Source organism: Mucilaginibacter flavidus, from assembly GCF_024055575.1.
GTDB lineage: Bacteria > Bacteroidota > Bacteroidia > Sphingobacteriales > Sphingobacteriaceae > Mucilaginibacter > Mucilaginibacter flavidus.
This window is the reverse complement of the sequence record NZ_JAMXOE010000002.1, coordinates 288,358-346,028: the sequence shown is the minus strand read 5'-3', so window position 1 is coordinate 346,028 and position 57,671 is coordinate 288,358. Positions and strand designations below refer to the sequence as shown.

The 57,671-nt window shown below is 43.0% G+C and carries 52 protein-coding genes (2 of these 52 only partly in view); 31 read left to right on the top strand and 21 right to left on the bottom strand.

The window, feature by feature from the left end; all coding sequences use genetic code 11:
• Positions 1 to 94: the beginning of a SusR family glycan utilization regulator gene (susR, locus tag NAF19_RS05870; RefSeq protein WP_252788885.1), read on the bottom strand. It extends 1,529 nt beyond the left edge of the window; 94 of the gene's 1,623 nt are visible here — the first part of the coding sequence; its start codon is at positions 92 to 94; its stop codon lies off the left edge, out of view.
• Between the two features lie 796 nt (positions 95 to 890).
• On the opposite strand from susR, the gene kdpF reads away from it, so the two are divergent.
• The 7 genes from kdpF (at position 891) to NAF19_RS05840 (ending at position 9,663) form a co-directional block, all read left to right on the top strand.
• Positions 891 to 968, top strand: a complete 78-nt coding sequence (gene kdpF, locus NAF19_RS30695) for a K(+)-transporting ATPase subunit F (protein WP_094573040.1) — start codon at positions 891 to 893, stop codon at positions 966 to 968.
• Positions 969 to 980: 12 nt separating this feature from the next.
• Positions 981 to 2,699: a potassium-transporting ATPase subunit KdpA gene (gene kdpA / locus NAF19_RS05865; protein WP_252788884.1), complete on the top strand. Its 1,719-nt coding sequence runs from the start codon at positions 981 to 983 to the stop codon at positions 2,697 to 2,699.
• 6 nt (positions 2,700 to 2,705) lie between these two features.
• A complete protein-coding gene (gene kdpB / locus NAF19_RS05860; RefSeq protein ID WP_252788883.1) occupies positions 2,706 to 4,733 on the top strand; it encodes a potassium-transporting ATPase subunit KdpB in 2,028 nt (675 codons plus the stop codon).
• A gap of 11 nt (positions 4,734 to 4,744) precedes the next feature.
• Entirely contained in the window at positions 4,745 to 5,308 is a 564-nt protein-coding gene (locus NAF19_RS05855) for a K(+)-transporting ATPase subunit C (RefSeq protein ID WP_252788882.1), read from the top strand.
• A gap of 146 nt (positions 5,309 to 5,454) precedes the next feature.
• Entirely contained in the window at positions 5,455 to 6,501 is a 1,047-nt protein-coding gene (locus NAF19_RS05850) for a porin (protein ID WP_370362847.1), read from the top strand.
• 245 nt (positions 6,502 to 6,746) lie between these two features.
• The gene (locus NAF19_RS05845) at positions 6,747 to 7,877 is read left to right on the top strand and encodes a sensor protein KdpD (RefSeq protein ID WP_252788881.1); all 1,131 of its coding nucleotides are present in this window, start codon (positions 6,747 to 6,749) and stop codon (positions 7,875 to 7,877) included.
• 22 nt (positions 7,878 to 7,899) lie between these two features.
• Positions 7,900 to 9,663, top strand: coding sequence for a HAMP domain-containing sensor histidine kinase (locus NAF19_RS05840; protein ID WP_252788880.1), 1,764 nt, complete (start codon positions 7,900 to 7,902; stop codon positions 9,661 to 9,663).
• Between the two features lie 85 nt (positions 9,664 to 9,748).
• Here NAF19_RS05840 and NAF19_RS05835 read toward each other — a convergent pair whose 3' ends face one another.
• Complete coding sequence (locus tag NAF19_RS05835; protein WP_252788879.1) at positions 9,749 to 10,138, bottom strand: YrdB family protein; 390 nt, start codon at positions 10,136 to 10,138, stop codon at positions 9,749 to 9,751.
• Between the two features lie 149 nt (positions 10,139 to 10,287).
• On the opposite strand from NAF19_RS05835, the gene NAF19_RS05830 reads away from it, so the two are divergent.
• From NAF19_RS05830 to porN, 6 genes are all read left to right on the top strand, one after another.
• Positions 10,288 to 11,223, top strand: a complete 936-nt coding sequence (locus NAF19_RS05830) for a DUF4271 domain-containing protein (RefSeq protein WP_252788878.1) — start codon at positions 10,288 to 10,290, stop codon at positions 11,221 to 11,223.
• 23 nt (positions 11,224 to 11,246) lie between these two features.
• Positions 11,247 to 12,005: a uroporphyrinogen-III synthase gene (locus tag NAF19_RS05825; protein ID WP_370362846.1), complete on the top strand. Its 759-nt coding sequence runs from the start codon at positions 11,247 to 11,249 to the stop codon at positions 12,003 to 12,005.
• Positions 12,006 to 12,474: 469 nt separating this feature from the next.
• On the top strand, positions 12,475 to 13,797 hold the full coding sequence (gene porK, locus NAF19_RS05820) for a T9SS ring complex lipoprotein PorK/GldK (protein WP_252788876.1): 1,323 nt from the start codon (positions 12,475 to 12,477) through the stop codon (positions 13,795 to 13,797).
• Positions 13,798 to 13,845: 48 nt separating this feature from the next.
• Positions 13,846 to 14,655: a type IX secretion system motor protein PorL/GldL gene (gene porL, locus NAF19_RS05815; RefSeq protein ID WP_252788875.1), complete on the top strand. Its 810-nt coding sequence runs from the start codon at positions 13,846 to 13,848 to the stop codon at positions 14,653 to 14,655.
• 35 nt (positions 14,656 to 14,690) lie between these two features.
• Positions 14,691 to 16,226, top strand: coding sequence for a type IX secretion system motor protein PorM/GldM (porM, locus tag NAF19_RS05810; protein ID WP_252788874.1), 1,536 nt, complete (start codon positions 14,691 to 14,693; stop codon positions 16,224 to 16,226).
• 7 nt (positions 16,227 to 16,233) lie between these two features.
• Positions 16,234 to 17,217: a type IX secretion system ring subunit PorN/GldN gene (gene porN / locus NAF19_RS05805; RefSeq protein WP_252788873.1), complete on the top strand. Its 984-nt coding sequence runs from the start codon at positions 16,234 to 16,236 to the stop codon at positions 17,215 to 17,217.
• A gap of 252 nt (positions 17,218 to 17,469) precedes the next feature.
• On the opposite strand, the gene uvrC is transcribed toward porN, so the two are convergent.
• The 3 genes from uvrC to porW all read right to left on the bottom strand — a co-directional run bounded on the left by uvrC (position 17,470) and on the right by porW (position 24,866).
• Positions 17,470 to 19,284: an excinuclease ABC subunit UvrC gene (gene uvrC / locus NAF19_RS05800; protein ID WP_252788872.1), complete on the bottom strand. Its 1,815-nt coding sequence runs from the start codon at positions 19,282 to 19,284 to the stop codon at positions 17,470 to 17,472.
• 189 nt (positions 19,285 to 19,473) lie between these two features.
• Positions 19,474 to 21,714: a transglycosylase domain-containing protein gene (locus NAF19_RS05795; RefSeq protein WP_252788871.1), complete on the bottom strand. Its 2,241-nt coding sequence runs from the start codon at positions 21,712 to 21,714 to the stop codon at positions 19,474 to 19,476.
• A 5-nt stretch (positions 21,715 to 21,719) separates the two neighbouring features.
• Positions 21,720 to 24,866 (bottom strand): type IX secretion system periplasmic lipoprotein PorW/SprE, encoded by a 3,147-nt coding sequence (gene porW, locus NAF19_RS05790; RefSeq protein ID WP_252788870.1) that lies wholly within the window; start codon positions 24,864 to 24,866, stop codon positions 21,720 to 21,722.
• A gap of 68 nt (positions 24,867 to 24,934) precedes the next feature.
• Here porW and NAF19_RS05785 point away from each other — a divergent pair, with 68 nt between their 5' ends.
• The 9 genes from NAF19_RS05785 to NAF19_RS05745 all read left to right on the top strand — a co-directional run bounded on the left by NAF19_RS05785 (position 24,935) and on the right by NAF19_RS05745 (position 31,198).
• Positions 24,935 to 25,165: an AtpZ/AtpI family protein gene (locus NAF19_RS05785; RefSeq protein ID WP_252788869.1), complete on the top strand. Its 231-nt coding sequence runs from the start codon at positions 24,935 to 24,937 to the stop codon at positions 25,163 to 25,165.
• Between the two features lie 13 nt (positions 25,166 to 25,178).
• Positions 25,179 to 25,565, top strand: coding sequence for a hypothetical protein (locus tag NAF19_RS05780; RefSeq protein WP_252788868.1), 387 nt, complete (start codon positions 25,179 to 25,181; stop codon positions 25,563 to 25,565).
• Positions 25,566 to 25,597: 32 nt separating this feature from the next.
• The gene (gene atpB, locus NAF19_RS05775) at positions 25,598 to 26,656 is read left to right on the top strand and encodes a F0F1 ATP synthase subunit A (protein ID WP_252788867.1); all 1,059 of its coding nucleotides are present in this window, start codon (positions 25,598 to 25,600) and stop codon (positions 26,654 to 26,656) included.
• Between the two features lie 36 nt (positions 26,657 to 26,692).
• Entirely contained in the window at positions 26,693 to 26,890 is a 198-nt protein-coding gene (gene atpE / locus NAF19_RS05770) for an ATP synthase F0 subunit C (RefSeq protein WP_252788866.1), read from the top strand.
• A 109-nt stretch (positions 26,891 to 26,999) separates the two neighbouring features.
• Complete coding sequence (gene atpF / locus NAF19_RS05765) at positions 27,000 to 27,494, top strand: F0F1 ATP synthase subunit B (RefSeq protein ID WP_252788865.1); 495 nt, start codon at positions 27,000 to 27,002, stop codon at positions 27,492 to 27,494.
• A gap of 102 nt (positions 27,495 to 27,596) precedes the next feature.
• Positions 27,597 to 28,148, top strand: a complete 552-nt coding sequence (gene atpH, locus NAF19_RS05760) for an ATP synthase F1 subunit delta (protein ID WP_252788864.1) — start codon at positions 27,597 to 27,599, stop codon at positions 28,146 to 28,148.
• Between the two features lie 28 nt (positions 28,149 to 28,176).
• Positions 28,177 to 29,751 (top strand): F0F1 ATP synthase subunit alpha, encoded by a 1,575-nt coding sequence (atpA, locus tag NAF19_RS05755; protein WP_252788863.1) that lies wholly within the window; start codon positions 28,177 to 28,179, stop codon positions 29,749 to 29,751.
• A gap of 81 nt (positions 29,752 to 29,832) precedes the next feature.
• On the top strand, positions 29,833 to 30,732 hold the full coding sequence (atpG, locus tag NAF19_RS05750; protein ID WP_252788862.1) for an ATP synthase F1 subunit gamma: 900 nt from the start codon (positions 29,833 to 29,835) through the stop codon (positions 30,730 to 30,732).
• Positions 30,733 to 30,997: 265 nt separating this feature from the next.
• Positions 30,998 to 31,198, top strand: coding sequence for a hypothetical protein (locus tag NAF19_RS05745; protein WP_252788861.1), 201 nt, complete (start codon positions 30,998 to 31,000; stop codon positions 31,196 to 31,198).
• Between the two features lie 44 nt (positions 31,199 to 31,242).
• On the opposite strand, the gene NAF19_RS05740 is transcribed toward NAF19_RS05745, so the two are convergent.
• The 3 genes from NAF19_RS05740 to NAF19_RS05730 form a co-directional block, all read right to left on the bottom strand.
• Positions 31,243 to 32,991: an ABC transporter ATP-binding protein gene (locus tag NAF19_RS05740; RefSeq protein WP_252789288.1), complete on the bottom strand. Its 1,749-nt coding sequence runs from the start codon at positions 32,989 to 32,991 to the stop codon at positions 31,243 to 31,245.
• Positions 32,992 to 33,159: 168 nt separating this feature from the next.
• Entirely contained in the window at positions 33,160 to 33,915 is a 756-nt protein-coding gene (gene truA / locus NAF19_RS05735; RefSeq protein WP_252788860.1) for a tRNA pseudouridine(38-40) synthase TruA, read from the bottom strand.
• A gap of 121 nt (positions 33,916 to 34,036) precedes the next feature.
• Entirely contained in the window at positions 34,037 to 34,561 is a 525-nt protein-coding gene (locus NAF19_RS05730) for a DUF892 family protein (protein WP_252788859.1), read from the bottom strand.
• 107 nt (positions 34,562 to 34,668) lie between these two features.
• On the opposite strand from NAF19_RS05730, the gene NAF19_RS05725 reads away from it, so the two are divergent.
• The gene (locus NAF19_RS05725; RefSeq protein WP_252788858.1) at positions 34,669 to 35,136 is read left to right on the top strand and encodes a DUF4293 domain-containing protein; all 468 of its coding nucleotides are present in this window, start codon (positions 34,669 to 34,671) and stop codon (positions 35,134 to 35,136) included.
• A 34-nt stretch (positions 35,137 to 35,170) separates the two neighbouring features.
• A complete protein-coding gene (locus NAF19_RS05720; RefSeq protein ID WP_252788857.1) occupies positions 35,171 to 35,968 on the top strand; it encodes a Fic family protein in 798 nt (265 codons plus the stop codon).
• Between the two features lie 18 nt (positions 35,969 to 35,986).
• On the opposite strand, the gene NAF19_RS05715 is transcribed toward NAF19_RS05720, so the two are convergent.
• Both NAF19_RS05715 and NAF19_RS05710 read right to left on the bottom strand, forming a co-directional pair.
• Positions 35,987 to 36,148 (bottom strand): hypothetical protein, encoded by a 162-nt coding sequence (locus tag NAF19_RS05715; RefSeq protein WP_252788856.1) that lies wholly within the window; start codon positions 36,146 to 36,148, stop codon positions 35,987 to 35,989.
• 78 nt (positions 36,149 to 36,226) lie between these two features.
• Positions 36,227 to 37,099 carry an alpha/beta fold hydrolase gene (locus NAF19_RS05710; RefSeq protein ID WP_252788855.1) on the bottom strand — a complete coding sequence of 291 codons (873 nt, stop codon included), beginning with the start codon at positions 37,097 to 37,099 and terminating at the stop codon, positions 36,227 to 36,229.
• A 237-nt stretch (positions 37,100 to 37,336) separates the two neighbouring features.
• Here NAF19_RS05710 and NAF19_RS05705 point away from each other — a divergent pair, with 237 nt between their 5' ends.
• Together NAF19_RS05705 and NAF19_RS05700 are read left to right on the top strand one after the other, a co-directional pair.
• On the top strand, positions 37,337 to 37,777 hold the full coding sequence (locus NAF19_RS05705) for an SMI1/KNR4 family protein (protein WP_252788854.1): 441 nt from the start codon (positions 37,337 to 37,339) through the stop codon (positions 37,775 to 37,777).
• A gap of 35 nt (positions 37,778 to 37,812) precedes the next feature.
• A complete protein-coding gene (locus tag NAF19_RS05700) occupies positions 37,813 to 38,376 on the top strand; it encodes a hypothetical protein (protein ID WP_252788853.1) in 564 nt (187 codons plus the stop codon).
• A gap of 109 nt (positions 38,377 to 38,485) precedes the next feature.
• Here NAF19_RS05700 and NAF19_RS05695 read toward each other — a convergent pair whose 3' ends face one another.
• Positions 38,486 to 39,346: a GH25 family lysozyme gene (locus tag NAF19_RS05695; protein ID WP_252788852.1), complete on the bottom strand. Its 861-nt coding sequence runs from the start codon at positions 39,344 to 39,346 to the stop codon at positions 38,486 to 38,488.
• Positions 39,347 to 39,589: 243 nt separating this feature from the next.
• Between NAF19_RS05695 and NAF19_RS05690 the strand changes: the two genes are divergently transcribed.
• Complete coding sequence (locus NAF19_RS05690; RefSeq protein WP_252788851.1) at positions 39,590 to 41,419, top strand: DEAD/DEAH box helicase; 1,830 nt, start codon at positions 39,590 to 39,592, stop codon at positions 41,417 to 41,419.
• A gap of 343 nt (positions 41,420 to 41,762) precedes the next feature.
• On the opposite strand, the gene NAF19_RS05685 is transcribed toward NAF19_RS05690, so the two are convergent.
• The 5 genes from NAF19_RS05685 to NAF19_RS05665 all read right to left on the bottom strand — a co-directional run bounded on the left by NAF19_RS05685 (position 41,763) and on the right by NAF19_RS05665 (position 46,797).
• The gene (locus NAF19_RS05685; RefSeq protein ID WP_252788850.1) at positions 41,763 to 42,086 is read right to left on the bottom strand and encodes a hypothetical protein; all 324 of its coding nucleotides are present in this window, start codon (positions 42,084 to 42,086) and stop codon (positions 41,763 to 41,765) included.
• 49 nt (positions 42,087 to 42,135) lie between these two features.
• Positions 42,136 to 42,447 carry a hypothetical protein gene (locus tag NAF19_RS05680; protein WP_252788849.1) on the bottom strand — a complete coding sequence of 104 codons (312 nt, stop codon included), beginning with the start codon at positions 42,445 to 42,447 and terminating at the stop codon, positions 42,136 to 42,138.
• Positions 42,448 to 42,473: 26 nt separating this feature from the next.
• The gene (locus NAF19_RS05675) at positions 42,474 to 43,478 is read right to left on the bottom strand and encodes an NAD(P)H-dependent glycerol-3-phosphate dehydrogenase (protein WP_252788848.1); all 1,005 of its coding nucleotides are present in this window, start codon (positions 43,476 to 43,478) and stop codon (positions 42,474 to 42,476) included.
• Between the two features lie 435 nt (positions 43,479 to 43,913).
• Positions 43,914 to 45,245, bottom strand: a complete 1,332-nt coding sequence (locus tag NAF19_RS05670) for an efflux RND transporter periplasmic adaptor subunit (RefSeq protein ID WP_252788847.1) — start codon at positions 45,243 to 45,245, stop codon at positions 43,914 to 43,916.
• 94 nt (positions 45,246 to 45,339) lie between these two features.
• On the bottom strand, positions 45,340 to 46,797 hold the full coding sequence (locus NAF19_RS05665; protein WP_252788846.1) for a TolC family protein: 1,458 nt from the start codon (positions 46,795 to 46,797) through the stop codon (positions 45,340 to 45,342).
• Between the two features lie 142 nt (positions 46,798 to 46,939).
• Between NAF19_RS05665 and NAF19_RS05660 the strand changes: the two genes are divergently transcribed.
• The 4 genes from NAF19_RS05660 to NAF19_RS05645 all read left to right on the top strand — a co-directional run bounded on the left by NAF19_RS05660 (position 46,940) and on the right by NAF19_RS05645 (position 51,538).
• The gene (locus NAF19_RS05660) at positions 46,940 to 47,578 is read left to right on the top strand and encodes a polysaccharide deacetylase family protein (protein ID WP_252788845.1); all 639 of its coding nucleotides are present in this window, start codon (positions 46,940 to 46,942) and stop codon (positions 47,576 to 47,578) included.
• An 84-nt stretch (positions 47,579 to 47,662) separates the two neighbouring features.
• Entirely contained in the window at positions 47,663 to 48,520 is an 858-nt protein-coding gene (locus NAF19_RS05655) for a CPBP family intramembrane glutamic endopeptidase (protein ID WP_252788844.1), read from the top strand.
• 176 nt (positions 48,521 to 48,696) lie between these two features.
• Complete coding sequence (locus tag NAF19_RS05650) at positions 48,697 to 50,964, top strand: aconitate hydratase (RefSeq protein ID WP_252788843.1); 2,268 nt, start codon at positions 48,697 to 48,699, stop codon at positions 50,962 to 50,964.
• A gap of 250 nt (positions 50,965 to 51,214) precedes the next feature.
• Positions 51,215 to 51,538, top strand: a complete 324-nt coding sequence (locus tag NAF19_RS05645) for a hypothetical protein (RefSeq protein ID WP_252788842.1) — start codon at positions 51,215 to 51,217, stop codon at positions 51,536 to 51,538.
• 91 nt (positions 51,539 to 51,629) lie between these two features.
• Here NAF19_RS05645 and NAF19_RS05640 read toward each other — a convergent pair whose 3' ends face one another.
• The 5 genes from NAF19_RS05640 to NAF19_RS05620 all read right to left on the bottom strand — a co-directional run.
• Entirely contained in the window at positions 51,630 to 53,285 is a 1,656-nt protein-coding gene (locus NAF19_RS05640; protein WP_252788841.1) for an ABC transporter substrate-binding protein, read from the bottom strand.
• An 89-nt stretch (positions 53,286 to 53,374) separates the two neighbouring features.
• On the bottom strand, positions 53,375 to 54,226 hold the full coding sequence (locus NAF19_RS05635) for an N-acetylglucosamine kinase (RefSeq protein ID WP_252788840.1): 852 nt from the start codon (positions 54,224 to 54,226) through the stop codon (positions 53,375 to 53,377).
• Positions 54,223 to 54,603, bottom strand: a complete 381-nt coding sequence (locus NAF19_RS05630; RefSeq protein ID WP_252788839.1) for a response regulator — start codon at positions 54,601 to 54,603, stop codon at positions 54,223 to 54,225. The genes NAF19_RS05635 and NAF19_RS05630 overlap by 4 nt, the downstream gene beginning before the upstream one ends.
• Before the next feature lie 102 nt (positions 54,604 to 54,705).
• A complete protein-coding gene (locus NAF19_RS05625) occupies positions 54,706 to 56,025 on the bottom strand; it encodes a TolC family protein (RefSeq protein WP_252788838.1) in 1,320 nt (439 codons plus the stop codon).
• A 5-nt stretch (positions 56,026 to 56,030) separates the two neighbouring features.
• A protein-coding gene (locus tag NAF19_RS05620) for an efflux RND transporter permease subunit (protein WP_252788837.1) crosses the window boundary here: on the bottom strand, positions 56,031 to 57,671 show its 3' portion. 1,491 nt of this gene lie beyond the right edge of the window; only the last 1,641 of its 3,132 coding nucleotides appear in the window; the start codon falls outside the window, past its right edge; it ends in the stop codon at positions 56,031 to 56,033.

Below are 57,671 nucleotides of genomic sequence, written 5' to 3'. Positions count from 1 at the left end.
TTTTCAAAACTTTTAAAAGACTATCTGTTTTATCAGAACTATTGGCAAAACAGCTTACCGGGATAAAAAGTATAAGCAATAAAAAGGCTCTCATAAAAAACAATTGGGATTAATTGCAACATATTAAATATCTGCGATTATTCAATGAAAGATTTGACATTTATATTCGGCTATCCTTACTGTTTAAATAGACACCCGGATTGCCGGTCCGGAAATAAGATTATTCCAACTGTAAACCTATACCCGTATTAGACCGACAATCAGTATGCTCATAGTGTGCCAGGTGTTCCGTTGTGAAAATGGAACGCTCTGCCGTATAAAAAGGTTGGACGCAATTTCGGTTGCTAAATTCAGTAACCATTATAAATCAATCAATTAACTTACGCTGTCTGTTGAAAAAAGGGGTTGATCCCTATTTTTTTAATATCCACACCCCTTTTTGACAAATAAACCCTTCCAAAATGGAAGGGTTTATTTGTTTGTACCCTGGCAGGAATAGAGTTTTTTATTTATAAATAATTGATTATTAATTATTTATAAATAAAAATACAAATACTGGTATTCCCTTTGCCAATGTGGTGTAAATAAAAGAATCCCCATGCATATCGCAGCTCTTTTCCAGGCCATCAAATTTTTAAAACCCAGGTTTTGCATTTATCAGCAGGTAATATCGGCACCTCAAACTTTAGCTCCCAAACAGGTTAACAGTTGTTTTTTAAATGATGCTGGTCATTTTTAAGAGGCTGTAATACAGGTAGATTTAATCACAAATGTTGCAACTTAACATTAATATATATAATCATGCTTACAATCATTCTTTTCCTGGCCCTGCTTGTTGGCTGTTGGCTCATTTTTAAATCAATTGATTACTTCGAAAAAATCTGAAAATTATGTTAGCCCTATTTATCGTAGCAATTGCGGTATTCATATACATGGTATATGTACTGCTGAAACCCGAAAAATTTTAATTGTAAAACCCGATGAACACTGAACTACTTGGAATTATTGCCTCGTTTGCCATCACTATGCTGATAGCTATACCGTTGGGCAAGTACCTGGCAAAAATGTATGCCGGGGAAAAAACATGGACCGACTTTTTAAAACCGCTTGAAAACGGGCTTTATAAGCTGTCCGGAATTAACCCTGATGAGCCAATGAACTGGAAGCAGTTTTTAAAGGCTATGATGACCATTAACATACTTTGGCTGGTGTATGGTTTTTTTGTGCTGATGCACCAGGATAAGCTGCCGCTAAACCCGGATGGTAATGCAGGGCAGTCTGCTGACACGGCCTTTAATACTATCATCAGCTTTGTGGCCAACTGTAACCTGCAGCACTATTCGGGCGAAAGCGGTGCTACCTACTTAACGCAGCATTTCATTTTCATGTTCCTGCACTTTGTAAGTGCCGCTACGGGGATGGCCTGCGCAGTGGCTATATTTAAAGCTTTCAGGGATAAAACCACCACCGATTTGGGTAACTTCTGGAATTTCTTCGTGAAATCTATCACCCGGGTTTTATTGCCATTATCTATCGTTATTGCTTTAATATTGACTTTCAACGGTACGCCAAGCAGCTATGCAGGCAAGGACAAATTTATATCGTTACAGGGCGATACGGTAAACGTATCACGCGGCCCTGCTGCTCAGATGATCGCCATTAAGCACCTGGGCACCAATGGCGGCGGCTGGTTTGGCGCCAACTCGGCCCACCCGTTGGAAAACCCCAACTACTTGACAAACATGACCGAAATCATCGCGCAGTTTGTTATTCCGGTTGCCATGATTTTGGCTTTCGGCTATTTTATCCGAAAGAAGAAATTGGGCTGGGTGATATTCAGCGTAATGATGGTGGGGGTATTCATGCTGATGATACCGAGTATAACCAGCGAATTGGGCGGCAATCCCTTGATTGCCAAAATGGGCATCAGCCAGGCCACCGGTGCCATGGAAGGTAAGGAAGTCCGCTTTGGGCCAACCGCTACTGCTTACTGGAGTACCTTAACTACGGTTACTTCAACCGGTTCGGTTAATGGCATGCATGACAGCACAATGGCCCTTACCGGGTTGTGGGAATTGCTGGCCATGATGATTAATGCCTTCTTCGGAGGGTGCGGCGTGGGTATCATGAACTATTTTATTTACCTCATTATCGCGGTATTTATATCTGGTTTGATGGTAGGCCGAACCCCCGAGTTTTTGGGCCACAAGCTGGAAGCCCGCGAGGTGAAGATTGCCGCGCTGATTACATTGCTGAGCCCTTTCCTCATCATGTCGTTCACTGCACTGTCAAGCTATGTATTTATGGCACATCCTGGTATCGATTGGGCCGTTAAGCCATCAACATGGCTTAATAACCCCGGCTATCATGGTTTCTCCGAAATGTTATATGAGTACAGTTCATCCAATGCAAACAATGGCTCCGGCTTTGAAGGGCTGGGTGATGGTAATATCTTCTGGAATGTAACTACCGGTATTGTAATACTGTTAGGTCGCTTTCTACCGATCATAGGCCCGGTTGCAATTGCCGGGTTATTGGCCCAAAAGAAATTCATACCAGAGTCTACCGGTACATTAAAAACCGATACACTGACATTTGGGGTGATGACCTTTGCGGTAATTATGATATTAAATGCATTGTCTTATTTCCCGGCGCTGGCCCTTGGTCCGCTGGCCGAACATTTCTCCATGCTTAAGTAAAAGAAAATGAAAACTCAAAATAACAAATTATTTGAATCCGCCCAGGTGCAAACCGCGCTGAAGGAATCATTCATAAAACTCGATCCCAGGGTAATGGTGCGCAACCCGGTAATGTTTACCGTGGAGATAGGCACACTGGTGATGCTGTTTGTAAGCATTTACAGCTTCTCGCACCGCGACCAGGGTTCGTTCGGCTATAACGTTGCCATCTTTATCATCCTGTTATTAACTGTGTTGTTTGCCAACTTTGCCGAAGCCATTGCCGAAGCACGCGGCAAAGCACAGGCCGACAGCCTCCGTAAAACCCGCCAGGAAACACCGGCCAAGGTTATTATGGCCGATGGTAGCATTGTAACCAAATCATCAAGCGAGCTGCGTAAAGGCGATGTGTTTTTCTGCGAAACCGGCGACACCATCCCAACCGATGGCGAGATCATCGAAGGTATCGCAACAATAGATGAATCGGCAATAACCGGCGAATCAGCCCCTGTTATTCGAGAATCAGGTGGTGATAAATCGTCCGTAACCGGTGGTACAAAAGTACTATCGGACGAAATTAAAGTAATGGTATCCACCCAGCCCGGTGAAAGCTTTCTGGATAAGATGATTGCGTTGGTTGAAGGTGCATCTCGCCAAAAAACACCAAACGAAATTGCGTTGACCATTTTGCTGGCCAGCTTTACGCTGATATTCGTTATCGTTTGCGTTACCCTGCAGCCTTTTGCGAACTATGCAAATACGCCAATCACTATAGCAGCCTTAATATCGCTGTTTGTATGTTTGATACCGACCACCATCGGTGGGCTTTTATCGGCTATCGGTATTGCGGGTATGGACAGGGCATTGCGTGCCAACGTAATCACCAAATCGGGCAAGGCGGTTGAAACTGCAGGTGATATAGACGTGTTGTTACTCGATAAGACAGGTACCATCACCATCGGTAACCGTAAAGCCACCCACTTCTGGCCGGCCTTAGGCGTATTGCCTGATGACTTTATGACGGCTTGTGTGCTTTCATCGCTTGCTGATGAAACCCCCGAAGGTAAATCAATTGTTGAACTTGCTGCTACACACTTTAAGTTACCTGTTACACCGGAAGGTTCGGAGTTTGTGAAATTTACAGCTGAAACCCGCTCGAGCGGTATTAATACGCCTGCTGGTTTACGTATCCGTAAAGGGGCGTCCGATTCTATAAAGAACATTGCAGTAAAAGCGGGCAATCCCTATCCGGCAGAAATTGACGAAAGGGTAAAAATCATCGCCTCAAACGGCGGTACCCCGCTGGTGGTTGCACAAAACGAAAAAATTCTGGGTGTAATAGAGCTGCAGGATATCATTAAAACCGGTATTTCGGAACGCTTTGAACGCCTTCGCAAAATGGGTGTTAAAACCGTAATGGTTACCGGCGATAACCCCTTAACCGCCAAATTTATAGCCGAAAAGGCTGGTGTTGACGATTACATTGCCGAAGCCAAGCCCGAGGACAAAATGAACTACATTAAGCTGGAACAAAACAGCGGCAAGCTGGTGGCAATGATGGGCGACGGTACAAACGATGCGCCCGCCCTGGCCCAGGCCGATGTTGGCGTTGCCATGAACAGTGGCACCCAGGCTGCAAAAGAAGCCGGTAACATGGTTGATTTGGATAACGACCCAACCAAACTGATAGAAATTGTTGAAATAGGCAAGCAACTGCTGATAACCAGGGGCACGCTTACCACCTTCTCCATCGCCAATGATGTGGCTAAATATTTCGCCATCGTTCCTGCTTTATTTATGGCTTCGATACCCGCTTTGCAGAGCATTAACATTATGAAACTGCACAGCCCCGAATCGGCCATTCTATCGGCAGTAATATTTAACGCAATCATCATCCCGATGCTGATACCTCTTGCACTAAGAGGTGTTGAATACAAGCCGATCGGCGCCAGCGCACTATTGCGCCGCAACCTGCTTATTTATGGCGTGGGCGGTGTAATTGCACCATTTATAGGTATCAAATTAATTGATATGGTTACTTCATTAATGCTTTAATAATTAAGAAAATGAAAAAATATATTGTTCCATCAATAAGGATCACCGTTGTACTCACCATTTTATTATGTGTGATATACCCGCTGTTCATTACCCTTGCCGGTAAGTTGTCAAAAGGCCACGGTGATGGCGAGCAAATTATAGTAAACGGCAAAGTAGTTGGCTATGCAGCCCTTGGACAAAGCTTTACCAAACCCCAATACTTTTGGGGCAGGCCCTCTGCTGCAAGCTATAACGCAGCAGGTTCGTCGGGTTCAAACAAAGGTCCAAGCAACCCCGATTATTTAAAGGACGTTAAAAATCGTATCGACACTTTGTTGAAGTATCACCCTTATTTAAAAAAGAGTGACATCCCTGCCGACATGGTTACCGCATCGGGCAGTGGCCTTGACCCTGATATTTCTGCCGATGCAGCTAAAATGCAGGTAAAGAGGGTTGCCCAATTCCGCAAGCTTGATGAGCAGAAGGTAGCAGCCCTGGTAAACAGCCATATTGAGCAGCCGCTTTTGGGCTTATTTGGCCCGGGCAAGGTTAACGTGCTGAAATTAAATGTAGCGCTTGACGAATTGAAATAGAAAAATATAACCGCCGGGACACAGAGAATGCACAGGGAGCACGGAGCGTAATTGGGTAAAAAAATCTTCGTGCTTTCCTGTACATATTTACTAGTCCCACGGGCGGAAAACATCAACCTTAACAACAGCAAATTTTATAAACTAACATGAACAAAAAATTAATAATTATATCGCTTTTTACTTTTGCGGCAATAACTGTAAAAGCGGCTATAATGCCGGTTGATACCGGTAAGACCGCTGCCCCTGCAGCTGACCCGCCACTTGTGTTTTCAGGATCGGTAGATACTTATTATAAGGCCGATTTTTCGGGCCATTCAAATATCCCTACCAGCTTCGCAAACGAAAATAATTCGATATCAATAGGCATGATTGACCTGGCCTTGAAAAAAAAGGTAGGTAAAGCAGCATTTGTGGGCGAACTTTCATTCGGCCCACGCAGCGATCAATCTATCCCAACTTCGGGTTATCATATTCAAAATTTGTATGTATCGTATGATGTAACTGATAAATTTAATCTTACTGCGGGTTATTTAGCCACATTCGTAGGTTACGAGGTAATATCGCCGGTGGGCAACTTTAACTATTCAACCTCATACCTGTTTACCAACGGCCCATTCCAGAATGCTGGTTTTAAAGCCACCTATGCTTTTAGCGATAAAGTGAGCCTGATGGCTGGTATATTTAACAATAAATGGAATTATTATTCATCGTTAAATTCGGGTAATACAGCCAATGGCGATGTGTCAACCTTTGGTGCGCAGCTAACAGTAACACCGGTTAAAGGCTGGACCGCTTATCTGAACCTGGTAACAGGCTCATATTCGGGTACCGAGTTTGACCTGACAACTGCTTACCAAATAACTAATGAATTTAAACTGGGATTAAACGCAGCAACTTTTTCGGCACCTAATAATGGTGGTGGTTTCGAAGGTGTAGCTTTATACCCCCAGATTGCTGTATCGCCTATTGTAACCTTCGGTTTACGCGGCGAATACTTTAAAGTAAAAGATAATGGCGGCAATGTAAAAGCAATTACGGTCACATCAAATATAAAAGCCGGGCCGCTAACCATCATTCCTGAAGTAAGGTTTGATACAAAAAGCAGTGATTTCGGCGCATCATTTACCGATAGCAATGGCATGGCAGCCACCCACGCATCACAATTTGTATTGGCAGCGGTTTATGGGTTTTAGTGTATAGATTACAGAGGTGCGATGTATCGCGTCTCCAGCAAATAGGTATTCAATATATAGAAAAAACACAAGCCGTTTTATAGTAATTGTAGAGACGCAATACTTGCGTCTCCCACGGACGGGGAATAAAATAAGAAAAACACAAGCAGTTTTATCGTAAATTTAGTTTGATTGAAGCTTGTGCAAAAAAAGGGGGTGCTTGCATCCCCTTTAAAAGGTTAATAACAACGCGTATAAAACCAATTATGAGCGAAGAAAATAAAGAAGCATCTGCCGAGCATTTTTTTGAACTGGTAAAGCGTTCGCGACGTGGCAAGTTTAAGATATATATCGGCATGAGCGCCGGCGTTGGTAAAACCTACCGGATGCTGCAGGAAGCGCATGCGCTTTTGCGAAACGGCATCGATATTCAAATTGGCTATATAGAAACCCATAACCGGGCTGAAACCCAGGCGTTGATTGAAGGCCTGCCGTTAATACCCCGCCGAAAGATTTTTTACAAGGGCAAGGAATTGGAGGAAATGGATTTGGTAGCTATATTAAACCGCCACCCGGAAGTAGTTATTGTGGACGAGCTGGCGCATACCAATGTTGAGGGCAGTAAAAACAGTAAACGCTGGCAGGACGTAGTTGATATTTTGGATGCCGGTATAAGTGTTATTTCTGCTGTAAACATTCAGCACCTCGAAAGTATGAACCAGGAGATTGAGTCCATCACCGGCATACCTATTACAGAACGCATACCCGATAAGGTGCTTGAGTTAACGGACGAGATTGTAAATATCGACCTTACCGCCGATGAACTAATCGACCGGCTGAAGGAGGGGAAGATTTACGACAAGAGTAAGATAAACATAGCCCTGCAAAATTTTTTCCAGGCCGATAAGATATTGCAGTTAAGGGAACTGGCATTAAGAGAGGTGGCGCACCATGTTGAGCGAAAAATAAATATCGAGATCCCTAAGCAAATAAAGCTTAGGCCCGAAAAATTTTTGGCCTGCATATCGTCAAACGCCGAAACTGCTAAAGCTGTAATCCGGAAAACTGCGCGGCTTGCATCGTATTATCGCTCAACATGGATAGTTTTGTATGTACAAAGCAGCAGCGAAAGTGGTAACCGCATAAAACTGGATAAACAACGCCACCTGATAAACAATTTTAAGCTGGCAACAGAATTGGGTGGCGAGGTTTTAAAAATAAAAAGCGACAATGTTACGCAAACGATTATGCAGGTTGCCGACGAAAGGGAAATTACAACCATTTGTATAGGCAAGCCGCACTTAAATTTATTCCAGGTTATTTTACGAACGGCGGTGTTTAACCAACTGCTAAAACACATAGCCTCAACAGATACTGATTTAGTTATTTTATCATAAAAACATTTTAATACGTAAAATCATGAAAATTAAAAATAAACTTCGCCTCGGGTTTGGCTTTCTGTTTGTAGTCGTCCTTTTTTTTGGCGTAGTGTCTATATTTTATATCCACGACATATCCGACAGTGCCAAAGTAATCCTCAAAAATAATTATGAGTCACTAAGTTTTGCCCGCGAAATGCGGACGATACTTGATGTAGAAAAGCTACCGTTAAGCGAAACAGCAAAAAACGATTTTGATAAACAACTGGTTTTACAGGAACATAACATTACCGAAACTGGTGAGGCTGCAGCAACTACGGTGCTTCGGAAAGCTTTTAGGGATTTACAATCGCCCAAAAGTGATTTGCCTGCCCAGGAGCGGGCCGAATACGATGCGCGTACCCAATTAAGGCAAATAGAAAAACTGAACATGCAGGCCATTGTGCGCAAAAACGATCGTGCGCAGGCATCGGTAAACAACGCTACTTTGTTATTGGGTTTGGCAGGCGGTTTTACGTTTTTGATACTGTTTAGCTTCAGTGTTAATTTTCCTGGGTTTATTGCTAACCCGCTAAGGGCTTTGATCGACGGTATCCGCGAGATTACCCGCAAAAACTATAACCAGCGCCTAAATTTTGATAAAAACGATGAATTTGGCGAAGTAGCGATGGCTTTTAACGATATGGCCGCACGACTTAATGAATGGGAAAATAGCAACCTGGCAACTGTATTGTCGGAGAAACAACGCATCGAAGCCATTATTGAACAGATGCAGGATGCAATCATCGGCTTAAATGAAAAGCAGGAGATATTGTTTATTAATACGGTCGCCGAAAATATACTGAACCTTAAAGAGCAAAAAATAATAGGCCAGCGCGCCGATAAATTTACCGCCACTAATGACCTGTTTAAATCGATAATTGAAAACAACACTTTAAAGTCGATCAAAATTGCACTTGATGGTAAGGAGCTTTACTACCAGCTGGAAAGCCGGGAAATAATTATCCCTAACCTAAATTCACGGGCAAGTGATGTGCTCGACATTGGTAGCAAATCGGTGGGTAAAGTGTACTTGCTGAAAAATATTACAGAGTTTAAAGAAAAAGATGAAGCAAAAACCAATTTTATAGCCACAATTTCGCATGAATTAAAAACACCTATATCGTCAATAAAAATGTGTTTAAAATTGCTTGCAGACGAACGCATTGGCCACGTTAATGCCCAGCAAATGGAACTGGTTGATCATATAAGGGATGATAGCGACAGATTGCTGAAAATCACAAGCGAATTACTTGACTTGTCGCAGGTTGAAACCGGGAACATCCAGCTAAACTTTGTACCATCAGACCCGTCGGTGATCGTTGATTATGCGCTCGATTCTGTAAAATTCCCTGCCGGGCAAAAGGGGATAATACTTGACGTTGTGAAACAACCCGACCTGTCGAAAGTACAAGTTGATGTTGAAAAAACCGCCTGGGTGTTGGTGAATTTTCTGTCGAATGCCCTGCGTTACAGCCCCGAAAAATCAAAGGTTACCATCAATATCTCCGAAAAGAACGGATCAGTTATTTTTTCGGTGAAGGATTTGGGCAAAGGGATTGATGAACAATACCAGAAACGTTTATTTGACCGCTATTTCCAGGTACCTACCGACGGGCAAAATAAATCCGGGTCGGGCCTAGGCCTGGCAATATCAAAAGATTTTATCGAGGCGCAGCACGGCACCATCTGGCTGGAAAGCGCTATAGGTGAGGGGAGCACTTTTTCGTTTGCGCTGCCCGCATATCCGGATAAAAAAAGTTGAGACGGGTGTAAAATTATTCAGTAATTGGTGCGAAGGTGTATGGTTTTCAATAGTTGGCTTAGCTACATTTAAGAGCGGGTACGCTTTACGAGTTTGTTTTAAACCCGTTGTATGGCTTGTTTTGCAGCATTGCCCATGTTCGATCGTACGATACGATGTAATGTAGTTTTAATGTTATGCCCATTATCAGGCTTAATGCAAAATAGCCCATAGCAAACAAAGCCAGCACAGCAACGCCAAATAACATCCATTCCAGCAATAACCTTACTATCCCGGGTACGGCAACATGCGCCGGCTTGGGGTCGTTTGGTATGCGGAAAACGCCCCAAAGTGTTGCGGCAATAATAGGCAAACCTGCGGCAGCGGTGTATTGAAGCCAACCAGTGTTAACGTGCCAGCCCCAGTAGCCCAGCGTTATCAACATCGCTATTTCCAGTAAAAACCGTACAGCGAGGTTGATGGGGTTGGTGTTCATAAATCGTTTAAAAACAAAAGCTATTGGTTAATTTAACGCAAAATTAATTATCGAACTACAAAACAACCAATTATTAAGGTAATTTTGCGGCATTATTGCGGTTGTATATAATGCGTTTAACTATTTGCTGTTTTCTTATTACCTGTTGTTTGTGTTTTGCAGCATATGCGCAGCTGGACTCGGCGGCTAAGCGCGATACAACGGGCTCTTTTGCCCGCAGGCAGCAAGCGCGTGTTAATGCCGATTCTGTTGCTGCAGTCGTTGCCAGGCAAAATCGCGATCAAATCACCGCCGACTCGTTGGGAATGGTCTTATTTAAGCCCGACTCGTTGCGGGAAAATAAGTTTTTGACTATTCTTTATATCAACCCGTTTGCGATTGTTAATTCCTTTTCAAATATACCTGCAGCATCGACGCAAACGCTTGTCACTGGCAATGTGCGCCACTATCGCAATCCCTGGCTTATTATTACCGTAATTGGGCTGCTTATTTACACAGCATTTTTAAACTTGTTGTTGGGTAAAGATATTAACCTGGTTTTTCGGTCATTTTACAATAAACACGGGGCCTCGCAAATGGACAAAGAAGGCGGCGTAATAAATGCGCGGGCGTTTATCGGATTGTTCGTGCTGTTCAGCTTTACTTTTGGCCTTTTTTTATACCAATTAACAGTTTTTTACGGTGTAAGCTATAGTCTTGTGGGCTTCAGGTTGTTCATTTTTTTATCTGTGCTAACGGCACTGTTGTTTGCGCTCAAGTTTTTAGTGTTAAAATTTATAGGTTTTGTTTTTGATGTAAGTAAAGTGGTTAGCGAATATATCGCCATTTTAAACCTTACTTATTTTAATATAGCATTTGTTTTATTGGCTGTAGGTGTGTGCTTTAGCTTAATTTCAAACATTTACATACAGGGCCTGTTGTTTTTTACAGAGGGGGTAATAGTTATAATATTTGCATGGCAGTATTTGCGAAATAGTGTAAATATCATTTCTAACATTCGATTTCATAAATTTTATTTATTTATCTATCTTTGTGCCCTCGAAATTTGCCCAATTTTAATTTTAATTAAGGCACTTAATACATAGTTTTTGGCAGTTATACATTGAATTTGGAAGAGAGAAAGAAAAAGGTAAAAAGCATTTTAGTTACTTTGCCCAAGCCTGAAAATGATAAAAATCCATACGCGGAGCTTGCTAAAAAGCTTAATTTGAAAATTGATTTCAGATCATTTATTCATGTTGAGGGCGTGCCGGCGAAAGATTTCCGCAAGGAGAAGATTAACCTGGCTGATTTTAGCGCAGTGATTTTTACCAGCCGTAACTCGGCTGACCATTTTTTCAGGATTTGCGAAGAAATGCGCTTCGAAGTTCCGGTTGAAATGAAATATTTCTGCTTGTCTGAAACTATTGCTTTGTACCTTCAAAAGTACATTCAATACCGTAAGCGTAAGATATTTTTCGGTAAGCAAACCGCTTCAGACCTGGCGGAAGTATTGAAAAAGCATTCAGGCGAGAAATTTCTGTATCCATGCTCAGACGTGGCTGCCGAAGAAACTCAGAAGTTTTTGCTGGAGAATGGTTACAACTTTACGCCAGCAGTACTTTTTCGCACCGTATGCAGCGATCTTTCAGACCTTGCCGAGGTGTTTTATGATATAATCGCGTTCTTCAGTCCGTCAAGCATTCAGTCGCTGTACAAAAACTTTCCCGATTTTAAACAAAACAATACACGTATAGCTGCTTTTGGCGCAACAACGCATAAAGCTGTTTTAGAGGCAGGCCTTATAATGGATATCCCGGCGCCAACCCCGGCTGCACCTTCAATGACCATGGCTATTGAACAATATGTGAAACAGGTTAATAAATAAAATCATAATACAAATAATATAAATGCGCCCCGGTTTACCGGGGCGTTTTGTGTTTTGGATGATATTGTACGCAATAATTTTAGACTCAGGCAGTTAGTAGTTAAATTGTATGGGCGATTTACGTTCTGGTTAACATAATTTTTAACTAAACGGACACCTTTATCATAGTACACACTTAATCAATTACTTAGCCTATTTATTAAAATAATTAGTTAACTTAGTGGAATTTATTTAACCTTACTGCAACCATTTGCTTGTAAATTTCGTAAAAGTGGGTAAGTAATGGCATAATTGTAAATACTTGATTAATTAGAATTGTGCATTTATTAGCTATAGGTTTATGATGTTTCAACTATAAATGGGGTAGATTTGACTGATAAAAAATGTTTTTTGCATTTTAATCCGTCAAAATTAATATATTCGGGGGTCACTTTGTGTTATATTTATATAGCTAAACATTGATTTTAAAATGAAACAACTATACTTTTTACTTGCCGTTATGGCGGTTGGAATTTTAAGCGGGTGCGGTAAAGGCGGAGATAGGGGCGAGCTGACGGGGGTCCCGCAGCGTTCATTCAGAGCTGAAGTACCGTACGGAATGGTTTATATTCCGGGTGGTTCCTTCCTGATGGGGCAAACAGACCAAGATATAACCTTTGGTCAAATTGAGCAAACTAAACAGGTTACACAGCCTCCCTTTTTTATGGACCAAACCGAAATTTCGAATAGCCAATACAGGCAATTTGTAAATTGGGTACGCGACTCCATAGCTATCACCAACTACCTGAACGACGATAAGTATTATCTTAAAGCAGGCAAAAACTCAACCCCAAACCCAAGCGGTAAAAAATACATTAACTGGGCCTACGTAAAAAAATACCCTGTATTAACCAATAAAAAAGGCGCCAAGGGCAGTGCTGGTAATGCTGCAAAGTTGCAAGGTATGTATTACCAGGGCGATGACCGGATTTTCGACCGCGACGAACTGGATGTACGTTTGTTAAAATATAACTATGCTTTGATGGATCTGCGAAGTGCTGCCGACTACAAAGACATCAAAACTAAAAAACGTTCGGATTTCATCATCCGTGATACTGTTCCGGTTTACCCGGATACCCTGGTTTGGTTGAGCGACTTCTCATACGCCGCCAACGAACCGATGACCGAAGCTTACTTTTCTCACCCTGCGTTCCGCAACTATCCTGTGGTAGGTGTAACCTGGCGCCAGGCCCGTGCATTTACTGTATGGCGCACACGCTACAACGAAGCGTATAAAGATTCAAGAAAATTAGCGCACCGCGCACCCTACAACTTACCAACCGAGGCTGAATTTGAATATGCAGCCCGGGGCGGTAGAATTGGTACCGATTATCCATGGGGTGGCCCTTATGCAAAAAATGCTAAAGGCTGCTTACTGGCAAACTTTAAACCCGGCCGCGGTAATTATACCGACGACGGCGGGGCTTATACGGTAGCAGTGAAGTCGTACTTCCCTAATGATTACGGCTTATATAATATGGCGGGCAATGTTGCCGAATGGACCCTATCAGCATTTGATGAATCCGCCTCGACTTTTGTGCATGACCTTGCACCTACGTTTAACTACGAAGCCAAAGCCAGCGATGCCCCGGTACTGAAGCGTAAAGTTGTACGCGGCGGTTCATGGAAAGATATCGGCTTTTTCCTTCAAAACTCAAAACGTACTTATGAGTACCAGGACACCGCAAAATCATACATCGGTTTCCGTTGCGTTACTAAATACCTTGGTCGCGACATAAGAGATAAACGATAAACATAACAAACCAACAAAAAATAACATTTAATCTTTTTTCAAATTACTATGGCTGGGAAGAAACAACCTTACGGAATTAATAATATCGTATCATGGGGCGCAACAGTGGTTATTGTTGGTCTGATGTTTAAAATATTGCACTTGCCGGGTGCAACATATTTTATAGCCGGTGGATTGTCGGCAGAAGCCATCCTCTTCTTTCTGCTTGGTTTTCAAAGGGACGAAAAGGAACTTGACTGGAGGCGTGCGTACCCTGAATTGGATGAGAACTATGACGGCGAACTGCCAAAAGCAACAGCACGAAAGGCTGCGCCCCAGGGAGACAGCTTTTCAAATACTGCTGCATTGGATGCCATGCTTAGCGAAGCAAAAATTGGCCCTGAACTTATTAACAGCCTTGCAAACGGCTTGCGTACATTTGGCGATAAAGTAAGTTCGATATCTCGGGTTACCGATGCAGGCGATGCAACTATTGCGTTTACTAATAAAGTTAAGCAGGCTTCAGCAAGCTACGATGCATTGAATGCGGCCGTTGAAAAAGCATCCGTTAACATGACGGAAATGGCGGGAGCAGGTGTAGATACGAAAGTATACCACGACCAGGTAACTAAAATGGCGAAAAATTTAACTTCGTTAAATGCTGTTTATGAGCTGGAGCTACAGGATTCGAGCAACCATTTAAAATCAATGAATAAGTTTTATGGCGAAATGTCAACAACTATCCAAAGCTTTAATGAGTCGGCTGCCGATTCAAAACAGTTTAAAGAAGAGGTTAACAAATTGGCTAAAAACCTCGCGACATTAAACTCTATATATGGCAATATGCTTTCAGCGATGAATCAGCCACGTGTTAATTAAGGATATTATTTAATTTAAATAAAAAATTAAGGCAAATGGCTGGAGGTAAACAAACCCCAAGACAACGAATGATGGGTATTCTATATTTGGTACTGCTGGGCCTTGTGGCCCTGAGTGTGCCGGATAGTCTACTCGATGCATTTAAGAACATAACAAATAGTTTGGATGCATCAAGAACCAATGTTACAAAGGGTTTAAATGATACTTATACAAATTTTGAAAATACAAAGCTAAAGGAACAGCACGACCGGGCGGCACCAATTTACAAAAGAGCAACGGAAGCCCGTGCTACGGCAGAGCATCTTATACAACACGTGCAGGATATAAGAGACGAATTGGTTAAAGCAGGCGGCGGTATAAGCGAAAAGACAAATGACGTGGATGCGAGGGAAAACCTTGACATATCACCGTACGTAATGGTTACCGGGAAAAAAGGCGAAGCATTGCGGCAAGATATTGAGGAGACCCGCACCAAGTTGCTTAGCTATTTAAAAGATGATAAAGAGCGCCAGGGAATAAACTTCTCATTAAATGCAGACGCTCCCAAACAAATTACCGGCCCTCAAAAGACCTGGGAAGAAGCTTATTTTGGTGATGGTATTCCACTGGGTGCTTCATTAACCACCTTAGCTAAAATTCAAACAGATACAAAAAATGCGGAAAACGAAGTTGTAAAAAGGATATTGAGCGAAATTGACGTAGCGCAAGTTACTTTAGACCAGTTCCAGGGTGTAGCAGTGGCGCCAACCAGCTATGTATTAGCCGGGCAACCATATACAGCCGATATTTTCCTTACTGCTTACGATTCTAAATCAAACCCTACTATTACTATTAACAACTCAAGTGTGCCTGTGCAAAATGGCAAAGGGCACTATACGGTGAATACTTCGCAGGAGGGCATTTTTACTTATTCAGGTTCGATTTCTGTTAAAGGGCCTGAAGGAACAAAAACCTATCAGCTTCCCACTCAAACTTACCAGGTAGCAAAGCCGTCGGCGGTAGTATCGCCTGATAAAATGAATGTTTTGTATATTGGTGTGCCCAACCCGGTTTCGGTATCGGCCCCTGGTATTGGAAAAGAAAAAATCAGGGTGAGCATGACAGGCGGAAGCATTAGCGGCTCAAACGGGCATTATGTGGCTACAGTTACTTCTATTGGCGAGGCTCATATTACCGTTTCGGGAGAATTGTCACCGGGTAAAACGGCCATTTTGGGAACATCTTTGTTCCGTACAAAACGCATACCCGACCCGAAACCACGATTTGCCGGCAAAAGCAGTGGCTCAACCAGTGCTGCAAATTTACGTGCGCAGGACAGGCTTTTTGCTGTGCTTGACGGCTTTGATTTTGACGCGAAATTTAACGTTACCAGGTTTACCCTGATGATTGCAAAACCACGCCAGGATGTTGTGATATACTCAACCGCCGGCGGCGAATTGTCAGCACAAATGCGTGCTGCGATGGGCAGTGTAACGCCAGGTACCACTGTTGTATTTAAAGATATTATTGCTGTAGGCCCCGATGGCACGCAGCGGGGACTCGATTCAATTGTATTAGGTGCTAGTAATTAGAAGGATTATGAAAACAAGGATTTTAGTAGTTGCACTTTGTTTAGCCTGCATATCGTCGTATGCACAAAAGAAGAAAAAGAGAAATAACACAAAACCTGCTGCCACACAACAACAGACTTTGCAGCAACAGTCGCAACAACCTGCCGGGGGTGTAAACCCTAACAGTACAACAAGTGCCAAACCAAGCGGTACCGATACTACCAAAAAAGGGCCGGCAAAAGCGTTTGAGCATCCGTTGGATGGCTATTTTAAAAAGAACAATATCTTAAGTGCTAAAGTAACCCCATACCCCAACTTAAGGGAATCGGACGCAGCTTTTGTGAAACGTGTTTGGCGCGAAATTGATGTTCGCGAAAAAATGAACCAATACCTGGCTTCGCCAAAACAACGTTTGATTGACGTTTTGTTGACAGCTATTGATGCCGGTGAATTGACTGCTTACGACCCAACACCTTCAAATGAAGATCCGGGTGGCGACAAATTTTTAGTTCCTTTGCCACAGGGAAAAGCGCGTAGCCGAATGGCCGATAGTGCCCTGGTTGAGAAATTTGATGCTAATGGTAATAAAACCAGTTCGAAAATGCAAGCCGGTGAATTTATTGCCGATAGTGTGGTTAAGTTCCGCATAAAAGAAGACTGGATTTTTGACAGGCAGCGTTCGATATTTGAACCACGTATTATTGGAATAGCGCCCCTTGTAAAAGTAAAAATAGGAACAAACGAAGATTATCAACCTGCTTTTTGGGTGTATTTTTCAGAGGCAAGGCATGTATTAGCTACTAAAGAAGTGGTTAGCCGCAACAGTGATGCTACAGGCTTGAGTTTTGATGATGCCTTTGTAAAAAGGATATTTACCAGCTACATTGTAAAACAATCGAACGACAAGGACGAACGTATTAAAGACTATATGAACGGCATCGACCGCTTGTATGAGGCCGAACGAATGAAGAAAACCCTTATGGATTGGGAACTTAATTTGTGGCAGTATTAATGAAGTCAGTAAAGTCCGAAAGTCAGTAAAGTCCGGAAGACAGAAAGATATATAGAGCCTTTGCATTTTGCAGGGGCTTTTTTTGTTGTTTAAGCCACATCGTCATTGCGAGGAACGATCCGCCAGCTGGCGGACTACACGCTAATCATGAAACAAAAAAGTGTGGGAACCTATCAGCCGCATTTAGGTCGCTATGGGGATTTCGGTTCATGAATGTCCTAAATAGAGGTTGCTTCGTTCAGCAATGACGTCTTATATGTTTACTTTTTCCGAACCAAAATAAGATACAATCGCTTTTGCCTGCTTTAAATTAACAACTTCTTGTAATTCCACTTCGGTGGCGGCGCGTACCTTCTTTACCGATTTAAAATATTTAAGCAATTTTTCGGCGCTGGTTTTGCCAATGCCTTCTATCAGTTCCAGTTCGGTAACAAGGGTGCCCTTATCCCTTTTTTTGCGGTGGAAGGTGATGCCGAAACGGTGGGCTTCGTCGCGTAATTGCTGGATAACTTTTAGGGTTTCCGATTTTTTGTCGAGATACAGCGGATATTGATCGCCCGGGTAGTAAAGCTCTTCCAGGCGTTTGGCAATGCCGATAACGGTGACCTGTTTATCAATACCCAGCAATTTAAGGCTTTTTAATGCGGATGACAGCTGTCCCTTACCGCCATCAATTACTATCAGTTGCGGCAACTCTGTGCCCTCGTCAAGCATGCGGCGGTAGCGGCGGTGCACGGCTTCTTCCATGGTGGCAAAGTCGTCGGGGCCTTCAACGGTTTTAACATTGAAGTGCCGGTAATCTTTTTTGGAGGGTTTTGCATCTTTAAAAACCACGATGGCCGAAACCGGGTATTTGCCCTGGAAATTGGAGTTATCAAAACACTCTATGTGCCGAGGCAGCTGGTTCATCCGCAAATCCTTCATCATTTGAGTAAGCAGCCTTTCGGTACGTATCTCGGGGTTCAGCTTTTCGTACTGATCCAGCTTATCCCGTTTAAAGAAATGCACATTCTTTTGCGAAAGATTGAGCAACTTGCGTTTTTCGCCAAGCTTTGGTACAGTGAATTTAATCTTTGGATCATCCAGATCAATGTCGAACGGTACTATAATTTCTTTTGAGTGGCTGTCGTACCTGCTCCGGAACTCTGATATGGCCAGGGTTAACAGTTCCTCGTCGCTTTCATCCAGACGTTTTTTTAGCTCGATGGTTTGCGTTTGGATAATGGTGCCATTCATCACCTTTAAATAATTTACAAAGGCATATTTCTCCTCGGATGCAATACTAAAGACATCTACATCCGTAATAGATGAATTTACAACGGTTGATTTGCTCTGGTAGTTCTCCAATAGCTCGAATTTCCTTTTCAGCCGGTGGGCAGCCTCATAGTTCATTTCGGCTACGGCCTTTTCCATATCGGCTTTAAGATTGCGCAATACAGCACCAATTTTGCCGTTTAATATATCGGTTATTTCCTCAATGCTGTGATCGTAATCGTTCTCGGTTTGGTAGTTTTGACAGGGGCCTTTGCAATTGCCTATTTGGTACTCCAGGCAAACTTTAAACTTGCCTTTGTCTATATTCTCTCTGGTTAGCGCCAAATTACAGGTACGCAACGGGAAGGTTTCCTTTATCAGCCCTAAAATATTATGCATCATGCTTACCGACGCGTAGGGCCCAAGATATTTCGACCCGTCGCGTACGATACGCCGCGTCCAGAAAATGCGGGGAAAATTTTCATTTTTGATGATAATCCATGGATAGGTTTTATCATCCTTCAGCATTACGTTGTAGCGGGGCTGATGCTTTTTAATCAGGCTGTTTTCCAGCAGCCATGCATCCACCTCGGTATCAACAATGGTAAAAGTTATGTTGCGAATTTTTGACACCAAAACCTTTGTTTTGGCATTTATATGGTTGTCCTTATTAAAATAGCTGCTAACCCGGTTGCGCAAATCCTTCGCCTTACCGATGTATATCAGTTCCTTTTCCTCGTCCCAGTATTGGTAGATGCCGGGGCGATGGGGGATGTTTTTTAATATAGACTTATAATCGAACACTGTAGTCATAGGGTCATTACTGACGAATTAATAGTATTGAAGCGTCATTGCGAACGAAGCAACCTTTGCACATGCAAATCAACGAAACAAAATGTTCATGGGGAGCATGCAGCCGGCTTACAGGTTTACAAAACCATCAAGGTTCACGAATGTCCTTAGTAGAGGTTGCTTCGTTCCTCGCAATGACGAGCGGGTAATTTAGAACCCTAATTTTTTATCCACTTCCCCGGTCCCCTGCTGTTGCTGTTTATACTGGTTACAGTCCATCACTATGCTTACGCCATTTTTTGGTGCATCAAAATCAACATTTCGTTTAATGCCGAGCGCCGGATTATCATAAACACGTTTCATAAACCCTGCAAATATCGGCAGGGCCGAGTTTGCGCCTTCGCCCAAGCGAGTTGAGCGGAAGTGTATGTCGCGGTCTTCGCAGCCCGTCCAAACACCTGTAACCAGTTGTGGGGTCACACCCATAAACCAACCATCGGAGTTTTCCTGTGTAGTACCGGTTTTGCCGCCGATTGGATTGGTGAGGCCATACCTGCCACGCAACCTTGAGCCTGTTCCGTCTTCAATCACACCTTTTAGCATATAAGTCATTACGTATGCGGTTTGCGCATCCATGGCCTGTACCACTTTTGGTGTATGCGTATATATAACGTTGCCGTTTTTATCTTCTATGCGTAATATATAAGTGGGCTCAGTCCAGGTGCCATGGTTGGCAAATACCGAGTAAGCGCCGGTCATATCAAAAACCGAGGCGTTAAAGGTACCCAGGCAGATGGAAGGATATGGTGGAACAGTGCTGGTAATCCCCATTTTTTTAATCAGCTCCATCACCGGGATAGGTTTCACTTCGTTCATTACATAAGCGGCTACGTAGTTTTGCGAGTAACCCAACGCTTTGCGAAGGGTGATGGCTCCTTGCAAATAATCTGAAGACGATTGTTTTGGTGTCCATGGGTCGCCATAGCCGGTTATGGTTACGGGCACATTGTCTACTTCCTGGCAAGGCGAAAAACCGTTTTCAATGGCCACCGAGTAGGTGAACGGCTTGGCGGTTGAACCAACCTGCCTGGTGCCCAGTTTCACCTGGTCGTACTTAAAATGTTCAAAATTGGTGCCGCCTACCCATGCTTTTACATAGCCGGTGGTGGGGTCCATACTCATCAGCGAGTTGCGCAACATCATTTTACTGAACACCATCGAGTCGATAGGCTTCATCAGGGTGTCTACAGTGCCGTGCCAGGTAAACAACTCAAGGCTATCGGGCGTATCAAAATTCTGCCTTATTTCATCTTCCGATTTTCCTTCTATCTGCAATTGCTTGTACCTGTCGGACCGGAACATGCCCTGGTCTAAAATTAGCTTATAGTTTTTGATGCTTTTTGCGCGGTTAACGCCTTTCCATTGGTCGTCAAACTGCTGTTGCAATTTACCCATATATTCCTGCTGCGCCTGCTCGGCATATTGCTGCATGGTAGCGTCGATGGTGGTGTATATTTTTAACCCGTCGCGGTCGAGGTCATATTGAGAACCATCGGATTGGACGATGTTCTGATCCTTAAATATCTTTTGGATCTCCTGTTTCAGTACCGCCCTGAAATAAGGGGCCGGGCCGTCATTATGCGTAATTGGACTAAAGTTTAAGCCGATTGGCTTTGCTTTCAGCTCGGCTAATTGCCCATCGCTTAAAAATCCCTGCTTCTCCATTAGCGCCAGTATGGTGTTGCGACGGGCCAACGCGCGGTCGGGGTGCCGGATGGGAGAATAAACGCCGGTACCTTTAAGCATACCTACCAACAGGGCGGCCTGGTCGGGCGTAAGTTTATCGGGAGTAACGCCAAAGTATGTACGTGCTGCCGATTTGATGCCGAAAGTATTGTAGGCACCAAAATCAACCGTATTTAAATACATCGTAATTATTTCCTGCTTGGTATAACGTCTTTCGAGCCTGATAGCGGTTATCCATTCTTTTAGTTTTTGCGTTACCCTCACAAATGGGTTATGTGCAATCGGGCCCGAAAATAAGTTTTTGGCCAATTGCTGCGTTATGGTGCTTGCGCCTTGTTTTTTGCCGATCAGTGTAAAAAGAACGATGCCCGGCAAACGCTGAAAGTCAATACCGGAATGGTCATAAAAACGGGTGTCTTCGGTTGCTATGAGTGCATTCACAACGTTTGGAGAAAGCTGACCGTACGTTATACTCGACCTGTTTTGAACATAATAAGTACCCAACACCGTTTTATCAGCTGATAAAACTTCTGACGCCTGGAAACTTTTGGGGTTTTCAATAGCCTTAAACGTAGGCAGCGGGCCGAATAATCCCAAGTCGGTTACCACCAGCATCAGTACAAAAAGTACCAGGAAGGCTATAACAGTTTTCCATATATACCAATTGTAACGTCGTATATCCTCAGGTTTGAGCTTAATAATCATGGTAGTTAAAAGTTTCGTTGGTAATAGTCGATGTAACTATTGATCAATTTTGCGTCGGCTAATTTATTCAGATTTTGCTGCGTAATAATAAAAAAGGTGTATTTATCCTTCGGCACCTTCATAATATCAGGCAGCAAAGGTACAACCTCGCGGCCGTACTTTTTGGCATCGGCAAGTGATGCAAACCGGCCCACATATATTACCTGGTTATCCTGGCCAACCGGCAACAGTTGGTGCTTAAGACCTTTACCTGCATAGTTAGCCCTTATAAATTGCCCAAAACCAAAACGCGAAGAGGCCAAATTAGTTGTACCGCTGCTTACATTTACTGCAACGTAATAATTAGTGCTGTCGTTTTCATTAAATATAGAAGGCACCAGGTCAACCTTTTTTAACTCTGATGGGGCTTCGGTAGTAATGACAGCATTTTGCTGAACTGAGTTTGCGATGGTATCAACTTGTTTCGTTGGTGGCACTACGGGTGGTATCACCTGCGGTTGCTTTGCTATAACTGTATCAGCTTTTTTAACCGGTGGCGTAACCACAGGCTGTTTTGCAACGGTGTCCGTTTTTTTAACCACTGGCATAGCCACAGCTTGTTTCGCTACAGTGTCTGTTTTCTTAACTACCGGCGGCGTTACCTTAACCTGTTGTTTGGCTACGGTATCCGGTTTTTTAATTGGTGGTGCAACAGGAGGAACTACCTTTGGCGCTTCCCTGGGTTTCTCTGCCTCTTTTGGTTTTGGCTTTTCTATCCGCACCTGTTGTTGCTGGTTATAAAGTGCGCGGGGATCTACAGCGGGCCGGTAAGCGGTTTCTTTTTTATATGCAGGGTCAATTGTAAATGGTATGTCCTCCGGGTTATCGCCGACAAGCGCTACAGGCCTCGCCTGCATTTCGGCAAGGTTTGAATTAATATAAGCCAATTGCTGTGTTACCAGCGGGGTAACCAGTTTGTCATCCGGGTACTTTGCGGCCACCTGTTTTAAGCTGTCGGCAAATGGGCCAATTTTTTCATTGTGCCCTTCCGCAATTGTTTTTAAGTAATATAACTGCGGTGCCAGTTTGTTGCCCGGGTATTGTTTAAGCATTTGCGGTACGCCGGTAATAACATCATTGTATTTCCTGTTTGCATACAAATCAAACACCTTATTATAAGCCTGTGTAAATTCGGCGTTCTCGTCCTCCAGTTTTTTGGCATAGTCTGGATCGGCAATAATTTTGGCGAAAGGTGTATCGGCATATTGCTTTAGCAGGATGTCTTTATACTTATCAGCCTTTGCTTTGTCAATATCACTGTAAAGCCTGTACAGATTATAATATATAGCCGCCTTATTTGGGTCATTAGGGAAACGACTCAGTATTTTTTCGTAGGATGCAATGGCTTCCTGTTTATCGCCCAAAATATCGCGGTAAAAGTTAGCTATATCCACGTAAGCATGGTAAACCTTAAGGTTTGATTGTGCCAGTAGTTCCGGTGTTAATGGCAGCCCTTTTGTTAATTCAGTTCGGTACCCCCCTGCAGTGACATTTTTGGGACGGGTGCCCGCTTGTGTGCCCGCAGGTGCATCAGGGTCGCCTGCGGTGGTGGTTGCTGTATTGGCTGTTATGTCGCTGTTTGCGCGGCTTGCACGCCGCCAATTGTCTTCCAATTTACGGTCGCCCCATTTGCGTTTAAAATCACCATAGCCCTGGGTAACTGCGCTGCTGTTATAAAAATAAAAGGTAGCGCCTGAGTTTTGCTGCGAGCCTAATTGCCCCCGTCCGCGGGGACCGTTAGTGCCGGTGCCGTTATTGGCATCCGTACCAAACGAACCTGAGTTGGCCGACGCTGCTGCGGCCTGGTCAGCCTGTTGCTGTTGCGCCAGGGTTTTATCACTCACCATTTTATCAATTATCGAATCGCGCTTTTTCGGATCCATTTTTGCAAGCGCCTGCAGGGTATCCTCGCGGGTTATGGTTTGATAGGCATCGGTAAGTATTTGCAGGTTGGCGTTCGTCTTTTTAATAACGCTATAACCAGGATAGTTAACCGGCAGGGCGGTGAGGGTGCTGTCGTAATATTTTTTGGAGGTAATGTAGTCGGCCTTATTTTTAAAATAGATGGTAGCCAGCCGCAGGTAGGAAAGACCCTTCTGGCTTTGATTTTTTACACTGTACCTAACAGATAGCTTATAGTTTTTTATAGCACCGTCAACGTTTTTATCAACCATTTGCATTTCGGCCACCTGGTAGTATATCTGGTCTTTAAACTCTTTGTTATTAGGTTCCTTTAAAAGGGCAAGCAGGCGTTCGGTGCGGCTGGTTTTTACGCCATTACGGGCATCATCAATGCGTATCCGGTTCAGGCTGGCGTTAAAGGCCATTTCGAAAGACACATTGCTGCTGGCAATCTTGTTGTAGTTTACTATCGCCTCGGCTGGCTTTTGGTTAAGTTCCTGCAACTGGGCTAAAATAAACGTAAGGCGCAGGCGCTGTTCGCTGTTGTGGCAATGCTCAATGGCCTGTTTCGCCATTGTTTCAGCATCGGCATATTCCTGTGCATTAATATCATACTGCAGTTTGGTAGCGTATATATCGCCAATAAGGCCTTTGTTTTTTTTAGGGTCGATGTTTTGTATGGCAGAGTCGATAGTAAGCTTTGCCTGTGGCAACTCATTTAAATACATATATGCGCGGGCCTTCCAGGTAAGCGCATCCTGCACTAAATCCAGGCGGGTGGGAAACGAGCGGGTCACATAACTGAAAAACTCATTTGCATTAAAATAGTTACCCTCTAAATAATTGGCCTTACCCAACACAAGGTACGCATCGCCTAAATAATGGCTTTGCTCTTTTATATTGATAATCTTGTTTCCTTTAAGTATAGCTTCTTCTAAATCCTTATCAGGGGTTTGTGTTTGGGTAACGCTATCGGGGTACACGCTTAACAGCTCGTTATAATTATCTACAAACACCGAAGCATAGCTTACCTGTTTTAATCGCAGTATCTCTTTTGCGTTAAATAATATGTTGTAGTGTGCGGTAAGGTTTTGCATGTTACGGTTAAAGCCGCTCTTTTTTTCAAGAGAGCACCCCGCTATAACAAATACCAATGCAAAAAGCAGCGATTTATATGGTTTAACTGTCTGAATTTTAGAAAGTGTATTCAATTTATAAGGTGGTTATAAAAGCCTTGCTAATTTACTAAAATAACCCAAAGGGATTAATAAATTTGCATATGCTCAAAGATGAACAAAAAGACAATAACAGCAACAAAAACTCCGGAAATAACTACCTGAAATTTACAGGTATGGGTTTCCAGATGATAGGAATAATAGGGCTGTTTGCGTATGGTGGCTATAAAATTGACGAAGCAGCAAACCATCATACAAAATGGGTAACGGCAGCACTGGCACTTACCGGGGTTTTTATATCTTTGTACCTTGTTATAAAATCGATAAAAGATTGAACAACCAGTCCGCATGAAAATTTACTACGCAATATTTTTTTTCTTATGGTTTACCTTTATTATAGCTATACCACCATATTATCTGCAACACTACGGGCATGCTGATATGATAACCCCGCAGTTTTGGCTCATCTTCTTTTTTTTGGCGGGATTGACCCTTATCGTGGTAACCGGGATACTGATTGTACGCCAAATGTTCCCAAATATGTTCTCAGAGGCGTTTATGGGTGCTACCGTGTTAAAAATACTGGCGAGCCTTATTTTTGTATTGGTTTTTCTTGCAAAAAACAAGGTAAACAAGTATGTTTTTGTGGGTGATTTTTTTTACGCATATTTCTTAAATACAGCCTTTGAAGTTTATATTTTGTTGCGTACCTTGCGGCACAAAATTTTAAGGTAGAAAACTTCATTTAGATGATAAACGGCTCGATTTTGAAAACAAAAATTTTTAACATAACGTTAATTTGTGCGTTTTTTTTAGCGTTAGGGGCATTTCCAACCAAAGCGCTATCCCAGGAAAACAAGCCAGAGGGCGGTGAAAAGAAGTTTAATCCGCAGGAAATAATAATGGAGCATATTGCCGACAAACATGAGTGGCATATGTACGGAAAATCCTACCTTCCGTTGCCAATAATACTTTATACCGACAAAGGGCTCGAAACATTCTCGTCGGCACACCTGCAACCGCAGGGGACTGTTTATGCAGGCAAATATTACAGCTATATGCTGGTAAATAATAAAATAAAGGTTGCTGATGTAAATGGTAAGATTGATGAGGCAAATAATAAAAAGGTTTTAGACTTTTCAATCACCCAAAACGTTGCCAGCATGTGGATGACTGGTATTATACTTATCCTTGTTTTCTTCAGCATGTCATCGGCCTATAGAAAGCGCCCGGGTAAAGGTCCGAAAGGCATCCAATCATGGATGGAACCGTTGGTGTTGTTTATCAGGGATGATGTGGCTTTGCCAAACATAGGTGTTAAGTATAAAGCCTATATGCCGTTATTGCTTACCATTTTCTTTTTCATATTGATCAATAATATATTTGGTATGATCCCTGTATTTCCGGGAGCTTTCAATCTTACGGGAAACATAGCAGTTACATTGGTGCTGTCGGTTATTGTATTATTGGTGGTAAATCTTAAAGCAAATAAATATTATTGGAAACATATTTTCGTGCCTAACCCGTGGTGGTTATTTCCGATCATGATCCCGGTGGAAATTGTTTCGATATTTTCAAAGCCAATTGCGTTAATGATCCGTTTGTTTGCTAATATAACAGCCGGTCACATTATTGTACTTAGTCTTATTTCGTTGATATATATATTCGGTACTCAATGGGCTGCAGTCGTGTCGGTGCCATTTACCGTATTCATTGACTGTATAGAGGTGCTGGTTGCATTTCTGCAGGCTTATATATTCACGATGCTAACATCCCTGTTTATCGGGATGGCAATACAGGAGCATCACGATCATGAAGTGATTTAAAATTAATTATCTATATATACTTTAAATTAATAAACAATGACAACTTACGGTCCTATCGGTGCAGGTTTAGCTGCTATTGGTGCTGGTGTCGGCATCGGACAGATTGGTGGAAAGGCTGTTGAAGCAATTGCTCGTCAACCTGAAGCTATCTCTAAAATTCAAACTAACATGATCATCGCTGCGGCCCTTGTAGAAGGTGTTGCATTGTTTGCCGTGGTAGTGGCTTTGCTCTAATTATTATTAGGCAACAAGAGAAAAAACATCCCGGAACGGTTGGTTCCGGGCATGTTTTTAAAATTCAATTAAAAGTTGATTTGTAAAAAAAAGTAATAAATAAAATATAATGGAATTAGTTACACCTGAGGTAGGTTTAGTTTTCTGGACACTGATATCATTCCTGATCCTGTTGTTCTTATTAGGTAAATTTGCCTGGAAACCAATTTTAGCTGCTATTAATGAACGCGAGCAGTCAATTGAAACCGCACTGTCACGTGCTGAAGCGGTTAAAGAAGAAATGGCCCGCTTAACCGGCGAAAACGAAGCTTTGTTAAAAAGCGCGCGTGCTGAGCGTGATGCTATTTTATCTGAAGCAACCAAGGTGAAAAACCAAATCATCAGCGATGCTAAAGATGCAGCCCAAAAAGAAGGTTCGCGCCAGATTGAGCTTGCCCGCATCGAGATAAACAACCAGAAAGCTATTGCTATGGCTGACGTTAAAAACCAGGTAGCATCCCTTTCGCTTGAAATTGCTGAAAAAGTATTGCGTAAGCAATTTGAAGATCAGAAAAAACAAGACGAACTGGTTAAGGATTTATTAAGAGACGTTAAACTATCGTAATTTCAGAATTACGATTTACGAATTACGATTTTGGATTAATGTTAAAGTTAACCTGAAATTCACACAATCGTAAATCGGAATTCGTAACTCGTAAATAAAACAATGTCAGAATTAACAGTAGCAGCCAGGTACGCCAAATCTATCATCGACTTAGCACAGGAGCAAAACCTTGTTGAGCCGGTAAAAAGCGATATGGAGCTTTTCCTGCACACTTTAAAAGCTAACCCTGAACTAAAAGCGGTTTTGGCCAACCCGATAGTATCTCACTCAAAAAAAGTGAAGATAATTGAAGAGGTTTTTGGCAAAAAGATCAACAAAGTGAGCCTTGCTTTTTTTACGCTGATGGTTAACAAAAGCCGCGGCGAGGTTTTATATGCTACCGCCGGCGAGTATGTGAATATGTACGATATCAAAAATAATATCGTGCATGCTTCGGTTGCATCGGCCACAGCACTGTCAGACGCTAACCAGAAAAAGATGATTGCCGATATAATGGCAGCCACTGGTGGTACAGTTAAGCTTGAAACAAAGGTTGACCCATCGCTGATTGGTGGTTTTGTGTTAACCGTTGGCGACAGGCAGGTAGATACCAGCATCTCGAGCGATTTGCATAAATTAAAGAAAGAATTTGCCAAAAGGGCAGCTAGTAATTAAAAACTAAAACTCTAAATAAAGTTAAAAAATGGTAGAGGTAAGACCAGACGAAGTATCAGCAATTTTGCGTCAGCAGTTGGCAGGCTTCAAGTCAGAATCTGAATTAGAAGAAGTGGGTACTGTACTCCAGGTGGGTGACGGTATTGCACGCGTTTATGGATTAACAAAAGTACAATCGGGCGAGCTGGTTGAGTTTGGTACCGGCTTACAGGGTATCGTACTTAACCTTGAAGAGGATAACGTGGGTGTGGTATTGCTTGGCAAATCCGATGATATTAAAGAAGGTGATACCGTTAAACGTACCAACAGGATTGCTTCAATTAACGTAGGCGAAGGCATGCTTGGCCGTGTTGTTGATACCCTGGGTGCCCCAATTGATGGTAAAGGCCCTATTGCCGGCCAGGTTTACGAAATGCCTTTGGAGCGTAAAGCGCCAGGTGTTATCTATCGCCAACCGGTAACCGAGCCTTTGCAAACAGGTATCAAAGCTATCGACGCGATGATCCCTATCGGCCGTGGCCAGCGCGAGTTGGTTATTGGTGACCGTCAGACTGGTAAAACTGCGGTTTGTATCGATACCATCATCAACCAAAAAGAATTTTATGATGCCGGCAAACCGGTTATCTGTATATATGTAGCTTGCGGCCAGAAAGCTTCTACCGTAGCAAACATCGTACGCACACTGGAAGAAAAAGGCGCTATGCCTTACTCTATCATTGTTGCGGCAAACGCTTCTGACTCTGCTACCATGCAGTTCTTTGCGCCGTTTGCAGGTGCTGCAATTGGTGAGTACTTCCGCGATACAGGCCGTCCGGCTTTGATCATCTATGATGATTTGTCGAAACAAGCAGTTGCTTACCGCGAAGTGTCATTGTTATTACGTCGCCCACCGGGCCGCGAGGCTTATCCTGGTGACGTGTTTTACCTGCACAGCCGTTTATTAGAGCGTGCTGCGAAAATCAACCAGAATGATTCAATTGCTCAGGCAATGAACGATTTGCCTGAGTCGATCCGTGGTATTGTTAAAGGTGGTGGTTCATTAACCGCATTGCCTATCATCGAAACACAGGCAGGTGATGTATCGGCATATATCCCAACCAACGTAATTTCGATTACTGACGGCCAGATATTCCTTGAGTCGAACTTGTTTAACGCAGGTGTTCGTCCGGCTATAAACGTAGGTATCTCGGTATCACGTGTAGGTGGTAACGCGCAAATCAAATCGATGAAGAAAGTTGCAGGTACCCTGAAACTTGACCAGGCACAATACCGTGAGCTTGAGGCCTTCTCGAAATTCGGTTCAGACCTTGATGCATCAACAAAAACAGTGCTTGATAAAGGTGCCCGTAACGTTGAGATTTTGAAGCAAGGTCAGTACTCACCTGTAACAGTTGAAAAACAAGTTGCTGTTATTTACTTAGGTACTAAAAACCTGATGCGTAACGTACCTGTAAACAAAATCAGGGAGTTTGAAAGCGAATTTACAAGCCAGCTTGAAGTTCGTCACCCTGAAGTCTTAGCTGCGCTTAAAGCAGGTAAGTTTGACGACAGCATCACCGGCGTACTGGAAACAGTTGCTAAAGAGCTGAGCGGGAAATATTAATTTATTGAATAGAGAGCGGTGGGTAGTGAATAGTTAAACGACTAACAACTCACCACTCACTAATAACCACTCACCAAAAGAATGGCTAATTTAAAAGAAGTAAGAAACAGGATTAAGTCTGTAAGTTCAACACAGCAAATAACCAAAGCCATGAAAATGGTTTCGGCAGCTAAGTTGAAACGGGCTACCAACGCAATTGTACAGCTGCGCCCTTATGCAAACAAGCTGAAGGAGTTGCTCGCAAACTTGTCTGCAAGTTTAGAGGATGGCTCATCGCCATTTTTAGCGCAGCGCGAGCCGAACAAGGTGCTGATAGTTGTGGTATCGTCAAACCGTGGCCTGGCCGGTGCTTTTAACGCTAACGTTATAAAAGCCGCCAATAACCTGATTGCTGAAAAATACAGCGAGCAGCTTAGGGCCGGCAATGTATCGATAGTTAGTATCGGTAAAAAAAGCCAGGAGTTTTATCAGCGCCGCAAGTACAATGTTATTGGTAACAATAATGATTTGTACCTCGATCTTAACTTTATAAACACATCCGTAATTACCGAAAGTATTATGGAAGGATTTTTAAAAGGCGATTATGACCGCGTTGAACTGGTGTATAACCAGTTTAAAAACGCTGCTATGCAGATACTAACTGTTGAGCAGCTGTTACCGGTTCCAAAACCCGAAGTTAAGAAAGAAGAAGGCAAAAAGGACCTTAATAAAGTACAGGTTGATTACATATTGGAGCCTTCGCAGGAAGCTATAGTAGAGCAGCTTATCCCTAAAAATATTAAGATACAGGTTTACAAAGCAGTGCTTGATTCAAATGCATCAGAGCACGGCGCACGTATGACCGCAATGGATAAAGCAACTGATAATGCCGGTGAATTATTGAAAGCGTTAAAGCTATCATACAACCAGGCACGCCAGGCAGCCATCACCACCGAATTAACGGAGATTGTGAGCGGCGCCGCAGCATTATCGGCTCAATAAAAATACTACGTGATTTTTTTAATATTGAAGGCTTTCCGGTAACGGGAGGCCTTTTATGGTTATGTCATTTGCGAGCGCAGCGCAGCAATCGCGAACTGTCCTGAGCCAATAGAAAGGTATGAATTTGCAAATTCATATGTATAGCGGATTTGCATAGCGTGATTACAAAGTTCGCGGTTGCCGCGCTCGTTCCTCGCTCGCAATGACATGATGTAAATGTTCCGGGGTACCTAAACAAATCTTATCTTCCTTTTGTTATCCCCTTATGACAGAGCCAGCAAACTCAACAGACAAACCATCACCTGCGGATACACCTACCCACAGGCCACATGATGACGGCCATAAAAGCGTGGTGCGCAAAGAGGATAAGGAGTATAATGCCGATAAGCCACACGGCGGCGAGATAGCCAAAAAACACGAAAAGGAAGAACAACCGGTGCATCCTGGTGACGAAAGCAAAACGTAGCTGCATTTTTTGTCGGCCATGAACTATGAACCATCAACTATGAACTACTTTACAATCCCCGCCGAGTTAAACTGCAAATCGTACAATTTGCGGTAGTAACCGTTTTCAATACGTAATAGTTCCTGGTGGGTACCCATTTCTTTTATCTCACCATGGTCGAGTACGATGATTTTATCGGCATTTTGTATGGTGGATAGCCGGTGGGCAATTACAATGGCTGTGCGGCCCTGCATAAGCTTACCTATGGCATTTTGTATTAATATCTCTGTCTCTGTGTCAACAGATGAGGTGGCCTCGTCCAGTACGAGAATAGTAGGGTTGTAAACCAATGCCCTGATAAAGGAAATCAATTGCGATTGGCCGGCAGAAAGCGTAGAGCCCCGTTCCATCACATTATAATCATAGTCCCCGGGCAGCCGCTCTATAAATTCATGCGCGCCTACGTCTTTTGCTGCCGCGATGATTTGCTCCCGGGTAATTTCGGTATTATTCAGGCTGATGTTGTTGGCAATGGTATCGGTAAACAAAAACACATCCTGTATAACAGTTGCAATGTGTGAGCGCAGGTAATCAACATCATACTCCCGTATATCGTGCCCGTCGATAGTAACGGCGCCCTTGCCAATTTCGTAAAACCGGTTCAGGATATTTATTGTTGATGACTTGCCCGCACCTGTAGCGCCTACCAGCGCCAGCGTTTTACCGGGCTGCAGGTGAAAGTTGATATCTTTTAAAACCCAGTTTTCTTCGTTATAGGCAAACCAAACGTCCTTAAATTCTATGTCGCCCTTAAGGGTTTCAGGCGCCAGTTTGCCGGTATTAACGGCTACCTCATCGGTATCCAATACTTTAAAAATCCTGTCGGCGCCCACCATGCCCATTTGCAGGGTGTTAAATTTATCGGCCAGTTGACGTATGGGCCTGAAAAGCATATTCAACAACACAATAAAACCGGTTATTACACCCGGCGTAATGCCGTGCTGGTTGGCAGAAATACTCAATAACGCTTTGTCCGACAGGATACGCTTACAGCCATACCACACCAGCAGGCCAATACATACGGCAAACAGAATTTCGACTACAGGAAAGAAGATCGAATAATACCAGTTTGAGCGAATATTGGCATCGCGGTATTTAGTATTTACGGCTTTAAACTTTCGCATTTCCTGGTCTTCGCGGGCAAAAAGCTGGATAACGCTCATGCCAGAGATATGCTCAGCCAAAAAAGTATTCAAATGTGCCACCTGTGTACGTACCTCCTGGAAAGACGACTTAATAGCTTCCTTAAACACATATGTCGACAACAGCAGGAACGGCATCGGTATCATGGTAATCAGCGCCAGCTTCCAGTCCTGGTAAAGCATAACACCAATTACAGCCACAACCAGCAGTAAATCGCCCATAATAGATATCAATCCTTCCGAAAATATATCGGCAATGGTTTCCAAATCAGAAACAGTTCGCGTTATTAACATACCGATTGGTGTACGGTCGAAATATTTCAAGCGTAGGCTGGTGATGTGATTAAATACGTCGATCCTCAAATCACGGATTACCGATTGACCCAGCGAGTTGGTTAAGTATGTTTGATAATATTGAGCAACAGTTTGGATAACCAACTGCGCAATCATCAGCCCGATCATAAAAACCAAGCCGTTATAATCGTCGGTAAGAATATGGTTATCAAGCGTTTTTTGGATCAGTATAGGCTGCACCAAAGCATTGGCTGCTAAAAATATAGTAAGGGATGCAGCTATGATAAAAGTGGACCGGTAGGGTTTTACATAATGCATTATCCGCCCCAGCAGTTTCCAATCGAGCGCTTTACCGGTAATGCCCCCTCCGCCCCCTGAAGGGGGAACTTTTGAATTTGTATTTTTATTGTTGCTCACTTAAATTCAAAGTTATCGTATAATTTTAAAATTTTCCTTTTTTGTTCCCCCTTTAGGGGGGGTAGGAGGCTAATATTGCACTCTGGTTAAGAATAGCCCGCATGCAGGTACGGACATGCCCGCGTTACTGCGGTTTTTGCTTTCGATGATGGTACGAACGGCTTCCGGTTCAATCTCTTTGCGGCCCACCATAATCAATGTGCCTACTATCGCCCGTACCATGTTGCGTAAAAATCGGTCGGCAGATATCTGGAATACCATGCTGTCGCCCTCAATGATCCACCCGGTTTTTGATATTTTACAATTATTAGTTTTTACCTGGGTGTTTGATTTGCTAAAGCAGCTGAAATCGGAGTGCTCCATAATTATCACCGCAGCTCTGTTCATCAATTCCACATCCGGTCTATCCCGCAGTTCCCACGAGTAACCGGTTTTAAAAGGATTCTTATTAAAATGGATATGGTATTCGTAGCTGCGTAAAGTGGCATCGAACCGCGCATGTGCTTCGGCAGTAACCGGGAAGATGTTTTTTACAGCGATATCCTTAGGCAGAATAGAATTTAAACTTCTAACAACAGTTGCAGTTTCATCTATGGTCCATGGTCTATCGTCTATGGTCTCCACATCGAAATGCGCAAAAAACTCTTTGGCATGTACGCCGGTATCCGTACGCCCGCAACCAACGGTTTCTATAGGCTGGCGCAAAACAGTAGCAAGGGCTTTATCCAATACTTGCTGAACAGCTACCGCATTTGGCTGTGTTTGCCAACCGTGATAGTTGGTGCCGTCGTAAGAGAGTTCAATAAAATAGCGTCGTTTGGCCACGGGGCAAAGGTAGTGAGGATGTTGTAATGTTGAAACGATGGAAGGTTTTAAAGTTAAGAGCACAAGCCGAACAACAAGGGCACAACCTTTTAACGTTGCAACTTTCCAACCTTACAAAAATTTAAGAAATATACTCTTTATAAATCGACTCAAACAAAATCTTGTTCTCAACAGCCAGATCAAAAGGCTGGTCTAAAAAAGAGCTGCTGTAGCCTATAGCTTTGGCCAGGTTCTTTAATACTTTAAAGTAGGTAATTTCAATTCCCTCTATCTGCTGTAAATAAAAAAGTATAAATACATCTTTTTCGAGCGGGGTTTTACCGGCTTTAATGGTTGCAATGTAAGCCTCCAGCGTCATTGCCTTTATACCCAGCGTGCTAGTTTGGGATGGTGTTTCGCCAATTGCCGTGTATATTTCATCCATTTGTTTAATCTGGCTTTCAGTATCGTCAATACCTTCCTGTATTGCTTGTTTTAAAACATTTAATTTTGCAATACTTTTTACCTCGTTAAAGAAACTGATGAGGTGTTGTTTTCCAAAATAAATGTAATTCAGGTGCTCCAGGAAAGTTTTTTTCAGCAGCATATCATCAATCTGCACATCTTTAGGTTGCAAAGAGGGTGAAGGGTCAGTCGGATCGGCCATGTCAATCAGGGGTTAAATCAGCAAATAAAAGTACGATATTTATTGAATACAACACACACAGCAAATAATTAGCAAAACAGCTTATCTTTGCCTTATAAACTAATACTATGTTACAACGAGTACAAAGCATTTACCTGTTATTAGCTTCATTAGCTATGTTTGCCCTGTTCCTTTTTCCATTGGTGCACAATGTTTATGTAGATGGCAAACCATTAACGATAATGGTAACCGGGGTTTTCCAGGATATAAACGGACAGCACACCCATACCCAATTTTTTATGGGGATAACGATTGCTACAGCCATCATCGGTTTGATTCCACTGATCATCATTTTTTTATACAAAAATCGCAAGCAGCAAATAGCGCTTAGCTATAGCACATTGCTGGTGATAGTTGGTTATAGCTTCTGGCTGTCGCAGATGGCAAAGGGCGTTATGGGCAGCGTACAGATTGATACCCATAACTTCGGGATAGGCCTTTTCCTTTCCTCGTTCAGCATGCTGCTTATATTGCTGGCTATCAGGGCCATCAAAGCCGATGAAAAGCTGGTGAAATCGGCGGACAGGTTAAGGTAGAAGTGTGACTTGATTAGGTAGTGATTTACATTAAATGGATATAGTTGGATTAGTTGACAGGTACAAAGCATTGGGAATCGCCGATGTGATTGACCATGAAAAATTCAACCTGATTTCTATCGTTCATCACTCAACCCAGATAGAAGGCTCAACTTTAACCGAGATTGAAACGCAGGTGCTGCTTGATGAAGGTCTAACCCCTAAAGGGAAACCTATAAACGACAGTTTGATGGTGACCGACCATTTTGCTGCGCTAAACTTTATTCTTCAACAGGCAAAAGTTAAACGCAATGTCACTGTTGAATTTATAAAGGAAATCAACGCTGTTGTCGTAAAAAGTACCGGTCAGTTATATAATACCGTTTTCGGCACTGTTGACGCAAGCAAAGGCGAATTCAGGAAAGGTAATGTGTCTGCCGGCTCAACTTATTTTCCTAATTATGATAAGGTAATTGCGCTTACCGAAAAGATGGTTTCAAGGATAACTGATTTAATGAAGCGGGATTTAAGTGACCTCCAAAAAATTAATTTGTCTTTTGATTCACATTATAATCTTGTAAGTATTCATCCCTTTTATGATGGCAATGGCCGAACATCGCGCCTGCTAATGAATTATATCCAGGCGTTTTACGGCTTCCCGCTGGCAATCGTACATTCTGAAGGAAAAGCCGAGTATATTGAGGCCTTGATTGCTACCCGCGAAAACGATGATATTTCAATCTTTCGAAAATTTATGGAGGGAGAATACTCCCGGCTTTTATCATCGGAAATAAAAAAATTTGAAGAGATTGATAAGCCTGCAACAGGTAAAGGGTTTACGCTTTTGTTTTAAATCAAGATTTTGCGTTATTCAACCATAATTCAGACGCAATCTTTCATTTACCACTTTCAAAGAATTACCCAGCCCGACGTCCGCTTGTTCAAGGCTTTTGTAAGGTATTTTCCTTTGATTTTCGGTTAACGAATCCTGTTCTTCAATTTCTATTTCGACTTTTGGATTTATGTCTTCCATATAACAGAACTAAAACAATTGTTCCTTAACTTAATCCATTACTCACCACTCAACTTAATCAACGGTGGTTTTGCCGCGCTAATTAAACCTCCCATACTTTTCAATTTTCCTGTACGGCTTTGTGAAAAAGTCGCCGACCACCTGGTTAAACATGTCTTTATAAAAAATAGGCGTGGAGTGTCCTGAGTTTGGCAATATCCATAAATAGGAATTAGGGATAGTTTCCGCTATCAGCATAGTATGTTTGGTGCGTATCACATCATGGTCGCCGCCAATAACAAGCGTGGGACAGGTAATTTTCTTTACATCCTCCAGCTTTATATGTGGCTCGTAGCTTAAAAGGTGCAGCAGCTTAAGCTGGTCCTTCATTTCTGGTGTTACATTCTTTATCTTTTTGATGGTATCCTGGCCTTTCAGGTTCATTTTTACTGCATAGTCGTAAACAAATGGGTCCACCGCGCTGGTATCCGGCCAAAGGTTTGCGCCGGTTACTGCCAGCTTCTTCACTTTTTCAGGATGGCGCATGGCCAGCATCAGTCCCTCAATACCGCCATCACTCCAGCCAATTACATTGCATTGTTTCAGGTTCAGCTTATCTAAAAGAGCATTCAGGTCATCGGTCATCATCTCGTACGATAATGAATCAGTATGATCTATTGATTTGCCCTGCGATCGGCTGTCTGCAATAATTACCTGGTAATTTTTAGCGAAGTAGGGTATCTGGTATAAAAAATTATTGATAGAGCCGCCATTGCCATGGATGATAAGCAGCGGTTCGCCTTTACCGTAAGTTTCATAATACATTTTAAAGCCGCGGATATCAGCATATTTACCGACTGCAGCATTTTTGCCGAAGGTGGTAGTATCCATAGCCTTCTGGACATCCTCCTGCGCAAATGTAAATTTTGCGAACAGGATGAAGGATAAAAAAAGTAAGGTTTTTGATTTCATAAGGGAAAGATAACGATTTTATTTATGATAATTTATAGTAACTAAGCGATAAAGGATTTTTCGAACCATTGCAGATTTAAACAAGAATAGGGGAAGGTCACAAACTAAATCTTGTAAACCGATCTATAACTTCAAGTAATTGCAAATCACTATTGGTGATGTATTGAAAGTTATAATTAAGCCGACCTTTAGCTATTATTTCATTCTAAATTCAGGCTTAGCCTGGTTAATTTTATCATGACTATAAATAATGCTTTTGAACTGCTTGAATCTTACAGCGGATCTTTTAAATTAACGCTGCATCCGGGAGCCAACGAAACGTTAATAAACAAAGTTGAGTGTACTTACGGCATTACGTTACCCGATGATTTTAAAACCCTATATCGCTTTACCGATGGCTTTGAAATTGACGAAGACATTTTTAATATGATACCGCTTGGGGAAATGATAAGCAATAAAATGAAGGATAAATCAATATGGGTAGCGGAATACATGATCTATTCGGAAATGTGGGGATTGGAAATAAATCCTGAAATTCCTAATCAGTATTCAATTTCCATAGCTGATTCGGATAGTGAAAAAATAACTTTAACCAATTCATTGGCAGAGTTTATCGGGCGGATTTTGAAAGGCGGGTGTTTGAGAAGGGCGGATTGTACCATTGGAAAGATGAAATAAAAGCAAAAACCCATGGACACACTGACCCCAACGAGATGAAACCGCTTTTCGGGGTTTTTAGTGAATGTCTGAAACTTGATTTGATTTCGAAACAAGAAGTTATCGGCCACGCAGACTGGATCGTCTCGACTGAAGGAGATTCCGATCGTTTTTTTATCGATATATCTCTTTGCCGGGATTTGAATGATCTGCTTGTCGTTTTGAATTCTGTAAATTTAACAGACGATATTTTACAGATACGGGTAATTTTTGGACTAATAAATCTACAATTTCTTATTCATAAAATAAATACTGATAAGGCGTTATCAGTGTTAAGTAAATTCACATATAGAAAAGAGTTTACACCTTATGAAACAAATGAAATGGGATATCTGATAGAAGAATGGAGACGCTTGGGCAGACACTCTGACAAAAGGGCGCAGAAAAAGTTCAACGAGCGTGTAAAAGTATTTTTCGATAATTATAGTGGACTCTACCTATATGATTACAAAAATTGGAACGAGATAAATTCCAAAATAATTAAAGACTTTTTGTCAAAGAAGCAAATACGATCTGGGTTTTTTGGCAAGTTATCAAAACGATTAAAAAAATTCCTCTAAATGAATTCGAATGAAAAATTTTAAAGTGCCCAAAATTCGCCCTTTACCAAAAGCAAAGGAGCCCTTTTATATGGCCCCTTTGAAGAAATAGTGGTTAATTACTCAATATTTACGCCGGCACCGCAATAAGCGCAAACTTTTTAAGGTCGGCTCCGCTGCCGTTAAAAATATCAAGATCAAGCCCACCATCGGTACCAGGAATAGTTGCGTTATCACTATACTGCCAAATGGCGTAGCTGGTCCAGCCTGCCGGCAAGCCCGGCTGTTGCTGTTGGTAAGCCGGTATCCAAAGCGGGTTATTGCTAAACTCGGTAACGCCGCTAAAATATTCATTCATAAAGCCTTTTGCTGTATAAATTACCGGGGTACGCCCGGTTTGTGTCGCTACAATATCAAGCCAGTCGGCAATGATCTGTACACAGGCGTCTTTATTATCGGTAATAAATTGGTTAAGTTCGTTGGTTTCTGCATCATCGCTGCCCACCTGCCATTCCACATCCAGGGCCGGTGGCAACGAGCCGGGCGCAGAAAAATCAAAGCCGCCGGCCAAAAAGTTATTTGCCTGCACTTGTGCCGAATCGGCAAACGTTAGGAAATGGTAGGCGCCCACAATAAGCCCCTTGCCCTTAGCCGAATTAACGTTACTGGTAAACATCGGGTCTTTATAAGTGGCACCCTGGCTGCATTTGCAATAAACAAATTGTATGTGTGGCGAAAGGTTGCCCCAGGTTATACTGTCGCCGTGATAGATATCCATTCCCTGTGGCGCAAGATTATCCAAAGCGCCCCAGGTGTCGGGTCCGGCTACGCCATCTGCGGTAAGGCCCTGCGCGGTCTGAAATTGCTCAACCGCAGCCTGTGTGCCCGGGCCGAAGTCGCCGTCTACTGTACAATTGTATCCTAACAGGGAAAGTGCGCGTTGCAGCATGGTTACCTCGCCGCAGGTTGATCCGTTTTTTAGTGTATTCATGATAAAAAGGTTTAAGTGTATTAAGGGCTTTAATTATATAAATGTAGAAAAAAATGAAATATTTCGCAGTATGTGCGGCAGAAAAATAACGCCCTATAACTGTAAATGTCAAACGCCGATGGCTTTTATCTTACCGATAAATTACCAATATCATAATTATTAAAATAGGTATTTGAATTGTAGAAAATAAAGCATACCTTTGCGCCCGATTTGACGATGTAGTTAAATCCGTTATTTAAATTCATGAACCCATTTATTAATCTGGGAATCCGTCATGATATTGTTAATGCCATCTCTGAGTTAGGGTTTGAAAACCCTACGCCAATCCAGGAACAGTCAATTCCGGTATTGTTAACAGGCAGCAACGATTTTGTCGGATTAGCCCAAACCGGCACTGGTAAAACTGCTGCCTTCGGACTACCGCTATTGGAACTGCTGGACTTCGAAGAAAATCATCCGCAAGCACTTATATTGTGCCCTACACGTGAACTTTGTTTACAAATCACGAATGACATAAAAAATTACTCCAAAAAAATGGGCAACGTTAATGTTGTTGCCGTTTATGGTGGAGCAAGTATTTCTGATCAACTACGCCAGATAAAACGCGGTGTGCAAATTGTTGTTGCCACCCCTGGCCGTATGCTTGATATTATTAACCGTAAGGCTATCGACTTTAGCCAGGTTAAGTTTGTTGTATTGGATGAGGCTGATGAAATGTTGAACATGGGTTTCCAGGAAGACATTGACAGTATTTTATCCACTACTCCGGATACCAAAAAAACGTGGTTGTTTTCGGCCACAATGCCTACTGAAGTTCGCCGCATAGCGAAAAAGTACATGAACGAGCCTTTTGAGCTTACCATGGGCACAAAGAATACCGGTAATGCCAACATTGAGCACGAGTACTACATAGTGCGTGCCCGTGACAAGTATGCCGCATTTAAACGTATTGTTGATTTTAACCCTGATATTTTTGGTATAGTATTTTGCCGTACCAAAATTGAAACACAGGATATAGCAGAAGCTTTGTTGAAAGACGGCTACAATGCCGACTCGTTACACGGAGACCTTTCTCAACAACAACGCGACAAGGTGATGAAACGCTACCGTGACCGCAGCCTGCAGCTTTTAATAGCTACTGACGTTGCCGCCCGTGGTATCGACGTTAACGACGTTACACACGTTATTAACTACTCACTTCCTGATGAGGTTGAAAACTACACTCACCGTAGCGGCCGTACAGCCCGTGCCGGTAAAACAGGTGTATCAATAAGCATCATCAATGCAAAGGAATTGGGTAAAATTCGCCAGATTGAGCGTGGGTTAGGTAAGAAATTTGTTAAAGCTGAAATCCCAACAGGATTTGATGTTTGCGAAAAACAATTGTTCAGCATTGTACACAAAATACATGATGTACAGGTTAACGAGCAGCAAATTGAGCAATACCTGCCGCGGATAATGGAAGAGTTTAAAGACTTAACCAAAGAGGATTTCATTAAACGTTTTGCGTCAATTGAATTCAACCGTTTCCTTGATTATTACAAAAATGCCCCAGATTTGAATGCGCCGCTTGAAGAAGGACGTCGCTTTGAAAGGGACGGCGAACGCGCACCACGCGGCGAAGCCGGCAAATCAGAATATACACGTTTGTTTATCAACTTAGGTTCGGTTGACGAATTTAACCGCGGCGATTTGCTGGGTTACATTTGCAACCAAAGCAAAATAAGCGGACGTACTGTTGGCAAAATAGATGTTAAAGGTGTTTACTCGTTTTTTGAAGTTCCGAATGCCGACGTTGAGAAGGTAACAGCGGGCTTTAACGGCGCCGAGTTTAAAGGCCGCCCTGTACGGATAGAAATATCCGGCGAAGGCAGCAGCGAACGTCGCGAAGGCGGCGGTGGCGGTGGTTACCAGCGTCGCGAAGGCGGCTACAACCGCGAACGCAGTGGTGGTGGCGAACGCCGTGAAGGTGGCTACAAAGGCGGAGACAGAAATGGCTCGGCAGGTGGCGGCTTCCGTGACTTCTCAGGAAAACGAAAGGAAGACCGTCCTGAACGCCGCAGAAGATTTTAGTTTAGTTTTTCATAAGGTGCCTGGTGGTTCGGGCACTGGTTTAGTTTAGTTAGTTTGTTTGCAAAACCCTCATCCGCAAGGCATGGGGGTTTCTGCATTTGGGGGGTTCACCATCGCGTCATTGCGAGGAACGAAGCAAACTCTACGCGCGCAAATCAAGGAGCAAAATGCTTGTGGTAACCTATCCGCCGCTTTAAGGTTCCTTTTTACTGTAAGGTTCATGAATGTCCTATGTAGAGGTTGCTTCGTTCCTCGCAATGACGGCGTGGTTAGGTTGCTTCGTTCCGCAATGACGCGTGGAGAAGGCAATTTCGGCTATGAACTATGAACCATCAACTACGAACTAACGGCTATACTCCACCGCCACAGAGTCCGGCCCCATTAGTTTAAGGTTATGCTCGTCGAGTTTTTGAATTAAGAAAGCGGTATAGGGTTTGTTTCCTTCAAATGAAGTGAAAATGGTGTCGCCTTTTACAAAATAGTCTTCTGCTATGGCTTCGCCATCATCCATCGTAAAGCCTTTATCGGTTATTTTAAGTTTGGTGGTGCCGTCTTTTGATTTCCAGCTGCATTTGAGTTTGGCATTCGGCGTACTTGACGTACAGGCTACCCCAAACAACACTACGGTACAAGCCAGGTGAATAAATATTAACACGAACTTTTTCATGGCAGTAAAGCAGCACCCCGTTTAAGGGATGCTGTTTAAATATACAAAATTAATCTTCATGTTTATCCATCAATTGTGATTTTTTCAGATAAATCCTGTGTCCTTTTTTGCTGATGTAATAGTAATGCGAATGTTTATTGATGTAAACAGTTTGTCCGTTAGGGCCGCATTTACCTTCGTATTTTTTATCAACAATAGCTGCGGCGCCTGTCGCAGCAATTTGTGAAGTTTTATGGCCAACTTTTGTCGCTGTCTTGTCTATTTTTTGGCCGACAGTAGAGTCCTTGTGGGTTTGGGCACTGGCGGCTCCAAACGAAAAAATTCCGGCAGCTACTAAAGCTACTTTAAATAAATGTTTCATGGTAGTATTTGAGTTAATTCAAATACCTAACTCAAATGTTCTGCCAAATGTTTCATTTCCAGCGCGGGCGGCCGTTTCTCGTATAAAATAGCATAAACAGCGTTGCAAATGGGCATGCTCACTTTGTACTGTTTATTTACCTGGTGTAGGCAATTTACTGCATAATAGCCCTCGGCAATCATATTCATTTCCAGCTGTGCCGACTTTACTGTGTAGCCTTTGCCTATCATGTTGCCAAAGGTGCGGTTACGGCTGAATTGCGAGTATGCTGTAACTAACAAGTCACCAAGGTAGGCCGATTCCATTATGTCGCGGCTAATGGGGTGCACGGCATCAACAAAACGTTTCAGCTCGCGGATGGCATTTGCAATGAGCACTGCCTGGAAATTATCGCCATAACCAACTCCATGACAAATACCGCTGGCAATGGCAAATATATTCTTTAGTACGGCGCCGTATTCGGTACCATAGATATCATCAGAAACAATAGTTTTAATATACCGGGTGCTGAACATGCCGGCGAATTCGGCCGCAAGCTCATTATCACGCGATGCTATAGTGAGGTACGATAGCTTTTCCAACGCAACTTCCTCGGCATGGCATGGCCCGCTGATTACAATAAAGTGGCTGAATGGGATGTTATAATGCTGGTTTAAAAATTCGCCTATAATCTGATTTTCATCGGGTACGATGCCTTTTATGGCCGATATTATTTTTTTGCCGGCAAGGTCGGCGGGCGTAATGCTTTTGAGGGCCTCTTTCAGGAAAGCAGCAGGCACGTTAAGCAAAACAAATTCGGCCTGGCTGATGGTGGCTTTTAAATCGGTTGAGATATTTTGGGCAGGAACACTTATCTCAACGGAACTGATATAGTTGGGATTATGTTTAAACCTCTGGATATGCTCGACCGCATTCTCGTTTCGCATCCACCAAAAAATCTCTTTTGGGGTATCGTTATCCGAAAGTATCTTAACGTTGGCTGTAGCCCAACTGCCACCGCCTATTACGGCTATTGTTTTTGTTTTGTCCATAGGTCTGTTTCCGGTTGGCAGTTTTTGATTTGCAGTTGGCAGTATGCAGTGGCCGACGACTTGCAGTATTTAACTGATCAGGGCCAACTGGAAACGGTCAACTAAAACGCCAGGTTTTATAGAAAGGAACAAAGCTATATAATAGTTTGGATTTTTGTGTGTGATGAGGTGGTTTCAGGATGTGTATTAATTGTGCCGTTGTTCGGAACAGGCATAATCGCAACAGGGAGAAAGCATTTTTTACAAAAAGTACTGACACTAATTTGTCAGTACTTTTTGCATTTTTTAGGGTAGCAGATGAGTTAAAAAGTGCGTTATTGACTCAGAAACAAGCTTTTTCGCCCCGAGACATAACCTGTTCCTGTTCCACCCTGTTCCTTGTGTTTCACTGTGAACAGGAACGCAAAACTATACTACAATGCTGGTATAGGTTTACTAATTTGACGTCGGTACAAACAACTTGCTCTTGTCAACCTTTTCAACGTCCATTTTGTCTTTCAAATCTTTTGATATGGTGGCAAATGGTGCGGATACCACCTCGTCGCCGGCTTTTAAACCTGATAATATCTGGATATAAGTATCGTCCTGTATACCGGTTGTTACCTGCACCTGTTTTACTTTTCCGGCACCATAAACAAACACATACTCTTTTGCGGGCTCAACTATTGCTGGCTTTGATTTATCTTCATCCTTTTTTACTCCTGTGCTGTCCTTTTTTACCTGGCGTGTAGTTACCGACTGAATAGGCACCGATAACGCATATGTATGATTTGTGTTGATATCAACAGTGGCGGTCAATCCCGGACGGAAAGGGATTGGGTTAGCGGCAGTTTTTAGCAACAAGTCCTTAAACGACTCGGGGCTAATCCTAACTTTAACGGTAAAATTGGTAACCTGGTCGGCATTGGTACCTACCACGTTGGCTGCGCTGCCTATTTCAATTACTTTGCCGCCAAACGTTTTACCATAAAAGGCGTCAACTTCAATTTTTGATGAATCACCAAGTTTGATGCGGTTGATATCATTTTCGTTAACATCCACATTTACGTCAAGCTGACTAAGGTCTGATATAGTCATTATCTCGGTACCTGCAAATTGCTGGGTTCCTAATACACGCTCGCCCAACTGGATGGATAGTTTTGATATCACACCGTCGACGGGTGCATAAATAGTTGTTTTAGCCAGGTTGTCCTGGGCCTCTTTCACCGAGGCTTGTGATTGTGCCAACCCATAGGTTGAGCCTATAACGTTTTCCCTGGCAGCTTCAAGACCAGCCTTTGCGCCTTCGTAGCTCGCTTTTGCTGCATCAAATTCAGCCGCAGTTAATACCTTATTATTATATAAAGCCTGGTCACGTTTATAAATTGCGGCCTGGTTCTGGAAGGTTGCCTCGGCTTGTTTAAGCATTTGGTTAGAGTTACCAACACTTGCCTTCTGTGTATTATACGCTGCAACGGTACGGTCATAGCCTGATTTCAAAATGTCAGGCCTGATTTTGCAAAGCAACTGGCCTTTTTTAACCACATCGCCTTCCTTTACCGGGAGTTCGACAACCTCACCCGAAACCTCCGGGCTAATTTTTACTTCAATATGCGGTTTAATTTTACCGCTTGCCGATACCGACTCATTGATATTGCGGCTGGTAGCTTTTTCGGTAGCCACCTGCGTTTTTTTAGGCTTGCCGATAATACCGGTTGCGTTTAACACCACCAGCAGCACAATCACCGCGCCTAATGCTATCAGAATATATTTTGTAGTTTTTCCCATGATTCTATTTTTGATTTCGGAGTTCGGATTTTCGAATTCGGATTTTATTGTTTTTTGCTTTTATCTAATTTTTTCTTTCGGACTTTTCTGACGTCTATAACGTTATCGTGTTACCCAAATAATAATCAATTACTTTACTGCGGAAGATTACCTGGTATTGAGCAGCAATCATATCGTTTTGCGATTTGTTGAAGTTGGTAAGCGCCGTGTTATAGTCCAGTGTATTTACAAAGCCCGCGTCGTAACGTTGCTTGGTGACATTTAAAGCCTCTTTATTCGAATTGAATGTTTGCAACGCCGATTGATAGCTTTTTTCGGCGGCCGATAAATCCAGCGTGGCCTGTATAATGGTTTTGCTTAAATTATTTTTTGCGATCCGGGTATTTAAATCTGCATTCTGATAAGCCAGTTTAGCTTTGGTTACTGCTGTGCGTGTAGCAAAATGGTTGAAAATGGGTATCTGTAAACTTAACCCTATCGACTTGTTAAAGTTGTTGTTCAACTGGCTGCCGAAAGAAACCGGCGACACTGTGGATATTATATTAGGGGTAACAACATTTTGACCGGTGCCTTCAACCGTACCAATGGTGGTGGTGCCGCTTACAGTTTCGCCCGTAACAGTCCGCGCCTGGTTTGAGTAACTGGTACCTAAACCGCCAAACATAACAAGGGTAGGATAGTAGGCCCCCTGCGCTACTTTAATAGCCTGCGCATAAACCTGCTGTTGCAATTCGGCTAATTTGATATCCGGATTAGTGGTAAAAGCGGTTTTAATAACCTCGGTAGCATCGTAAACCGTTTTTACATCGGTTAGTTTGCTAATGTCGGGTTTCTCAACAGCTATGTTTGTTGCCGGGTCCATCTCCATATATTGCTTTAAAATCAATATAGCAAGGTCAACCTGGTTTTGTGCATTTGTAGAATTCAGTTCGGCGGTTGAAACCTGCGATTTTGCCTGGGCCAAATCCGCCAACGTGGCATTGCCCTGGTCGAAGTTTTTCTGTGCACGGTCCAGAGTTATTTTCGCCAGGTCAATTTGCTGTTTTGCGGCAATAGCTAAATCCTGGTCGGTAAGTATTACCAGGTAGTCGGTAACCACATTTAGCAACAGGTCATTTTTGATTTTTGCGGTGCTGGTTTTATCGGCGTCAAGTGTCAGTTTGTTTTGCAAAATCTGGTTGCGTAACTGCCCGCCCTGGAAAAGGGTGAATTGCGCCTGTGCGTTGCCGTTAATGTTTAACGTTGATGATGCGTAAGCAAACGCCCCGAGCACCTGTGTTTTACCAAAGTAATAGCCACCCTGGCCGTTTGCATTTAAGGTAGGCAACTGGTTGTATTTTGTTGCGTTATAATCCTCTGTACCCAGTTTTTCGGTTATTAGCGCTTGCTTAATAGTGAGATTGTTGGCTAAGGTGCGGTTAACTGCCTCCTGGAGGCTTATCACCTCCTGGGCACTTGCCGTTAAGCTTGCCATGCCGAGGCATACAATACTTAGCACTGCTACCCTTTTTAATTTTAATATACTTTGAGTCATAAGGTTATCTTTGTTCATGGGTTATAGTTAATAGTTCATAGTAGCTACAACCACTACCTTTTAGTTAATAATTAATACATTTAGGCCTGTTTTGGGCTTTGAAGCTAACCGTTGCTGATGTTACCATGAACAATGAACCAACAACCATTAACTATTTAAAATGTATCTTATAAAAACACCGCGGCTGCTTAAAAAGCTGTATCCCAATTTTGTATGGGATGGCCCGAATAACCCCCGGTGCATTTATTTGACTTTTGACGATGGCCCTATACCAATTGTTACACCGTTTGTTTTAAATATTTTAAAACAGTACAAAGCCAAAGCTACTTTTTTTTGTATTGGTGATAATGTACGCAAGCACCCCGATATATTTGAACAGGTAAAAAATGACGGGCACGCTATAGGTAATCACACTTTTAACCACCTTAAAGGCTGGGATACAGACGATAAAGTTTATCTCGATAATTTTTTACAGGCCGATGAATTGCTGGATACAAAACTGTTTCGCCCTCCATATGGGCGCATGAAAAAAACTCAGTTAAAATTGTTGCAGGAAGCAAAACCGGGTGTGCAGGCCATTATGTGGAATGTCCTTTCTGCTGATTTTGATGTGGCCATAACACCGGAGAAATGTTTAGATAATGTTTTGAAGAAAACCCGGGGCGGAGATATGGTATTATTTCATGATAGTTTAAAAGCAAAGGAAAGGATGGAGTATGCATTGCCGAGGGCGATGGAGGTGTGGAGTAGGGAGGGGTATGAGTTTAGGAGTATGCCGGAACCTGTATTACTGCGATGATTGTATTCAAATTTATTTCTGCCTTTTGAAGCAAAGCCCATCTAATAGTTTCGCCTTTTTTAATTTTGTTCGTAATATTGGTTTATGACCCAAACTGACCCGAAGGAAGCGCTTTTCCCTGCACTGGCAAGCACCGATAGAATCCGAAAGTATACCTATCCAACGATTCGATCCATTGTTACTTTATTTTTTATCCTGATTTTAAATTCGCTGCTGGTTGCCATACCATTAGTTATAGTGCTTATTTCACAGCAATCAGTTTCGCCGTTATTTAAATCAATATTAAGCCTGGTAGGATATGTGGTGCCGCTTTTATTGACTATAAACTATGCGGTGCGAAAAATCAAAACGCAACAAGGCTATCCTGTGAAAGTTAATTTTAGCAAATTCCAGCCATGGATTATTCCGGTAGTAATTGTCGGCACCCTGGCGCTGGTTGTCCCTTTATCACAAATAGCCAGTATACTACCGATGCCGGCTTCGGTGCAGAAGTTTTTTGAACGTGCCTTTACAAAAGATATTTTTTCTATCGCTACAGTAGTTATCGCTGCGCCGATATTAGAAGAGATACTATGTCGTGGAATTATTTTAAAAGGTTTATTGCAAAATTATTCTCCTCAAAAAGCAATTATCATTTCAGCAATATTTTTCGCTGCTATACACCTCAATCCCTGGCAGGCACTACCGGCATTTTTTGGAGGACTATTTTTAGGATGGGTTTATTACAAAACCCAATCGGTTTTCCCTGGCATGATTGTTCACGCCACTATCAACGCCGCAGCAACTTCGTTTTTGTTTTTACCCACAACTAAAAAGGATTTGCCGGAACTTTTGGGTATGCCTTTTTACTTGCTCGCGCTGTTTACTTCGATAGCGGTTTTCACATTAGCCTGTTTTATCATTAATAAAAAACTTCGGTTAACAGCAACCCATAACCTATAATCTGTTCCCGCCATTCAACTAATCTCTAATCAACTAACCTCCAATCTCTATTTAGAACCTATCCAAATAACATTTGTACAATCCCCCGACTTCCTTTTAGCCCTATTTTTTGTAAATTCGCCGCATTGGCTGTTCAGGCCAGTTTTTTCTTTTACTCACCTAAAAATCAAATACAAATGGCTTTTGATTTAGATATGATCAAAAAGGTTTACGATCGCTACAGCACCCGTGTTGCTGCTGCCCGTAAAGCTACCGGTAAACACCTTACTTTAACCGAAAAAATATTATACGCCCACCTGAGCGAAGGCGATGCCAAAACCGCTTTTGGCCGTGGCGTTGACTATGTGGATTTTGCGCCCGATCGCGTTGCTATGCAGGACGCTACGGCGCAAATGGCTTTGCTGCAGTTTATGCAGGCCGGCCGTCCGCAGGTTGCTGTTCCTTCAACGGTACATTGCGACCACCTGATACAAGCTAAAGTTGGCGCGGATGCTGATTTGAGTACCGCAAAAGATGTTAACCGCGAAGTTTATGACTTTTTAGCTTCGGTATCTGATAAATACGGACTGGGTTTCTGGAAACCGGGAGCCGGTATTATCCACCAGGTGGTTTTGGAGAACTATGCTTTCCCGGGCGGTATGATGATTGGTACCGACTCACATACACCTAATGCAGGTGGTTTGGGTATGGTTGCCATCGGTGTTGGTGGCGCTGATGCTTGCGATGTAATGGCCGGCCTGCCATGGGAGCTTAAATTCCCTAAGCTGATTGGTGTTAAATTGACCGGTAAATTATCGGGCTGGACATCAGCAAAAGACGTTATTTTAAAAGTGGCAGGTATCCTTACCGTAAAAGGTGGTACCGGCGCTATTGTTGAATATTTTGGTGAAGGTGCTGAATCGCTTTCGGCTACCGGTAAAGGCACCATCTGTAACATGGGCGCCGAGATTGGTGCAACCACCTCAATATTTGGATACGACGAAAAAGCAGCAACTTACCTTAGCGGTACCAAACGTGCTGAAATTGCGCAACTTGCTAACGCGATAAAGGAACACTTAACCGGCGACCCTGAGGTTTATGCTAACCCTGCCGATTATTTCGACCAGGTGATTGAAATAAACCTTAACGAGCTGGAGCCCCATGTGAACGGTCCGTTTACACCTGATTTGGCCTGGCCGATATCGAAATTTGCAACGGCAGTTAAAGAAAACGGCTGGCCTGTAAAACTGGAAGTGGGCCTGATAGGGTCATGCACCAACTCATCGTACGAAGATATTACCCGTTCGGCATCTATTGCAAAACAGGCTATCGATAAACATTTAAAAACCAGGGCCGAATTTACCATTACCCCAGGTTCGGAACTGGTGCGTTACACTGTAGACCGCGATGGCTACCTTGACACATTCGAGAAAATGGGCGGTGTGGTTTTGGCTAATGCCTGCGGTCCATGTATTGGCCAGTGGGCCCGTCATACTGACGACCCTACACGCAAAAACTCTATCATCACTTCGTTTAACCGCAACTTTGCGAAACGCCAGGATGGTAACCCAAATACCCACGCATTTGTGGCATCGCCCGAAATCGTGACTGCATTTGCAATTGCCGGCGATTTAACCTTTAACCCATTAACCGACACCCTCACCAACGAAAATGGCGAGCAGGTTAAGTTTGATGAGCCGGTAGGCATTGAAATGCCGATAGCAGGTTATGCTGTTAAAGATGCAGGCTACCAGGCCCCGGCCGAAGATGGCACCCAGATTAATGTAATTGTAGATCCGAAATCATCGCGCCTGCAATTGCTTGATCCGTTTGCCGCATGGGAAGGCACTGATATTACCGGCCTGAAACTGCTGATCAAAGCAAAAGGCAAATGTACTACCGACCACATCTCTATGGCTGGTCCGTGGTTAAAGTTCCGCGGGCATTTGGATAACATATCGAACAATATGCTGATTGGCGCCATTAACTATTTTAACCTTACTGCCGACAGTGTTAAAAACGAACTGACCGGCGAATATGGCCCTGTTCCTGCCACCCAGCGCGATTACAAAGCGCATGGAATTGGTTCGATTGTGGTTGGCGACGAAAACTATGGTGAAGGCTCATCGCGCGAGCATGCGGCTATGGAACCACGTCACCTGGGCGTTCGTGCCATACTGGTAAAATCATTTGCCCGTATACACGAAACTAACCTTAAAAAACAAGGCATGCTGGGCATTACCTTTGCCGACAGCAACGACTACGAAAAAATACAGGAAGACGACACTATTGATATCACCGGCTTAACAACCTTTGCGCCGGGCAAACAGTTAACAGTGGTGCTGCATCATAAAGATGGTACAACCGAATCGTTCGCAGTAAACCATACCTATAATGCACAGCAGATAGAATGGTTTAAAGCCGGCGGCGCGCTGAATATCATCAGGAGGCAGATGGCTTCGTAATTTGATTGCGGATCTATAGAATTTTTAAGAGCCTTCCTATTGGGGAGGCTTTTTTTGTTGTGCGCGGGAGCAAAAGAATCCTTTTTAATCTCTTAAAATCCGCTTAACGACGAAGTCCTCTTGAACACCTTTTGAAAACAAACAACAAGTGAAAATCCCGGTTCCCTTTGTAATAGCAACATTACATAACATCCGCTAAACCCTGCTTTAACGTCATGGTCTTAAGTTTATAAAATTAAAGCTTACAACCATGAAAATTTACCTTCTTATCGCTCTAGCGTTTTGTTTTTTGTTAACAGCATGCCGTGTTATTGAGCCCGATTATTTTGGCGAGAAATACCCGCCAACCACCCATGTAGATATCTTCTATTCGACCCATGATGTTAAAAAGGACTATAAGGTAATCGGCCACATGAATTTGTTAAATTTCGGGCAGGATTCCGTGAAAATTAAATTTGTCAGGTATGCCCAAAAAATAGGCGCTGATGCCATAGTAATTACAGGTAATACGGTTAATGATAGTGTGAAAGGCGGTTCGGACGTTGTGAACGCGGATGCCCTGAAGTACAATTGATTAAAAAAATGCGGATGCGGGAATGCCGATTGAGGAAGTATTAGGTGCGGGAAAGATTTATTACCGGCCGAAAAATTCCCCCTTTAGGGGGTTAGGGGGCCTTTACCACCCTTTTCAGCGTCAGTAAATTTTGCCCGTTAACGCTATACCCGGAGATATTATTCTGGTATAAATTAACCCGCTTATCGTAATACAGCACCACCACAGGCGATTGCGCCATTACCAGGTTATCCATTTCGCGGTAAAGGGCATAACGTTTTTCGTCGTTTACTTCGTGGTAGGCCTGCTCAAAAAGTTTGTCGAATTGTTTGTTGTTGAAGCCGGTATAATTGGGGCCAAACGGGATTTTATTTTTAGAATAGAAAACCGACATATAATTCTCGCCGTCGGGATAATCCGCCAGCCACGAGCCATAAAAAAAGTTGACGCCGTTTTTTGATACCAGCTCACGCAGGCTTGCGCCCTGGGTTATCTCCACACTGGTTTTTATACCAACACGTTCTAACTGGCCTTGTACATACTCAATTAGTCCACGGTAGCCTACAGTAGTGTGCAGCGCTATTTCAGGAAGGCCTTTGCAGTTGGGGTATCCAGCCTCTTTCAACAATTGCCGCGATTTTTCGGGATTGTAATCATAACCTTTAACAAGTTTATCATCGTAGCCCGGCATACCCACGGGTATAAATCCTGCTTTGCCGGCCGTACCCATGCTATTGCGCAGGTATTTTATCATTTTTTGCTTGTCGATTGCATAATTGATGGCTTGCCTTATTTTTAACTTTTTAAGCGGTGATGATTTTACAATCGCTAAACTGCTATCAACCAGCATACCGAGATAAATGGTATTAGTAAAAGGGCCTGTACTTAGGGTGAATTTGCCTTTATATTTTGTGGTTATCTGCCCGGCTTTGGTTAAAATATCATCGCGGTAGCTGCCGTCTATATCGTTTAAAAAATCGAGCTTTTTGCTGATGAACTCCATGAATGCAGTTTGCTTATCGCCAATAAAAGTTGCCCGTATGGCATCCAAATGGGGCAGGGGAGTGCCGTCTTTATCTTTTTCCCAATAGTTTTCGTTTTTCAACAACACCATTACTTCCCCCTCTTTCCAATATTTAAACCGGAAGGGGCCGGTGCCGACGGGGTGCTGGCGAAAATCTTTACCGTAATGGTCCACCACCTCGTGGGGCACCACCGAACAATATTGAGCCGTAAGCAGGCTTGGCAGGGGCGGGAATGGTTGCCTGAGGCGTATCTGGAAGGTGCTGTCGTTTACAGCCTTAAACGGATTATCACAAATCTTATCACTAAATATCCATGAGCCGGAGGAAGCTACCTTTGGGTCGAGCAGCCTGTGAAAACTATACACAAAATCGGCAGCTACAACTTTACGTCCTTTTCCGTTTTTAAACTGTGGGTCGTCGTGAAAATACACGTCATTGCGTAGATGAAAGGTATACAGCAATTCATCCGGCGAAATCTCCCAGCTTTTGGCAATACATGGCCGTGTTTTAAGGCTGTCGTCAATCTGCACCAGTCCGTTATAAACCTGGTTTACCATCCAGATGGTGTTTTGGTTACGCGCAAATGCCGGGTCGAACGAGCTTAGGCCCTCGTCAAGGTTTATGTTAAAAACTGTTTTTTTTGTGGCTGAAGGGTTTGGAATGCATGCAGCGAATAATATACAAACCAGTAGTATTTTGAAGATGTGCTGATTTGAAAATTTGAAAATTAACTGCCTTGTCATTTATCATAAAGCTACCCATTTTCAAATCATCTGATTGTCAAATCGTCAAATTAAAAATGGAGATACCCAAGCCTCAAAATCCCCCAATATTAGTTCTCACGACTTAAAATAAACGCCAGCAAATCATGTATTGGTTGTTTAATTATTTTGCCGATTTGCACGCCGTTTTCCTTGCAAACCAGGGTAAGCTCATCGGTAAAAACATAGGCTATTGAGCCAACAAAGTGGCACTTGTAACGGTGGTATTGTGGATACGATTTTATATTGGTGTCAATAAATTCAAGCAAGCCTTTTTGCAATAATTTCTGCGCGTAATCGGTTTGTCGTATTTCGCTGATGAAGCGGGCAAAAGTTGCCAGGTATGAGTTTGCATTGGGGGTTTGGTAAACGCGTTTAATGACTGTTGCCTTATCCAAATGATATTCATTTTCAAATTTCAGCCCGATATCATGCGGCATGTTACCATACAAAAAATCGGTTATCAGGGCTTTGCCAAACCAGGTGCCGGCGCCTTCATCGCCTAAAACAAAACCCAGGCCATGCTTGCCTGCATGAATATCTTCGCCATCAAAAAACGAAATATTGGAGCCTGTACCCAGCACACAGCAAAGGCCTTTCTCGTGCCCGCAAGTGGCGTAGGCGCAACCCAACAAGTCACTATCGACGCTTATGTATGATTTTGGAAAAAACTGGCTGATGGCGTTACTGACAATCTCGTGCCTGTCGGGGCTGGAGCAGCCTGCTCCAAAGAAATATATTTCGGTAATATCAGCGGCATAAGCTATCATATCAACAGCCTGCTCCTGTATTATTTTGGCAATCTCTTTTTCTGTTAAAAAATAAGGGTTAAGTCCGGCCGTTCTGAATTGTTTTACTTCACCGTCTTTTAGCTGAAGCAACCAGTCGGTCTTGCTCGACCCGCTATCAGCCACCAAAATCATGGACAAAGTTCTTCGAGTGCTTTTTGGGTGAGTGGTTTATGAATAAACTGCGTGATGTATTTGTTATCAGTCGATTTGCGCATATCCATCGGGTCTAATGACGATGATAACATAAATATTTTGATATTGCTTTTATCCATATTTATCTTGTCATACTCGTCCAAAAACTCGAAACCGCTCATTAATGGCATCCGCACATCTAAAAAAATAACATCAGGCTTTATGGTCCCCGCGCTTAGCGATGCAATAGCTTCTGTAGCCGACCGCACCACAACAATAGATTCAGCAAAGTTGCTGCCTTCTAAAATTTTACGTGTGACAAAATTATCAATGTAATTGTCATCAATCAGCAAACAGGTTTTAAAGCAAATAGCCATTAACTTCAAAAATAGCTTTTTAAACCAATTTAAAAAATATTAGTTTTTAAAAGTGATATTAAATTTTGATGAAGATTTCTACTAAGAACCGTTCACCCGGCTTCACTCAATATTTATACTCCCGGTAATCTCTTTCAGCATAATCTCGGCGCTTTTTGATTGGTATTGCGCCGCAAAAAATTTCGATTGTGCGTCCAAATAATTACGTTGCGCTTCGCGGATTTCCAGCGGGGTGATGTTACCTAACTTATACTTATCCAACGATATTTCCAGGTTGCGTTTGGCAACATCAACGTTTGATTGTCCCAGTTTCATCAAATCGAGGCCTGACAGGTAGCTCACATATAAGTTGCTTATCTCGGCCTGTACGTTTAATGTTATCTGTTTGTAGTTAATATTCGCATTATCGATACCTATCCTTGCATTGCGCTCGAGCCGGTTTTGGTTAAAGCCGTTGAATATATTGATAGATGCAGTCAATCCATAGCTAAAGCCTTTCGTGTCCTGCGACCGGGCAAAGCCTGCCGGCGTTTGGCTGTTGCTTATAGCATAACCCGAGTTTACCGATACCTGCGGATACCGGCCGGCCTGCACCTGCTTCAAATTAATTTCCGAAATCCTTTTATTTATCTGCGCCGAAAGAATTGCCGGGTTTTGATTTTCGGCTTTCGAAAGTATGTCGCCCAATACAAGCTTGTCATCAACAATAATGGTATCGCCCACGGCAAAGTTTGTTTGCAGGTTTCGTACCAGCAATTGGTTCATTTGTATTTTGGCCGCCTTAAACTGCTGCAACTGGTTTAAATAATTTGCCGTATCGGTATTGAGGCTCACCTGTGCGTTCAAAACTTCAAGCTTCGATGCCCGGCCAACCTGGAACTTATCATTGGCATAACGAAGCTGTGTGCGTGATATGGCGATAGCTCCCTGCAATGCCTTTAATCCTTCGTTAAGGTTTATCAGGTTGTAATAAGTCTCTATAACGCTGGCTATAGTGCTTTGTATAGTATCGCGACCTTGTACCTGGCTTAGCTCATTGCGTTGTTTTAACGCATCGTAATTGGCAAACATGCCGAAACCGTTGAAAATAGTCCAGTTAAGGCTTGGGCCGTAGGATGTTGAGGCATTATTTGCCCCTTTAATAACATTCACCGTGCCATCGCTGCGGGTTTGGGTAGTGTTTTGGATACTGTGTGTGGTGGTAAATGTGCCATTAACCTGTGGTAAAAAGCCGGCATTGCCCAGCGTTACATTATTTTGTGCAACCGTTGTATAGTTTTTCGACAGCTGTATATGATAGTTATTTTTCAAAGCAATCCCAACTGCATCTTTCAAGCTAAGTACAGTATCGGTTTGGGCCTGTGCACAAGCCGTAAATGCTATTAGCCAAAAAACAAGGCAACCTAATTTCTTAATAATCATATCGCTTATACGTTTTCTATCAATTTTGGAGTTCGCGGCTTTCTTACTTTCTTAACTTCATCTTCGTCTTCAGCATCCGGGTCGTGGCGGGTTTTTGGGGCGAATATGAGGTACATCATTGGGATTATATAAAGCGTTAATACAAGCGAAAACAATACGCCGCCCATAATAACAATGCCTAATGAAACACGACTTTTAGCGCCAGCGCCCAAGGCAAAAGCAATCGGCACCGACCCTAATACCACTGCCAAACTGGTCATTAATATAGGTCGTAAACGCGATGTGGCCGCTTCAACAACCGCTTCATACTTGGCAAGGCCATGCTCCATTTGCTGGTTAGCAAACTCCACAATCAAAATACCGTTTTTAGTTACCAGACCTACCAGGGTTATCATACCAATCTCACTGAATATATTCAGTGTTTGGTTAAACAGCCATAACGAAAGGAAAGCACCCGCAATAGCCAGCGGCACGGTAAGCATCACTATAAAAGGGTCCATAAAGCTTTCGAACTGTGCAGCAAGTACCAGGTATATAAGCAGCATGGCAAAGGCAAACGCAAAAATAAGGCTCGAGCCACTTTCGGCAGCATCCCGGGAAGTGCCGCTTAATGTTGTGCTGTATGTATCGTCGAGCAAACTTTTTGCAATCCGGTTCATCTCAACAATACCGTCCCCAACGGTGCGGCCGGGCGCCAACCCGCATGATATGGTTGCCGATTTATACCTGTTAAAATGATAAATAGCAGGCGGTGTAGCGTCTTCAGTAACTTTTACTACGTTATCAAGCTGTATCAGCGTACCTTTTGCATTGCGCACATATACCGATTTTAAATCGAGCGGCTGGTCGCGGTTGGCCCGGTTAACCTGGGCAATTACCTGGTATTGCTTACCGTTGATGAGAAAATAAGCCAAACGCCCGTTACTATAATAAAACTGCAGCGCCGTCGCAATATCTGCCACGGATACCCCGAGGTCCTTAGCCCGGTCACGGTCGGTGGTAACACGAAGTTCAGGTTTTGTAAATTTTAAGTCTACGTCTGTCCCCTGGAAAACAGGGCTTTTGGAAACTTCGGCAAAAAACTCCGGCAAAACCTTTCTTATTTTTTCAAAATCCTGGTTCTGAATAACAAACTGCACTGGTAATGATGTTTTTGAACCGCTACCGCCGCCACTTATAGTTTGCTCCTGCACCACAAGCGCGCGCGCATCAGGAAAACGGCCTAGCTTTTTACTCAAATAATCGGCCAACTGCTGCTGAGTTCGCGTTCGTTTATCAGGTTCCACTAAGCCCACACGGCCAAATCCGCTGTTTGATGAACCACCACCGCTTCCGGGTGAAATTACCTCGAGATTTACGTTTGCCTCGGGGATAGAATCGGCGACCAGGTCAGAAACCTTGTCCATGTATTTCGCCATAAACTCGTAGCTGGCGCCTTCGGAACCAGTCACCTGATACCGAAGCATACTGCGGTCATCCAATGGTGCAAGTTCATAAGGTGTGGCAAAATACAATACTCCTGTTATTACAAGCGAAATAGCCAGGATGATAAAAGACACCCACTTCACCTTCATAAACTTAACCAGGGTTTCCTTATAGGAATTGGTCATGTTCACGAAGAACGGCTCTGTTTTTTCGTAGAATTT

Excerpts from the sequence above, each read along its gene's own strand:
- kdpF (WP_094573040.1), top strand. The coding sequence starts at position 891 with ATGTTAGCCCTATTTATCGTAGCAATTGCGGTATTCATATACATGGTA.
- kdpA (WP_252788884.1), top strand. The coding sequence starts at position 981 with ATGAACACTGAACTACTTGGAATTATTGCCTCGTTTGCCATCACTATG.
- kdpB (WP_252788883.1), top strand. The coding sequence starts at position 2,706 with ATGAAAACTCAAAATAACAAATTATTTGAATCCGCCCAGGTGCAAACC.
- NAF19_RS05855 (WP_252788882.1), top strand. The coding sequence starts at position 4,745 with ATGAAAAAATATATTGTTCCATCAATAAGGATCACCGTTGTACTCACC.
- NAF19_RS05850 (WP_370362847.1), top strand. The coding sequence starts at position 5,455 with ATGAACAAAAAATTAATAATTATATCGCTTTTTACTTTTGCGGCAATA.
- NAF19_RS05845 (WP_252788881.1), top strand. The coding sequence starts at position 6,747 with ATGAGCGAAGAAAATAAAGAAGCATCTGCCGAGCATTTTTTTGAACTG.
- NAF19_RS05840 (WP_252788880.1), top strand. The coding sequence starts at position 7,900 with ATGAAAATTAAAAATAAACTTCGCCTCGGGTTTGGCTTTCTGTTTGTA.
- NAF19_RS05835 (WP_252788879.1), bottom strand. The coding sequence starts at position 10,138 with ATGAACACCAACCCCATCAACCTCGCTGTACGGTTTTTACTGGAAATA.
- porK (WP_252788876.1), top strand. The coding sequence starts at position 12,475 with ATGAAACAACTATACTTTTTACTTGCCGTTATGGCGGTTGGAATTTTA.
- porL (WP_252788875.1), top strand. The coding sequence starts at position 13,846 with ATGGCTGGGAAGAAACAACCTTACGGAATTAATAATATCGTATCATGG.
- porM (WP_252788874.1), top strand. The coding sequence starts at position 14,691 with ATGGCTGGAGGTAAACAAACCCCAAGACAACGAATGATGGGTATTCTA.
- porN (WP_252788873.1), top strand. The coding sequence starts at position 16,234 with ATGAAAACAAGGATTTTAGTAGTTGCACTTTGTTTAGCCTGCATATCG.
- uvrC (WP_252788872.1), bottom strand. The coding sequence starts at position 19,284 with ATGACTACAGTGTTCGATTATAAGTCTATATTAAAAAACATCCCCCAT.
- NAF19_RS05795 (WP_252788871.1), bottom strand. The coding sequence starts at position 21,714 with ATGATTATTAAGCTCAAACCTGAGGATATACGACGTTACAATTGGTAT.
- NAF19_RS05785 (WP_252788869.1), top strand. The coding sequence starts at position 24,935 with ATGCTCAAAGATGAACAAAAAGACAATAACAGCAACAAAAACTCCGGA.
- NAF19_RS05780 (WP_252788868.1), top strand. The coding sequence starts at position 25,179 with ATGAAAATTTACTACGCAATATTTTTTTTCTTATGGTTTACCTTTATT.
- atpE (WP_252788866.1), top strand. The coding sequence starts at position 26,693 with ATGACAACTTACGGTCCTATCGGTGCAGGTTTAGCTGCTATTGGTGCT.
- atpF (WP_252788865.1), top strand. The coding sequence starts at position 27,000 with ATGGAATTAGTTACACCTGAGGTAGGTTTAGTTTTCTGGACACTGATA.
- atpH (WP_252788864.1), top strand. The coding sequence starts at position 27,597 with ATGTCAGAATTAACAGTAGCAGCCAGGTACGCCAAATCTATCATCGAC.
- atpA (WP_252788863.1), top strand. The coding sequence starts at position 28,177 with ATGGTAGAGGTAAGACCAGACGAAGTATCAGCAATTTTGCGTCAGCAG.
- atpG (WP_252788862.1), top strand. The coding sequence starts at position 29,833 with ATGGCTAATTTAAAAGAAGTAAGAAACAGGATTAAGTCTGTAAGTTCA.
- NAF19_RS05745 (WP_252788861.1), top strand. The coding sequence starts at position 30,998 with ATGACAGAGCCAGCAAACTCAACAGACAAACCATCACCTGCGGATACA.
- NAF19_RS05740 (WP_252789288.1), bottom strand. The coding sequence starts at position 32,991 with ATGCATTATGTAAAACCCTACCGGTCCACTTTTATCATAGCTGCATCC.
- NAF19_RS05730 (WP_252788859.1), bottom strand. The coding sequence starts at position 34,561 with ATGGCCGATCCGACTGACCCTTCACCCTCTTTGCAACCTAAAGATGTG.
- NAF19_RS05725 (WP_252788858.1), top strand. The coding sequence starts at position 34,669 with ATGTTACAACGAGTACAAAGCATTTACCTGTTATTAGCTTCATTAGCT.
- NAF19_RS05720 (WP_252788857.1), top strand. The coding sequence starts at position 35,171 with ATGGATATAGTTGGATTAGTTGACAGGTACAAAGCATTGGGAATCGCC.
- NAF19_RS05715 (WP_252788856.1), bottom strand. The coding sequence starts at position 36,148 with ATGGAAGACATAAATCCAAAAGTCGAAATAGAAATTGAAGAACAGGAT.
- NAF19_RS05710 (WP_252788855.1), bottom strand. The coding sequence starts at position 37,099 with ATGAAATCAAAAACCTTACTTTTTTTATCCTTCATCCTGTTCGCAAAA.
- NAF19_RS05705 (WP_252788854.1), top strand. The coding sequence starts at position 37,337 with ATGACTATAAATAATGCTTTTGAACTGCTTGAATCTTACAGCGGATCT.
- NAF19_RS05700 (WP_252788853.1), top strand. The coding sequence starts at position 37,813 with ATGAAACCGCTTTTCGGGGTTTTTAGTGAATGTCTGAAACTTGATTTG.
- NAF19_RS05695 (WP_252788852.1), bottom strand. The coding sequence starts at position 39,346 with ATGAATACACTAAAAAACGGATCAACCTGCGGCGAGGTAACCATGCTG.
- NAF19_RS05690 (WP_252788851.1), top strand. The coding sequence starts at position 39,590 with ATGAACCCATTTATTAATCTGGGAATCCGTCATGATATTGTTAATGCC.
- NAF19_RS05685 (WP_252788850.1), bottom strand. The coding sequence starts at position 42,086 with ATGAAAAAGTTCGTGTTAATATTTATTCACCTGGCTTGTACCGTAGTG.
- NAF19_RS05680 (WP_252788849.1), bottom strand. The coding sequence starts at position 42,447 with ATGAAACATTTATTTAAAGTAGCTTTAGTAGCTGCCGGAATTTTTTCG.
- NAF19_RS05675 (WP_252788848.1), bottom strand. The coding sequence starts at position 43,478 with ATGGACAAAACAAAAACAATAGCCGTAATAGGCGGTGGCAGTTGGGCT.
- NAF19_RS05670 (WP_252788847.1), bottom strand. The coding sequence starts at position 45,245 with ATGGGAAAAACTACAAAATATATTCTGATAGCATTAGGCGCGGTGATT.
- NAF19_RS05665 (WP_252788846.1), bottom strand. The coding sequence starts at position 46,797 with ATGAACAAAGATAACCTTATGACTCAAAGTATATTAAAATTAAAAAGG.
- NAF19_RS05660 (WP_252788845.1), top strand. The coding sequence starts at position 46,940 with ATGTATCTTATAAAAACACCGCGGCTGCTTAAAAAGCTGTATCCCAAT.
- NAF19_RS05655 (WP_252788844.1), top strand. The coding sequence starts at position 47,663 with ATGACCCAAACTGACCCGAAGGAAGCGCTTTTCCCTGCACTGGCAAGC.
- NAF19_RS05650 (WP_252788843.1), top strand. The coding sequence starts at position 48,697 with ATGGCTTTTGATTTAGATATGATCAAAAAGGTTTACGATCGCTACAGC.
- NAF19_RS05645 (WP_252788842.1), top strand. The coding sequence starts at position 51,215 with ATGAAAATTTACCTTCTTATCGCTCTAGCGTTTTGTTTTTTGTTAACA.
- NAF19_RS05640 (WP_252788841.1), bottom strand. The coding sequence starts at position 53,285 with ATGACAAGGCAGTTAATTTTCAAATTTTCAAATCAGCACATCTTCAAA.
- NAF19_RS05635 (WP_252788840.1), bottom strand. The coding sequence starts at position 54,226 with ATGATTTTGGTGGCTGATAGCGGGTCGAGCAAGACCGACTGGTTGCTT.
- NAF19_RS05630 (WP_252788839.1), bottom strand. The coding sequence starts at position 54,603 with ATGGCTATTTGCTTTAAAACCTGTTTGCTGATTGATGACAATTACATT.
- NAF19_RS05625 (WP_252788838.1), bottom strand. The coding sequence starts at position 56,025 with ATGATTATTAAGAAATTAGGTTGCCTTGTTTTTTGGCTAATAGCATTT.